This window comes from Actinomadura violacea, assembly GCF_017573465.1.
GTDB lineage: Bacteria > Actinomycetota > Actinomycetes > Streptosporangiales > Streptosporangiaceae > Spirillospora > Spirillospora violacea.
In genome coordinates, this window is record NZ_JAGEPF010000012.1 from 222797 (window position 1) to 280175 (window position 57379).

General features: G+C 73.7%; 48 protein-coding genes (2 of these 48 cut by a window edge). 26 read left to right on the forward strand and 22 right to left on the reverse strand.

Translation table 11 applies throughout. The annotated features are described in order from the left end of the window. Positions 1–267, reverse strand: the 5' portion of a protein-coding gene (locus J4709_RS20755; RefSeq protein ID WP_208243202.1) for a MerR family transcriptional regulator. Its footprint begins 87 nt before the window's first position; only the first 267 of its 354 coding nucleotides appear in the window; it begins with the start codon at positions 265–267; its stop codon lies beyond the left edge, outside the window. Positions 268–352: 85 nt separating this feature from the next. On the opposite strand from J4709_RS20755, the gene J4709_RS20760 reads away from it, so the two are divergent. From J4709_RS20760 to J4709_RS20770, 3 genes are all read left to right on the forward strand, one after another. Next, entirely contained in the window at positions 353–1150 is a 798-nt protein-coding gene (locus J4709_RS20760) for an aminotransferase class IV family protein (protein ID WP_208243205.1), read from the forward strand. Between the two features lie 104 nt (positions 1151–1254). After that, complete coding sequence (locus tag J4709_RS20765) at positions 1255–1800, forward strand: TIGR03086 family metal-binding protein (RefSeq protein WP_208243207.1); 546 nt, start codon at positions 1255–1257, stop codon at positions 1798–1800. Between the two features lie 48 nt (positions 1801–1848). Beyond that, positions 1849–2244 (forward strand): DUF3224 domain-containing protein, encoded by a 396-nt coding sequence (locus tag J4709_RS20770; protein ID WP_208243209.1) that lies wholly within the window; start codon positions 1849–1851, stop codon positions 2242–2244. Positions 2245–2275: 31 nt separating this feature from the next. Here J4709_RS20770 and J4709_RS20775 read toward each other — a convergent pair whose 3' ends face one another. From J4709_RS20775 to J4709_RS20805, 7 genes are all read right to left on the reverse strand, one after another. After that, positions 2276–3052 carry an SDR family NAD(P)-dependent oxidoreductase gene (locus J4709_RS20775; protein WP_208243212.1) on the reverse strand — a complete coding sequence of 259 codons (777 nt, stop codon included), beginning with the start codon at positions 3050–3052 and terminating at the stop codon, positions 2276–2278. Between the two features lie 60 nt (positions 3053–3112). After that, positions 3113–4387 carry a sigma-70 family RNA polymerase sigma factor gene (locus J4709_RS20780; protein ID WP_208243213.1) on the reverse strand — a complete coding sequence of 425 codons (1275 nt, stop codon included), beginning with the start codon at positions 4385–4387 and terminating at the stop codon, positions 3113–3115. Positions 4388–4420: 33 nt separating this feature from the next. Continuing rightward, a complete protein-coding gene (locus J4709_RS20785; RefSeq protein ID WP_208243215.1) occupies positions 4421–5635 on the reverse strand; it encodes a PP2C family protein-serine/threonine phosphatase in 1215 nt (404 codons plus the stop codon). A gap of 50 nt (positions 5636–5685) precedes the next feature. After that, positions 5686–6792 (reverse strand): acetate/propionate family kinase, encoded by a 1107-nt coding sequence (locus tag J4709_RS20790; RefSeq protein WP_208243217.1) that lies wholly within the window; start codon positions 6790–6792, stop codon positions 5686–5688. Positions 6793–6819: 27 nt separating this feature from the next. Beyond that, positions 6820–9192: a phosphoketolase family protein gene (locus J4709_RS20795; RefSeq protein ID WP_208243219.1), complete on the reverse strand. Its 2373-nt coding sequence runs from the start codon at positions 9190–9192 to the stop codon at positions 6820–6822. A gap of 95 nt (positions 9193–9287) precedes the next feature. After that, complete coding sequence (locus tag J4709_RS20800; RefSeq protein ID WP_307801394.1) at positions 9288–10814, reverse strand: gamma-glutamyltransferase; 1527 nt, start codon at positions 10812–10814, stop codon at positions 9288–9290. Positions 10815–11097: 283 nt separating this feature from the next. Beyond that, positions 11098–12162: a LacI family DNA-binding transcriptional regulator gene (locus J4709_RS20805; RefSeq protein ID WP_208243221.1), complete on the reverse strand. Its 1065-nt coding sequence runs from the start codon at positions 12160–12162 to the stop codon at positions 11098–11100. Positions 12163–12248: 86 nt separating this feature from the next. Here J4709_RS20805 and J4709_RS20810 point away from each other — a divergent pair, with 86 nt between their 5' ends. Further along, entirely contained in the window at positions 12249–13526 is a 1278-nt protein-coding gene (locus tag J4709_RS20810; RefSeq protein ID WP_208243224.1) for an amidase, read from the forward strand. Continuing rightward, positions 13523–14527, forward strand: coding sequence for an alpha/beta fold hydrolase (locus J4709_RS20815; protein WP_208243226.1), 1005 nt, complete (start codon positions 13523–13525; stop codon positions 14525–14527). The genes J4709_RS20810 and J4709_RS20815 overlap by 4 nt, the downstream gene beginning before the upstream one ends. 52 nt (positions 14528–14579) lie before the next feature. Here J4709_RS20815 and J4709_RS20820 read toward each other — a convergent pair whose 3' ends face one another. Both J4709_RS20820 and J4709_RS20825 read right to left on the reverse strand, forming a co-directional pair. Beyond that, positions 14580–16121 (reverse strand): toprim domain-containing protein, encoded by a 1542-nt coding sequence (locus J4709_RS20820; protein ID WP_208243227.1) that lies wholly within the window; start codon positions 16119–16121, stop codon positions 14580–14582. Between the two features lie 92 nt (positions 16122–16213). Further along, positions 16214–18925, reverse strand: coding sequence for an AAA family ATPase (locus J4709_RS20825; protein ID WP_208243230.1), 2712 nt, complete (start codon positions 18923–18925; stop codon positions 16214–16216). Positions 18926–19103: 178 nt separating this feature from the next. Between J4709_RS20825 and J4709_RS20830 the strand changes: the two genes are divergently transcribed. Beyond that, entirely contained in the window at positions 19104–19634 is a 531-nt protein-coding gene (locus J4709_RS20830; RefSeq protein WP_208243232.1) for a hypothetical protein, read from the forward strand. A gap of 25 nt (positions 19635–19659) precedes the next feature. Here J4709_RS20830 and J4709_RS20835 read toward each other — a convergent pair whose 3' ends face one another. Both J4709_RS20835 and J4709_RS20840 read right to left on the reverse strand, forming a co-directional pair. After that, positions 19660–20568 carry a serine hydrolase gene (locus J4709_RS20835; protein ID WP_208243234.1) on the reverse strand — a complete coding sequence of 303 codons (909 nt, stop codon included), beginning with the start codon at positions 20566–20568 and terminating at the stop codon, positions 19660–19662. After that, positions 20565–21527 (reverse strand): LysR family transcriptional regulator, encoded by a 963-nt coding sequence (locus J4709_RS20840; RefSeq protein ID WP_208243236.1) that lies wholly within the window; start codon positions 21525–21527, stop codon positions 20565–20567. The genes J4709_RS20835 and J4709_RS20840 overlap by 4 nt, the downstream gene beginning before the upstream one ends. Before the next feature lie 108 nt (positions 21528–21635). On the opposite strand from J4709_RS20840, the gene J4709_RS20845 reads away from it, so the two are divergent. Continuing rightward, positions 21636–23285: a penicillin-binding transpeptidase domain-containing protein gene (locus J4709_RS20845; RefSeq protein WP_208243238.1), complete on the forward strand. Its 1650-nt coding sequence runs from the start codon at positions 21636–21638 to the stop codon at positions 23283–23285. 73 nt (positions 23286–23358) lie between these two features. Here J4709_RS20845 and bla read toward each other — a convergent pair whose 3' ends face one another. The 3 genes from bla to J4709_RS20860 form a co-directional block, all read right to left on the reverse strand. Beyond that, positions 23359–24330, reverse strand: coding sequence for a class A beta-lactamase (gene bla / locus J4709_RS20850; RefSeq protein ID WP_208243240.1), 972 nt, complete (start codon positions 24328–24330; stop codon positions 23359–23361). A 106-nt stretch (positions 24331–24436) separates the two neighbouring features. Next, a complete protein-coding gene (locus J4709_RS20855; protein WP_208243242.1) occupies positions 24437–25468 on the reverse strand; it encodes a magnesium transporter CorA family protein in 1032 nt (343 codons plus the stop codon). A gap of 60 nt (positions 25469–25528) precedes the next feature. Continuing rightward, a complete protein-coding gene (locus J4709_RS20860; protein ID WP_208243245.1) occupies positions 25529–26533 on the reverse strand; it encodes a LacI family DNA-binding transcriptional regulator in 1005 nt (334 codons plus the stop codon). Between the two features lie 114 nt (positions 26534–26647). On the opposite strand from J4709_RS20860, the gene J4709_RS20865 reads away from it, so the two are divergent. Then, a complete protein-coding gene (locus tag J4709_RS20865; protein WP_208243247.1) occupies positions 26648–27850 on the forward strand; it encodes an MFS transporter in 1203 nt (400 codons plus the stop codon). Between the two features lie 22 nt (positions 27851–27872). Here J4709_RS20865 and J4709_RS20870 read toward each other — a convergent pair whose 3' ends face one another. Continuing rightward, the gene (locus J4709_RS20870) at positions 27873–29618 is read right to left on the reverse strand and encodes a dolichyl-phosphate-mannose--protein mannosyltransferase (RefSeq protein WP_208243255.1); all 1746 of its coding nucleotides are present in this window, start codon (positions 29616–29618) and stop codon (positions 27873–27875) included. Positions 29619–29727: 109 nt separating this feature from the next. On the opposite strand from J4709_RS20870, the gene rsmI reads away from it, so the two are divergent. Continuing rightward, positions 29728–30567: a 16S rRNA (cytidine(1402)-2'-O)-methyltransferase gene (gene rsmI, locus J4709_RS20875; protein WP_208243257.1), complete on the forward strand. Its 840-nt coding sequence runs from the start codon at positions 29728–29730 to the stop codon at positions 30565–30567. Positions 30568–30756: 189 nt separating this feature from the next. After that, entirely contained in the window at positions 30757–31056 is a 300-nt protein-coding gene (locus J4709_RS20880) for a hypothetical protein (RefSeq protein WP_208243259.1), read from the forward strand. 35 nt (positions 31057–31091) lie between these two features. Here J4709_RS20880 and J4709_RS20885 read toward each other — a convergent pair whose 3' ends face one another. Then, the gene (locus J4709_RS20885) at positions 31092–32918 is read right to left on the reverse strand and encodes a glycosyltransferase family protein (protein ID WP_307801396.1); all 1827 of its coding nucleotides are present in this window, start codon (positions 32916–32918) and stop codon (positions 31092–31094) included. Positions 32919–33228: 310 nt separating this feature from the next. Here J4709_RS20885 and J4709_RS20890 point away from each other — a divergent pair, with 310 nt between their 5' ends. Together J4709_RS20890 and J4709_RS20895 are read left to right on the forward strand one after the other, a co-directional pair. Next, positions 33229–34542 (forward strand): glycosyltransferase family 2 protein, encoded by a 1314-nt coding sequence (locus J4709_RS20890; protein ID WP_307801398.1) that lies wholly within the window; start codon positions 33229–33231, stop codon positions 34540–34542. A gap of 176 nt (positions 34543–34718) precedes the next feature. Continuing rightward, entirely contained in the window at positions 34719–36521 is a 1803-nt protein-coding gene (locus tag J4709_RS20895; protein ID WP_208243261.1) for a hypothetical protein, read from the forward strand. A gap of 18 nt (positions 36522–36539) precedes the next feature. Here J4709_RS20895 and J4709_RS20900 read toward each other — a convergent pair whose 3' ends face one another. Further along, a complete protein-coding gene (locus tag J4709_RS20900) occupies positions 36540–38165 on the reverse strand; it encodes an ArnT family glycosyltransferase (RefSeq protein ID WP_208243262.1) in 1626 nt (541 codons plus the stop codon). 194 nt (positions 38166–38359) lie between these two features. Between J4709_RS20900 and metG the strand changes: the two genes are divergently transcribed. The 11 genes from metG (at position 38360) to J4709_RS20955 (ending at position 50730) form a co-directional block, all read left to right on the forward strand. After that, on the forward strand, positions 38360–40162 hold the full coding sequence (gene metG / locus J4709_RS20905) for a methionine--tRNA ligase (protein WP_208243263.1): 1803 nt from the start codon (positions 38360–38362) through the stop codon (positions 40160–40162). Then, positions 40159–40989, forward strand: coding sequence for a TatD family hydrolase (locus J4709_RS20910; protein WP_208243264.1), 831 nt, complete (start codon positions 40159–40161; stop codon positions 40987–40989). The genes metG and J4709_RS20910 overlap by 4 nt, the downstream gene beginning before the upstream one ends. A gap of 54 nt (positions 40990–41043) precedes the next feature. Continuing rightward, on the forward strand, positions 41044–42717 hold the full coding sequence (locus J4709_RS20915) for an FAD-binding dehydrogenase (protein WP_208243265.1): 1674 nt from the start codon (positions 41044–41046) through the stop codon (positions 42715–42717). 503 nt (positions 42718–43220) lie between these two features. Next, positions 43221–44015: a resuscitation-promoting factor gene (locus tag J4709_RS20920; RefSeq protein ID WP_208243266.1), complete on the forward strand. Its 795-nt coding sequence runs from the start codon at positions 43221–43223 to the stop codon at positions 44013–44015. 18 nt (positions 44016–44033) lie between these two features. Further along, positions 44034–45065, forward strand: coding sequence for a 16S rRNA (adenine(1518)-N(6)/adenine(1519)-N(6))-dimethyltransferase RsmA (gene rsmA, locus J4709_RS20925; protein ID WP_208243267.1), 1032 nt, complete (start codon positions 44034–44036; stop codon positions 45063–45065). 22 nt (positions 45066–45087) lie between these two features. Next, positions 45088–46299, forward strand: a complete 1212-nt coding sequence (locus J4709_RS20930) for a glycoside hydrolase family 26 protein (RefSeq protein WP_232383788.1) — start codon at positions 45088–45090, stop codon at positions 46297–46299. A 30-nt stretch (positions 46300–46329) separates the two neighbouring features. Continuing rightward, a complete protein-coding gene (locus tag J4709_RS20935) occupies positions 46330–47250 on the forward strand; it encodes a 4-(cytidine 5'-diphospho)-2-C-methyl-D-erythritol kinase (RefSeq protein WP_208243370.1) in 921 nt (306 codons plus the stop codon). A gap of 95 nt (positions 47251–47345) precedes the next feature. Then, complete coding sequence (locus J4709_RS20940) at positions 47346–47489, forward strand: hypothetical protein (protein WP_208243268.1); 144 nt, start codon at positions 47346–47348, stop codon at positions 47487–47489. A gap of 66 nt (positions 47490–47555) precedes the next feature. Beyond that, on the forward strand, positions 47556–47768 hold the full coding sequence (locus J4709_RS20945; protein ID WP_208243270.1) for a hypothetical protein: 213 nt from the start codon (positions 47556–47558) through the stop codon (positions 47766–47768). Between the two features lie 42 nt (positions 47769–47810). Then, the gene (locus tag J4709_RS20950; RefSeq protein WP_208243272.1) at positions 47811–49580 is read left to right on the forward strand and encodes an ABC-F family ATP-binding cassette domain-containing protein; all 1770 of its coding nucleotides are present in this window, start codon (positions 47811–47813) and stop codon (positions 49578–49580) included. 40 nt (positions 49581–49620) lie between these two features. Further along, positions 49621–50730 (forward strand): amidase, encoded by a 1110-nt coding sequence (locus J4709_RS20955; RefSeq protein ID WP_208243274.1) that lies wholly within the window; start codon positions 49621–49623, stop codon positions 50728–50730. A gap of 16 nt (positions 50731–50746) precedes the next feature. On the opposite strand, the gene J4709_RS20960 is transcribed toward J4709_RS20955, so the two are convergent. Genes J4709_RS20960 through J4709_RS20970 form a run of 3 tightly spaced genes read right to left on the reverse strand, consistent with a single transcriptional unit; the run spans position 50747 to position 52627 of the window. Beyond that, on the reverse strand, positions 50747–51235 hold the full coding sequence (locus tag J4709_RS20960) for a MarR family winged helix-turn-helix transcriptional regulator (protein WP_208243276.1): 489 nt from the start codon (positions 51233–51235) through the stop codon (positions 50747–50749). Between the two features lie 49 nt (positions 51236–51284). Further along, on the reverse strand, positions 51285–51683 hold the full coding sequence (locus tag J4709_RS20965; RefSeq protein WP_208243278.1) for a nuclear transport factor 2 family protein: 399 nt from the start codon (positions 51681–51683) through the stop codon (positions 51285–51287). Positions 51684–51706: 23 nt separating this feature from the next. Next, complete coding sequence (locus J4709_RS20970) at positions 51707–52627, reverse strand: zinc-binding dehydrogenase (RefSeq protein WP_208243280.1); 921 nt, start codon at positions 52625–52627, stop codon at positions 51707–51709. A gap of 201 nt (positions 52628–52828) precedes the next feature. Here J4709_RS20970 and J4709_RS20975 point away from each other — a divergent pair, with 201 nt between their 5' ends. From J4709_RS20975 to J4709_RS20985, 3 genes are read left to right on the forward strand one after another with little or no spacing between them, the layout of a single operon-like run. Continuing rightward, entirely contained in the window at positions 52829–55012 is a 2184-nt protein-coding gene (locus J4709_RS20975) for an MMPL family transporter (protein WP_208243282.1), read from the forward strand. 5 nt (positions 55013–55017) lie between these two features. Then, positions 55018–56205: a sensor histidine kinase gene (locus tag J4709_RS20980; RefSeq protein WP_208243285.1), complete on the forward strand. Its 1188-nt coding sequence runs from the start codon at positions 55018–55020 to the stop codon at positions 56203–56205. 13 nt (positions 56206–56218) lie between these two features. Continuing rightward, positions 56219–56854 (forward strand): response regulator, encoded by a 636-nt coding sequence (locus J4709_RS20985; RefSeq protein WP_208243287.1) that lies wholly within the window; start codon positions 56219–56221, stop codon positions 56852–56854. Here the strand turns inward: J4709_RS20985 and J4709_RS20990 are convergent. Continuing rightward, positions 56844–57379: the 3' portion of a Maf family protein gene (locus tag J4709_RS20990; RefSeq protein WP_208243289.1), read on the reverse strand. 61 nt of this gene lie beyond the right edge of the window; only the last 536 of its 597 coding nucleotides appear in the window; its start codon lies beyond the right edge, outside the window; its stop codon occupies positions 56844–56846. The genes J4709_RS20985 and J4709_RS20990 overlap by 11 nt on opposite strands.

Sequence of the window (57379 nt, forward strand, 5' to 3'; positions counted from 1 at the left end):
CTCCCGGTCCAGGATGTCGCGGATGCCGGAGCACCAGTCGAACTCCGGCCCGTCGTCCTTGGTGCAGGGGAGCACCTGCCGGATCACCTCGGTGGACAGCCCCGCCTCCAGCAGGACGCGGATCTTGCGCACGGTGACCACGGAGCCGTCGCCGTACCGCCGGTAGCCGTTCGGGTCGCGCCCGGCGGCGAGCAGGCCCTGCTCCTCGTAGTAGCGCAGCAGCCGCGTGCTGACCCCCGTCCGCCGGGACAACTCCCCGATCAGCATGTCACCGTCCCAGCTTGACGTTCGCACCGGTGTGAAGGCTTAACGTCGTCGCGCGAACGATCATTCCGGACCGCTGGAGGCACCGATGACCACACTCGTCCACCGCAACGGGCGCGCGGCGACCACCGGGGACCTGGCGCCGCTCGCCTTCGCCGGCTACGCCCACTTCACCGCCATGCAGGTGCGCGGAGGCCGGATCCGGGGCCTCGACCTGCACCTGGACCGGTTGCGGTTCGCGTCGGAGGAGCTGTTCGGCCGGGCGCTGCCCGACGACCGGGTGCGGTCCTTCCTGCGGACGGCCCTGGACGCGAGCGCCGCGGACGTCTCGCTGACGGCCACCCTGTACGCGGCGCCGGGCGAGTTCGCCGCGGGCGAGGCCGCGGAGCCCGACGTGCTGGTCCGCACCGGGCCGCCCGCGTCCGGCCCGGCGGGGCCGCTGGCCCTGACCACGGTCGAGTACGAACGCGTGCTGCCCGCCGTGAAGCACGTCGGCGAGGTCGCCAAGACCTACTTCATGCGGCGGGCCGTCCAGGACGGGTTCGACGACGCCGCGTTCGTCGACCGCCGCGGCCGGTTCAGCGAGGCCACGATCTGGAACCTGGCCTTCTGGGACGGCGACGCCGTCGTGTGGCCCGACGCGCCGATGCTCGTCGGGACGACGATGGGCATCGTCCGCCGGCAACTGGACCGCCTCGGCGTCCCCCAGCGCGTCCAGGAGGTGACGCCCGCCGACGTGCCCGCGCTGGCCGGCGCCGTGGTCATGAACTCGTGGACGCCGGGCGTCGCCGTCCACCGGATCGGCCCGGCTCCCGTCCCCGAGGCGCCACGCTTCCTGGAACTGCTCCACCGGGCGTACGAAGCCGAACCCCTCACCGAGCCCTAACGCGCCGCAGCGGGCACGGTGGTGCCCGACGAATTTCGCTCCCTCGGCCGGTCTTTAGTACCAGGGTCGCGTTCGCGGCCGAGAACCGTACACCGAGGAGACCGATGATCGACCTGACCCCGGCCTGCGACCGGATGGCCGACGTGCTCGCCGGCGTCGCCGACGACCAGCTCGCGGACGGCACGCCCTGCACGGAGTACACCGTCCGCGACCTCATCGCCCACATCGACGAGGTGTCGCGCGGCTTCGCCGCCCTCGCCCGCGGGCAGCAGGCGCCCGCCGCCCCGGACGACGCGGGCTTCGACGGCGACGGGCGCGAACGCGTCGCCGAGCACGTCCGGGCGCTCGGTGAAGCCTGGACCGACCCGGCGGCCTGGGAGGGGACCGCGGAGACGGGCGGCCTGGAGCTGCCCGGCGAGCGGTGGGGCAAGATCGCGTTCACCGAGATCGTGGTGCACGGCTGGGACCTCGCCAGAGCGACCGGCAGGCCCTTCGACCTGCCGGACGAGACGCTCCGCGCCTGCCTCGACCACGTGGCCGAGTTCGTCCCGAAGGCCCCGCTCCCGAACCTCTGGGCGCCCGCGGTCGCCGTCCCCGACGACGCCCCGCTGCTGGACCGGATCGTCGGCATCACCGGCCGCACCCCGTAGGGGCCCGCCTGAGGGAGCCGCCCGGAAGACGGGCTAGTCTGCGGCACCATGACCGACCAGCAAGAACAGCACACCGTCGAAGCCGAGTTCGAGATCACCGACTTCGACGAGAACGTGTACGACGAGCCGTCCGACGGGCCCAAGATGACCCGGGTCACGATCCGCAAGCGGTACCAGGGCGTGATCGACGGGACGGGCGTCGCGGAGGTGCTGACCGCCCAGGGAGGCGCCGGCGGCGGCTACGTGGCGTCCGAGCGGATCGAGGGCACGATCGACGGGCGGCAGGGCACGTTCGTCATCCAGCATTTCGGGCTCGCCGACGGGGACGAGCAGAGCAGTGACGGCCGCATCGTGCCCGGCTCCGGAACCGGTGGCCTGGCCGGCATCTCCGGCCAGGCCATGGAACGCCGCTTCCAGGTCCTCACCCTCACCTACACCCTGTGAGACACCGCCCCTAGCCGCTGTGCGGGGGCGGTCAGTCGGTGAAGATGCCGCCGGTGGCGTTGACGAAGGTGCCGGTGATGGCGGCGGCGCCGTCGGAGGCGAGGAACGCGGCGGTGTCGGCGACCTGCGCGAGGGTGGGGGAGCGGCGCAGCAGGCGCATCTCGTCCAGGCGGGTCAGGAGGGCCTGGAAGGCGGCGTCGTCCATGGCCGGGCCGAACTGGGAGAGCTTCTCCGGGGAGAGGGTCTCGGGGAGGCCCGCCGTCCAGATGCCGACGACGCGGACGCCGGCGGGGCCGCACTCCTGCGCGAGGTTGCGGACGAGGGTGTCGAGCGCGGCGTCCGCCGGGCCGGTGCCGCCCATCATCGGGCTGCCCTTCGCGGAGCCGCTGTTCAGGGTGAGGACGACGCCGGAGCCTCGCTCGGACATGTGCCGGGCGGCGGTCCGGGCGGTGATGAAGTTCGCGGTGATCCCGGTCGTGATCGGGCGGACGAAGTCGTCCACGGGCATCTGCGTGAGCGGCATGCCCTGCACGTCGCCGCGGGTGACGAGGTTGAAGGAGACGTCGATGCCGCCGGCGTCGGCGACGCGCCGGGCGTGCTCCTCGACGGCCTTCTCGTCCAGCGCGTCGAGGACGGCGACCTCGGCGCGGCCGCCGGCGGACGCGATGTCGGCGGCGACGGCGTCGAGGGGCTCGCGGGTCCGGCCGGCGAGGAAGACGGTGGCGCCCAGGCGGGCGAAGGTCTTCGCGACGGTGCCGCCGATCGAGCCGCCGGCGCCGTAGATGATCGCGTTCTTGTCCTGGAGCATGGCCGTGGTCCGTTCTCGCGTTGTTGTGTGACGCCTATGGAGACGCAGCGGGCCGGAGAACTAATCGGTCAGCGTCAGCGGCAGCCCGAAGGCGGGGAACAGGTGCGGCTCGAACGAGGTGATCTCCGCGATCAGGCCGTCCTCGATCCGCAGGACGTCCAGGACCTGCGCCCGGTAGACGCGGGTGCCGGGCCGCTGCACGTAGCCGCCGAGGGCGAGCCGCCCGTTGGCGCGGGTCGGCAGGTGCCGCCATCGGCCGATGTACGCGGGTGAGGACGGGTCGAACGTCTGGGAGAGCATGCCGATGATCGCGTCGCGCCCGCCGAACCAGAGCGGGTTCGGCGGCATGGTGATGCGGACGTCCGCGCGCAGCATGGCGGTCATCGCGGCCATGTCGCCGTCGATCGCGGCCCGCGCGTAGCGGCCGGCGAGGTCGCGTTCGGCTTCGGACGGGTCGGTGCCGCGCGCCCATTCGTCACGCCGTTCCGGGAGACGATCCCGCAGGGCGGGCCGGGCCCGTTGCAGGGCGCTGGTCACCGAGGCCACGGTCAGGCCGAGGGCCTCGGCGGTGTCGGCGGCGGGCCAGCCCAGCACGTCCCGCATGATCAGGACGGCGCGCTGCCTCGGCGGCAGGTGCTGGACGGCGGCGAGGAAGACCAGCTCCAGCGTCTCCGCCGTCTCCGCCACCGCCTCGGGGTCGTCCGGGAACGGCTGCAGCCAGGGCAGGAACGGCGGCGCGGTCACGCCGTCGGAGGGCGGGACGGGCGACGGGGCGTACCGCTGCGGGCGGCGCTCGTTGCGGCGCAGGAAGTCCAGGCACGCGTTCGTGGCGATCGTGTAGAGCCAGGTGCGCAGGCTGGAGCGCCCTTCGAAACCGTCGCGGTTCCGCCACGCCTTGAGCAGGGTCTCCTGGACGAGGTCCTCGGAGTCGTCGTAGGAGCCGACCATCCGGTAGCAGTGGACCTGCAGTTCGCGCCGGTGCGGTTCGACGAGCCCGGCGAAGTCGATCTCCTGGAGCGGATCCGTCTCGGGTGGATTCGTCACGGGCTCCGGCGTGACGGATTGCGCCGCGACGCGCGCGATGCGGCGCAGCCGCCCGACCGACGACGACAGTTCCCGCACGTCGGCGTAGAACGGCTCGGGACGGCCCGGCTCCAGGCCCTTCACGCGCCGTTCGATGTCGGTGATCAGGTCGTGGACGGCGCCGCCGCCGGCCTGCCGCGTCCGGTACGCCTTCTGCCGGCACGCCGCCGAGCAGTACACCGACGCCCGGCCCGGGCGTCCGTCCGGGCGCGGCAGCGCCTTCCCGCACACCCGGCACGCGCTGTCCGCCATGCGACGAGAGCCTAGGCCACGTCGCCCGGGCGGTCAGGGCGTGCGGCGCAGGAGGAGGAGCGCGACGTCGTCCAACGCCGGCCGGCGGCCGATGAGCGCCGCCATCACCGCGGCGGCGACCTGCTCGGGCGGGCCCGCGTGGACGGCGCCGCACAGCCGCGCGATGCCGTTGTCGACGGTGTCGTCCCGCCGCTCGACCAGCCCGTCGGTGTAGAAGCCCAGCAGTGCGCCGGGCGGCAGGTCCAGCGAGGTGGTGGTGCGGGGCGCGGTTCCGTCCAGGCCGATCAGGAGGTCGTGCTTCATGTCGACGGGCTCCGCCGCGCGTCCCGGCAGGGCGATGACCGGCGGCAGGTGGCCCGCCGAGGACATCCGGACCCGGGCCAGGCCGGGCTCGCACACCGCGTACAGCACGGTGGCCGTGGCGTCGGGCTCGAAGTGCAGCATCTTCCGGTCGAGCTTGCCGAGCACCTCGCCCGGGTCGGTGGTCTCCAGCGCGTAGGAGCGCAGCGCGCTGCGCATCCGGCCCATCACGACGGCCGCGGCCAGCCCGTGCCCGGCCACGTCCCCCATGACGATGCCGATCTCGCCCGCGGGCAGGACGAAGACGTCGTACCAGTCGCCGCCGACGATCTCCGTGCCGGGACGGTAGCGGGCGGCCGTCTCGATGCCGGGGATCTCCGGGGGCCCGGACGGGATCAGGCTGCGTTGCAGCTCCAGGGCGCCGGCGCGGTCGGACCGGCTGATCAGCGACTGCACCGTGAGCGCGATGCGCGCGGCCGCGAGCCGCAGGAACTCGGTCTCCTCCGCGGTGAACCGGCGGGGCGCCAGCGTGCCGACGTGCATGACCCCGACCAGCCGTCCGCCGCCGAGGAGCGGGACGCCGAGCAGGGAGCGCAGCCCCCGCTGGACCAGCAGGGGGTTGAAGACGTTCGCGTGCGGGACGTCCGGGATGTAGACGGTCCGCCGTTCGGCGGCGACGCGCCCGGCGAACCCCTGGCCGACGGGGACGTGCACCCCCTGGATGACCTCTTCCTCGATGCCCTGGGCCACCGTGGCCTCCAGGAACCGCCCCTGGCGGTCCAGCAGCAGCACCACGGCGGTGTCCACGGCCAGGATCTCGCGGACGCGGCCGAGCAGGGCGTCCAGGTGCTCCTCGACGCCCAGGCCGGCGAACGCGTCGTCGGTGATCGCCTGGATGTTCTCGAGCCTGCGGGTGAGGCTCTCCAGGTCGTCCGCGGGTCTCTCCACCTCGGTCATTTTATGTGCGATATGTGGCTCCTTATCGCAATTGTCGCAGGCTAGGGGAGGTCATTGCCCTCTGATGGACCGGCGGTTGCGGTGGCGCCGCCGAGGCACTCGCGGACGCATTCGGCGATCTCCAGGTCCTCGCGGGCCGTGACCACCAGGACGCGGACGGCGGAACCGGGGGCGGTGACGTCGGCGTCGCCGTGGGCGTCCTCGTTGCGGCCGGGGTCGATGGAGACGCCGAGGAAGGCGAGATCCTCGGCGAGGCGGTGCCGGACGAACGGGTCGTGCTCGCCGACGCCGCCGGTGAACACGAGCGCGTCGAGGCCGCCGAGCGTGGCGGCCATCGCGGCGGCGCAGGCGCGCAGCCGGTGGTGGTAGACGTCGAGGGCGGCGAGCGCGACGGCGTCGCGGGCCTCGGCGAGTTCGCGGATCTCCCGCATGTCGCCCGTCCCGGTGAGCCCGCGCAGCCCGGACCGGTTCTCCAGCGCCTCGTTGACCTCGGACGCCTCGATGCCGTGCTTGATCAGCCACAGCGGGATGCCGGGGTCGACGCTGCCCGCGCGCGACGCCATCACGAGCCCTTCGAGGGGCGTGAAGCCCATCGTCGTGTCGACGGAGCGGCCGTCGGCGACGGCGGCGAGCGACGCGCCCGACCCGAGGTGGCAGATCACCGTCCGCGACGGCAGCGCGCCGAGGAGCTCGCGCGTCCGCCGGACGGCGTAGGAGTACGACAGGCCGTGGAAGCCGTAGCGACGCAGGCCGAACCGCTCGCGCCACTCGGCGGGCAGCGCGTAGGTCGCGGCGGCGTCCGGCAGGGTCGCGTGGAAGGCGGTGTCGAAGCACGCCACGGCCGGGACGCCCGGCAGCGCGCCGGTGACCTCCGACAGCGCGTGCAGCGACGCGGGCTGGTGCAGCGGCGCGAGGTCGGCGAGCGCCTCCAGGCGTTCGGTGACCTTCGCGTCGACGGCGACGGGCTCGGTGAAGTCCGTGCCGCCGTGCACGAACCGGACGCCGACCGCGTCCGGTTCCGGCATGTCCGCGACCATCGGCGCGACCTCGTGGCGGGCGCCGGCGTTCTCGGTGACGACGGTGCCGTCCGGGTCGACCATGCTCAGCTTGAGGCTGCTCGACCCCGGGTTCACGGTGAGGATGCGCATCGCGGGCCTTCCTGGTAGGGGTCTGCTTCAGTAAGGCCAGGTCCAGTCGCGGACCTCGGGCGCGTCCTCGCCGTGCTCGCGCGTGTGAGCGCGCAGGGCGAGGCGCTGGTCGGCCATGCGCTGGCGGATGTGGGCGACGCGGCCGCCGAGGGACGGGACGCGGTCGATGACGTCCATGACGAGGTGGAAGCGGTCCAGGTCGTTCAGCATCACCATGTCGAACGGCGTGGTCGTCGTGCCCTCCTCCTTGTAGCCGCGGACGTGCAGGTGGTCGTGGCCGTGGCGGCGGTAGGCGAGCCGGTGGATCAGGTACGGGTAGCCGTGGAACGCGAAGATGACCGGTCTGTCGGTGGTGAAGAGCGCGTCGTACTCCCGGTCGGGCAGCCCGTGCGGATGCTCGGTGTCGGGCTCCATCCGCATCAGGTCCACCACGTTCACCACCCGGACGCGCAGGTCGGGGAAGAGCTGGCGGAGGATGTCGACGGCCGCGAGCGTCTCCAGCGTCGGGATGTCGCCCGCGCACGCCATCACGACGTCGGGATCGGCGCCGCCGTCGGTGGAAGCCCACTCCCAGATGCCGATGCCGCGCGTGCAGTGCGCGACCGCCTGGTCCATCGGCAGCCAGTTCAGCGCCGGCTGCTTGCCCGCGACGATGACGTTGACGTAGTCGCGCGACCGCAGACAATGGTCGCCGACCGACAGCAGCGTGTTCGCGTCCGGCGGCAGGTACACCCGGACGATCTCCGGCTTCTTGTTCATGACCACGTCGAGGAAGCCCGGATCCTGGTGGGTGAAGCCGTTGTGATCCTGCCGCCACACATGCGACGACAGCAGGTAGTTCAGCGACGCGATCGGTCGCCGCCACGGGAGCCGCCGCGTCACCTTGAGCCACTTCGCGTGCTGGTTGAACATCGAGTCGACGATGTGGACGAACGCCTCGTAGCTGTTGAACAGGCCGTGCCGCCCGGTCAGCAGGTAGCCCTCCAGCCAGCCCTGGCACAGGTGCTCGCTGAGCACCTCCATGACCTGCCCGTGCGGCGACTGGTGCTCGTCGGTCGGCAGCCGCTCGCCCTCGAAGACCCGGTCGGTCGCCTCGAACACCTCGCCGAGCCGGTTGGACGCGGTCTCGTCCGCCCCCATGATCCGGAAGTTGGCGGGGTTGCCCTTCACCACGTCCCGCAGGAACGTGCCGAACACGCGAGTGGCCTCGGACGTCGTCGTCCCCGGCTTGCCGACCGGGACGGCGTAGTCGCGGAAGTCGGGCAGCTTCAGCGGGCGCAGCAGCAGCCCGCCGTTGGCGTGCGGGTTCGCGCTCATCCTGCGGTCGCCCACGGGCGCCTGGTCCGTGAGCGCGGGGAACGGGCGTCCCTCCTCGTCGAACAGCTCGTCCGGACGGTAGGAGCGCAGCCACTCTTCGAGCAGCGCGAGATGCTCGGGATCGTCGCGGACGCCGGTGAGCGGCACCTGGTGCGCGCGCCACGTGTTCTCGACCGGCAGCCCGTCGACCACCTTCGGCCCCGTCCAGCCCTTCGGCGACCGCAGGATGATCATCGGCCAGCGGTGCCGCTCGGTGTCTCCGCCGTCGCGGGCGGCCCGCTGGATGCCGCTGATCTCATCCAGCGCCCGCTCCAGCGCGACGGCCATCTTCCGGTGCATCGACTCGGGCTCGTCCCCGCTGACGATGATCGGCTGGTACCCGTAGCCGTCCATCAGCTGGACGAGCTCCTCCTCGGAGATTCGCGCCGGCACCGACGGGTTCGCGATCTTGTAGCCGTTGAGGTGCAGGATCGGCAGGACCGCCCCGTCGCGCACCGGGTCCAGGAACTTGTTCGAGTGCCACGACGCCGCGAGGGGCCCGGTCTCCGCCTCGCCGTCGCCGACGATGCACGCCACGACCAGGTCCGGGTTGTCGAACGCCGCACCGTACGCGTGCGCGAGCGAGTAGCCCAGCTCGCCGCCCTCATGGATCGACCCGGGCGTCTCCGGCGCGACGTGGCTCGGGATGCCGCCGGGGAACGAGAACTGCCGGAACAGCCGCTCCATGCCAGGCCCGTCCCGCGACACGTCCGGGTACACCTCGCTGTAGGTGCCCTCCAGCCACGCGTTCGCGACCGCCGCCGGCCCGCCGTGCCCCGGCCCCATGATGTAGATCATGTCGAGGTCGCGCGCCCTGATGACCCGGTTCAGATGCGCATAACAGAAGTTCAGGCCGGGCGAGGTGCCCCAGTGGCCGAGCAGCCGCGGCTTGATGTCGCGCCGCCGCAGCGGCTCCCGCAACAGGGGGTTGCTCAAGAGATAGATCTGCCCGACCGAAAGGTAATTCGCGGCTCTCCAGTACGCGTCGATCCGCCGGACCTCGTCGTCGGGCAGGGGGGTGGACGCGGTGACGGCCTCGGTCATGGCGCGGTCCCTTCATGGATCGGCATACGCCCGGAAAGGACCACGTCCCCTCGATGGGCCCCCTCAACCCCGCGCGCCGCACGGCGGCGGGGCCTTCAGCGGACGCGGGGGAGGGTGAAGGGGCAGGGGCCGTCGCCGCGCAGGCCGCCGCCCGGGCCGGCCTCGATGAGCTGCGCCTCGCCGAAGTCCTCGTCCTCCGCCGCCGCCCGGACGACGTGCCCGTAGCCGGGCAGGCGGCGCCCCCACGCGGCCGGGGCGCCGGCCTGCAGGTCGAGCCGGATCGGGGTGTCGCCCTGCGGCGCCTCGAACGGCCCGAGCCCCCCGGCGAGCCGCCAGCGGGGCGCGGCGAGCGCGTCGCGCGGCGGCGCGCCGCGCAGCAGCCGGACAAGGATCTGCAGCGCGACCTGCGGCTGGATCCCGCCGCCCGGGCAGCCGAGCACCGCGCGGAACGTGCCATCGGGACGCGTCGCGAGCACCGGGATGAGCGTGTGCGGCGGGCGGCGCCCTGGCCCGTACTCGGCGGGCGAACCGGGCGCCAGCGTGAACCCGGCGCCGCGGTTGTGGAGGTTGATCCCGGTTCCGGGTTCGACGAGGAGGGAGCCGAGACCGGTGCCGTTCGACTGCTGCAGCGCGATCGCCATGCCCCGGTCGTCCACGACGCAGACGCAGGCGGCGTCGCCGGGCGGGACCGTGGCGCGCCGCCGCCGGTGCCGGGCCGGGTCGATCGCGGCGCGCAGCGCGGCGAGGCGGTCCGGGCGCAGCGGCGCGGCGTCCGCGGCGTCCGCGGCCTCGCCCGAGGCGGCCAGCACCGACTCGGCGAGCAGGTGCGGCCAGCCGGGGTCGGCGGGGTCCGGCAGGTCGAACCCGGCGGCGAGCGCGAGGGCGGCGAGCAGCACGTGGCCCGGCGACGTCGGCGGGGCCGTCCACACGTCGTGCCCGAACGCGCGGACGCCGAGCGGCCGCACCCACGCGGCGCAGGGCTCGGCGAGGTCGGACGGCGCGAACAGGCCGCGTCCGAGGCGGAGCAGCCCGTCGCCGAATTCGCCCTGGTAGAACCCGTCGCGGCCGGCCGCGACGACGGCCCGCAGCGCGCGGGCGATGCCCGGCCGCTTCACCTGCTCGCCGGGACGGACCGGCCACGCGAGCCCGTCCCCGGCCGGGGCGTCCCGGCAGGCCGCGACGAGTCCCGGCGAGGCGGTGAAGCCCCGCTCGGCGTGCAGCACCGCCGACCTCAGCACCTCCGCGAGCGGCGTCCGGCCGTGCCGGGCGTGCAGCGCGAGCCAGCCGTCCACGCAGCCGGGGACGGTCACCGACCGGACGTCGTGCCGGACCGGCATCCGCCGGCGGCCCTCCGCGCGGAGCGCTCCCGCGTCGGCGCCCGACCCGGCGCGTCCGGCGGCGTCCAGCGCGGCGGGCGGGCCCGGGCCGTCCTGGACCAGCGCGAACAGGTCGCCGCCCAGGCCGCAGCGGTGCGGTGCGACCACCGCCAGCACCGCGTTCGCCGCCACCGCCGCGTCGGCCGCGGACCCGCCGGCCCGCAGGATCGCCAGGCCCGCCGAGGACGCTCTGTGGTCGGCCGTGCAGATCATCGCCCGGTCGGCCGTACCGGTGATCTGCTCCACGCTCTTGACGGTAGTTGCCGGAGCGGCGGGCCGAAAGGCCCAGATGGCGGGCGTTGTCAGCGGACCTGACCGGCCGCCCGGGGCGCAGTGAGGGCCGGGGAGGCCACGGCGGCGGGTGCGCGCCTACAGACCGCGCCGCCGTGGCCCCGTCCCCCCACCCGGCTGTGGCAGGCACCGGTTACAGGGGCGGCGGCCGTCGCGGCCGCCGCCCCGCCCCCCAGCGAACCGGCTGGGAACGCCTCCACAAGGTGCGATGAAGCCTGCCGCGTACCGGCGCGTAGGTTCACGCGTCCGGCGGACGCGTCGCCGAACGGTCGGTCTCCTGCGACGAGCGGCCGTCGTGGCCGCTCCCAGGCCCCGCGGACGAGGCCCGGACGGCCAGCGACGGGGCGAGCCGCACGGATTCGGCGGGCTCGCCGCCGAGCAGCCGCAGCAGCAGCCCGACCGCCCGGCGGCCCATCTCGGCCATCGGGGACCGGACGCTGGTCAGCGGCACCGGCAGCTCGGCGGCGAGCGGGGTGTCGTTGAACCCGGCGACGGCGATGTCGGCGCCGAGCCGCAGCCCGGCGTCGCGGGCGGCGCCGGCCGCGCCGATGGCGGCGAAGTCGTTCACCGCGAAGATCGCGGTGGGCCGGTGCGGCAGCAGCGCGGTCGCGGCGGCGCGGCCCCCGGCGGTGTCGAACCCCGAGTGCTCGACGAGCGGCTCGGGCGCGCCCGCGTCCCGGTAGGCGGCGAGGAACCCGGCGGTCCGGTCGGCGCCGGTGCTGGCGTGCGGGGGGCCGGCGACCACCGCGGCGCGCTCGTGGCCGAGGGCGAGGAAGTGCTCGGCGACCAGCCGGCCGCCGAGGACGTCGTCGCAGGTCGCCGACGGGAACCCGGGCGCGCGCCGGTTGACCAGCACGAACGGGGTGCCCCTGGCGGCGGTCTCGGTGAGCAGCCGGCCGTCCAGGTGCGCGTCGCCGAAGATCATCCCGTCGACCCGGCGGGCGAGCACCATCTCGGTGCGGGCGCGCTGCGTCGCGGGGTCGTCGCGGGTGTTGGTGACGAACGCCGACAGCCCGTGCCCGGCGGCCTCGTCCTCGATGCCCTCGTAGATCGTGGCGAGCACGAGGTCCGACAGCCGCGGCACGAGCACGCCGATCAGGTTGCTGCGGCTGGTGCGCAGGCTGGTCGCGTGCGGGTTCGGCCGGTAGCCGAGTTCGGCGGCGAGGCGCCGGATGCGCTCGGCGGTCTCGCCGGACGCGGCGCGCGCGCCGTCCTCGGCCCGCGCGTTCAGGACCCGGGACACGGTCGAGACGTGCACGCCGAGCCGGTCGGCGATCGCGCGGAGCGTCACGGGCCTGTCCATCGGGGGAGATCATCCTCCGGCTTGACGGCGGAACACAACGCGGGCCATGCTACCCAAACGTTTGGGCAACGGTTTCGGGAGGCGCGATGACCGGATACTTCGCCGGGCGGACGCTCGGCGGCCTGGCCCGCGACCTGCGGTCGGGCGCCGCGACGGCCGCCGGGCTGCTCGACCGCGCGCTGGGGTCGGTGGACCCGTCCCTCAACGCCTTCGCCACCGTGGACGCCGCGGGCGCGGCCGCCGCCGCCCGCACCGCCGACGAGGAGCTCGCCGCCGGCCGCGACCGCGGCCCGCTGCACGGCGTCCCGGTCGGGATCAAGGACATCGTCGACGTCGCCGGCCTGCCCACCGGGATGGGGTCCGCGCACTTCGCCGGGTACGTCGCCGGCACCGACGCGGCCTGCGTCGCCCGCCTCCGCGAGGCCGGCGCGGTGATCGTCGGCAAGACCACCACGCACGAGTTCGCCTACGGCGCGAGCGGCGACACCGCCGTGAACGGCCCGTCCCGCAACCCCCGCGACCCGTCCCGGATCTCCGGCGGGTCCAGCGGCGGCAGCGCGGTGGCGGTCGCCGCGGGCATGGTTCCGCTCGCGATCGGCACCGACACCGGCGGGTCCGTCCGGATCCCGGCCGCGCTCTGCGGCGTCGCCGGCTTCAAGCCCGCCTACGGCGCCGTCCCCACCGGCGGCGTCTTCCCGCTGTCGGTGTCGTTCGACCACGTCGGCGTGCTCGCCGCGACCGCCGCCGACTGCCGGACCGCCTACCGGGTCCTGACACGGCGGCCCTCCCATGCTCTGGCCGCGCGGGACGGCCTTCGCGTGGCCTGGGTCGGGGGCGGCGTGCCGGTCGCCGAGGAGGTGGCGGACGCCGTCCGGCGGCTCGTCCCGGACGCGCCCGCCGAACGCGTCGACCTGCGGGCGCTGCGCCGCGTCTTCGCCGCGATCCAGGACAGCGAGGCCTACGACGTGCACGCCGAACGCGTCGCGGTCTCCCCGGAGCTGTACCAGCGGGTCACGCTCGACCGGCTGCGCCACGCGGAGCGGGTGCCCGGCTGGCGGTACGTCCGCGCGTCCCGCGAACGGGCGCGGTTCGTGGAGGAGGCCGTGGCGCTGCTGCGCCGGTACGACGTGCTCGCGCTCCCGACCGTCCCGATCACCGCTCCGGAGATCGGGACGCGGGAGTGCGAGCTGGGCCCGGTGCAACCGGCGCTGCTCAGCATGACCTGCCCCTGGAACGTCCTCGGCCTGCCCGCGCTCAGCGTCCCCGCCGGAACCGTCCGCGGCCTGCCGGTGGGCCTGCAACTGATCGCCCTCGCGGGCGACGAGGACCTGCTATTCCAGCTGGCCGAAAGGACAACGCCTTGACCGACCACGAGATCTTCGAGATCGACAATTTCGTCCTGGACGGGGGCGCGACGCTGCGTCCGGCGCGGCTGGCGTACGCGACGTACGGCACGCTGAATGTGGAACGATCCAACGCGATTCTGTACCCCACCGCGTTCGCCAGCCGGCATACCGACAACGAATGGCTGATCGGCCCCGGCCGCGCCCTCGATCCCGAGCGGTACTTCATCATCGTGCCCGACATGTTCGGCAACGGGCTGTCGTCGTCGCCGTCCAACACCCCGCCGCCCTACCATCGCGCCCGCTTCCCGCACGTCACCATCCGCGACAACGTCCGCGCCCAGCACCGCCTGGTCACCGAGCGGTTCGGCATCCGGCGGCTGCGGCTCGTCCTCGGCTGGTCGATGGCCGGGGTCCAGACCTACCAGTGGGCCGTCTCCCATCCGGACATGGTCGAGGCCGCGATCCCGTTCAACGCCGCGGCCGGCGCCTCCCCGCACCTGCGGCTGTGGATCGGCGGCCTGCGCGCCGCCCTCACCGCCGACCCCGCGTTCGCGCAGGGCTGGTACGACACGCCGCCCGACCCCTGGCTCCGGACCTTCGGCCGCGTCTTCGCGCCCTGGGGCTTCTCCCAGCAGTGGCACCGCGAGGAGCGCTACCGCGACCTCGGCTTCGCGTCGCTGGACGACTTCGTCGCCGGGCTCTGGGAGACCAACTTCCTCGACTACGACCCCAACGACCTGCTCGCCCAGCTCTGGTCCGGCGAGCACGCCGACATCGGCGCGGGCCTGCCCGGCGGCGCCGCGGAGGCGCTCGCGTCGATCAAGGCCCGGCTCGTCTCGCTGCCCGGCGAGAAGGACCTGTACTTCCCGCCCGAGGACGAGCAGGAGGCCGTCCGGCACGTCCCGGACGGCGAGGTCCGCGTCATCCCCGGGCTCTGGGGCCACCAGGCCGGACGCGGCGTCAACCCCGCCGACACCGCCTTCATCGAGACCGCGATCCGCGACGTCCTGACCCGTTGACTTGCGGCGTGTCGGCCTTAAAGGACCCTTCTTAAGGCCGACACGCCGCAAGTCAACGACGGGGCGGCGCGATGTGGTCGGTGACGGTCTCGGTGACCAGGGACGCGGGGAGGGCGGTGCGGGCCGCCAGGCGGACGACCTGCCGCGCCGCCCCGGACGGCCGCGCCGCGAGCGGGCCGCAGGCGGCGCGGAGCGCGGCGAGCCGCTGCTCGGGCGTGGTGAGCGGGCCGCCCGCGCGGGCCGCCGCCGCGTCCACGACCGCGTCCATCAGCGGGACGGCAGCGCGCAGCGCGCTGAGCAGGGCGTCGCGGCCGTGTGCGGCCAGCACGCCCGCGGGGTCCTCACCGCCCGGCAGGTGCGCCAGATCGAGCGGGCCGGTCACCCGGTTCAGGACGTCCCACGCGCGGACGGCCGCCGAACGGCCCGCCGGGTCGTCGTCCAACGCGGTCAGAACGCCCGCGGCGGCGAGGTCGGCGGCGGCCGCGAGCGCGGCCAGATGGGCGGCGGTGAGCGACAGTCCGCAGGTCGCGACGGCCGCGAACTCGGACGGGCCCGCCACCTCGACGGCGATCGCGTCCAGCGGGCCCTCCACCAGGACGGGGCGCGCCCCGGCCGCCAGCCGGTCCCGGACCTCGTGCAGGCCGTAGAGCAGCTCGCCCTTGTGGAAGAACTCCGTGTCCGGGCCGTTGAGGTACTTCGGACCCTCGCCGCCGTCGCGGCGGCGGCCGATGAACCCGGCGATCACCCCGTCCGGCCTGCGGATCGGGAACATCGCGCGGTCGCGGAACATCACGTGCGGCCGTCCCGACGCCCCGTGCCGCGCCAGTCCCGCCGCGACGATCGCCTCGTCGGGGTGGCCGAGGGAGCGCAGGTGGTCGATGAGCGCGTGCGGGGAGTCCGGTGCGCAGCCGATCTGGCGGCGCCGCTGCACGGCGGCCGGGAAACCGCGCCCGTCCAGGTAGGCGGGCACCCAGCTTGCCTTCAGGCGGGCGCGGAAGAACCGGTGCGCGTCCGGCAGGACCCCGCCGGACGGGTCGCGCACCCGGTCGTGGACGCGGCGCGCCGTCCGCAGGATCCGGTCGCCCGCGTCGGCGCCCGCCCAGAACGCGTTCACGGGGAAGACCGGCGGCTCCGGCTCCAGGCCGAGCCACGCCTGCACGAGGTACGCGACGGAATCGGCCTCGACCGGCGCGAGGCCCTGCTCGTCCACGAGCCGCCGGACGACCCCGTCGGGCGGCGCGGGCGGCCCGGCGGGGACGGGAGGCGGCGGCAGGCCCGCCGTCTGCGCGATGTCGAACACGGCGTACGGCCGGCCCGTCCGCGACAGCACGCGGATGCCCGTCTCGCCCCGCCTGACCTGGCGTCCGGCCGCCCGCCAGTCCTCGTACGAGCGGACGTCCGCCGCCGCGCGCCACTGGGCGCCGATCAGCAGCGTGTTGATGTAGCCGTGGCGGCGCCCGTGCAGGACGGCCCGGTCGAGCCACCACGTCCACGGACGCGTCCCGTCGCGCAGCAGCGACGTCTCATGGGCGGCCATGTCGCGCAGCAGCGCGGCCAGGCGGCGCCGATCGTCCTCCCGGGGGGTGGCGGTCACGGGTCCCTCGCCTTCGGTGGTACGACACAGGCGGGGAAGCCGCCTGAGTCATACCCGCAATGCCCCGCGTACAGGCGTCCCGCGTACAGGCGTCACAGGTACAGGCCGAAGAACTCCTCCGGGTGGTCCAGCAGCGGCGGCAGGTCCTCGGCGGTGAGGGTGAGCAGCTCCTTCTTCGCCGGCGGCTTCGGCGGCGCGGCGCCCGGTGCGGCCCCGGCGCCGATCGCGGCGGACGCGATCCGGTCGGCCTGGTTGGCGACGGCGACGTCCAGCAGGTTGCGCATCAGCCGGCCGTTGCCGAACGACGGGCCGCGCGGCGCGGTCCGCAGCATCGAGCGCAGCGTCTCCTCGGTGCCCGCCGCGAGCCGGAACCCGTCGGCCTCCGCGAGCTGCCCGAACACCGTGATCAGCTCGTCGTCGCTGTAGTCGGGGAAGTGGATCTGCTTGGGGAAGCGCGAGTCCAGGCCGGGGTTGGCGGCCAGGAACTCGGCCATCTCCTGCTGGTAGCCGGCGACGATCACCACGAGGTCGTCGCGGTGGTCCTCCATCAGCTTGACCAGCTCGGCGATGGCCTCGTGCCCGTAGTCGCCCTTCAGCGGCGACTGGGTGAGCGTGTACGCCTCGTCGATGAACAGCACGCCGCCGATCGCGCGCTCGACGAGCCGCCGGGTGCGCGGCGCGGTCTGCCCGATGTACTCGCCGACCAGGTGCGCGCGGGACGCCTCGACCAGGTGCCCGGACGACAGCACGCCGAGCTTCTTGTAGATCCGGCCGAGCAGCCGCGCCACCATCGTCTTGCCGGTGCCGGGGTTGCCGGTGAACACCATGTGCCGCGTCGGCGGGGTGATCCGCAGGCCCGACTCGCTGCGCAGCCGCGCCGCGTGCGTGCCCGCGACCAGCAGCGCGATCTCGTGCTTGACGGTGTCGAGGCCGGTGAGGTCGCGCAGCTCGTGCAGCGGGTTCCCGGCGGACTGCGCGGTGTCGAGCGCGGCCGGGACGTCGCCCTTGCGCACGACGATCTCCGCCCCGCCCTCCGTGCGCTCCCGGACCGCCGCGACGACCTGGTCGGCGAGGTAGGGCGCCAGCCGCGCGTTGCGCAGCGACTGCATCGGCGGCGTCGCGGCCAGCAGCACGCCCGCCGCCTCGACGGCCTGCCGGGTGGCGCGCGCGCCGAGCCGCTCCAGCGCCCGGCGGAACAGCTCGGCGTGGCTCTGCGCGTCGAACGGCCTGGTCCGCGCGATGCGGAACCGTCCGGGCAGGACCGGGTTGACGTCGCGGATCCGCTCGTCGCCGCCCGCGTCGCACAGCACGACGAGGTTCAGTTCGGGGTGGATCGCCAGCAGCCGGTGCAGCTCGTCGGCGATGGCCTCGCCGTTGCCGGGGTCGGCGACGATGCCGTCCAGCCCGTCGATGATCAGCAGCCGGTCGCCGGCGCAGTCGCGGGTGTCGGCGTGCAGCTTGGCGACCGCGTCCGACAGCCGCTGCCCGGCGTACAGGTTGTCGGTGACCCACAGCGGGTCGCGGCCGAGCGCGAGCGCCTTGCCGAGCTCCTGCGCCGCGTCCCGCTTGCCGGTGCCGTCCGGGCCCGCGATCAGCAGCCGGACGGGCTCCTTGCCGCGCGACAGGTCCTCCAGCGCGGCGGTCAGCTCGGGCTGCCCGATCAGCGCGGTGGCGAGCTCGGCGCGCTTGGCGGCGGCCGTCGCGGCGGTCCCGCCGTCCTCGGTCCCGGCGGCCTCGGGCGCCTTGAGGGACTCGGTGAGCGGGTTGACGACGCGGCGGCGCGGCGCGTACAGCCGGCGCAGGTCGGTCTGGAACTGGCCGACCGGGATCCACTCGGCCTTGGGGAACCACGGGTCGCCGGGCAGGCCCTGCACGATCGCGACGAACCGCATCGCCATGTCGAGCCAGGCGCGGCACGCGTCGGCGGCGCCCGCGACCAGCGCCTTGACGAGCCAGGCGCGGGTGCGCTGCTGCCAGGCGTCGGCCTTGAAGCCGCGGCGCTCGGCGGGGAAGCGCTGCTGCAGGTCGTGGTAGCGGTCCTCGCCGAGGGCGGCGGCCAGCTCCGCCGGGATGTGCTCCATGCTGCCCTGCAGGAGCAGCTGGATCAGGTGCGACTCGACGGACTCGTCGCGCGGCGCGGCCTCCGCGAGGATCGCGTGGGCGGCGAGCAGCCCCTCGCACACCCAGTCGAGGTAGCCGACGGGGCCGAGCAGCTCGGGGACGGCGGCGACGATGTCGTCGGCGGCGTGCGCGTGCCAGTGCTCGCGCAGCTCCATCTTGGGCAGGTTCATGTCGCACTCGGGCGGGTCGGAGTAGAGCCGCAGCAGCGCCTTGCGGCGCCCCTCCAGCGGCTCGATGCCCTCCAGCACGCCGAGGCACTCGCGGGCCAGCTCGATCGCGAGCTCCCGGTCGGGCGCCTCGATCAGCCAGTCGACCGGGGGGCGCCACCGGCCGCCCGGCGCGTCCCAGCGGGTCATCCGGGTGCTCAGCGTGCCGGGGTTGGCCAGGTGCCGGTGCAGCAGCCGCTCGGGCAGCTGCGACCACGACCCCGCCTTGATCGCGCCGCCGCCGGGCAGGAACGCCAGGATGCCGAAGATCTCCGCGGTGACCAGCGAGGCGGGCAGCGTCAGCAGCTTGTGCTCGTCGGTGGTGAGGTCGGCGGCGCGGGGGTCGTTCGCGAGCGCGTCGATGCGCGCGGAGACCTCCTCGAACAGCCCGTCGGGGACGCGCCAGGGGCCGTGCGCGTAGACGTCGAGCACCGGCTCGTCGGTGAGCAGTAGCTCCAGATGCTCCGGCAGCCGCAACGCGTTCCTCCAAGAGAGATCAAAGCAGGGGTACAGCCTACGTTTACGGAAGGGGTGCTGGATTAGCGGTCGGCCGGATCACCCGTATCGGGTCGGCCACGTTCGGTCACCGGCCGGACGCGGTGCGGCGCCACCCCGCCGGGCTTGCGAGGATTGCCGGAGATGAGGGGGTGGGAGCGTGCCGGAACGCGTCGCGGAACTCGCCGCGCGGCTGCTCGCGATCGACTGGACGTACGAGGGTGACGAGCTTCACAGCCGCTCCCGCATCGCCCTCATGCGCGAGCACCTGCACCGCGGCGAACGCTGGGCGCGGCACCTGGGAGTCCGGGGCTCCGGGCCGTTCCTGACGCTGCCGGACCTGATCGACCCGGACGTCCGCGCGGACCCGGACGTCGTCCGCCGCGTCCTCGACGCGGTTCCGCACATCGTCATGGCGCCGACGTCCCGGGCCTGCGCCGCCGCCCTGCACTTCGCCGCCCTCCAGGACGCGGGCGTGCCGCTGCCCGCACTGCCCGGCCCGTACGAGCCGCTGGTGCTGCTGTTCGAGCGCGGCGGCGGGTTCGGGATCGACTGCTCCGGCGTGTTCATCGAGCTCGGGGCCGCCGCGATCCCGCGCCGCCGCCCCGAAGGCAAGATCAGGAACGCCTCCCTCGCGCCGATGGACCACGCCGCGCTCGACGACCTCGACATGCGGGACGACCCCCGCTGATCCGGCCCGCCCGCGAGCCCGCGGGTCAGCGGCGGCGCAGCGACTCCACGGCCAGCCGCGCCGCCGTGCCGATCACCGCGTCCGCCTGCGGCAGCACCGCGATCGGCAGCAGCGACCGGGTGAACACCGCGACCGCGTACCGGCCGCCGTCCGGGTACTCCACGACGCCCACCTCGTTGCGGACCGTCAGCAGCGTCCCCGTCTTCCCGCTGACCAGCACGTCGTCGTAGGGGAAGCCGGACGACAACCGGTGCGGCCACACCTGCAGCCCGAACAGCCGGCGCATCGCCGCGCACCCGTCCGCCGGCGCCGCCTCGTCCCGCCAGATCGCGGCGAGCAGCCGGGTCATGTCGCGGGGCGTGCTGCGGCTCGTCCGGGCCGGGTCCAGGGCGCGCAGCCGGGCCGCCATGCCGGGCTCGTCGAGCCGCGCCCACACCTCCGGGAACCCGGACGCGCCCGCGTCGGCGAGCAGGTCGTCGAACAGCTGCCGGCCGCCGCCCGTCACCACGGTGTCGCGCAGCCCGAGCCGCGCGGCGGCGTCGTTGACCGCCGCCAGCCCGACCCGGTCCAGCAGGACGTCCGCCGCCGCGTTGTCGCTCACCGTGATCATCAGGCAGGCGAGGTCGCGCAGCGACATCCGCACGTCGTCCAGCAGCGCCGACACCCCGGTCGGCCCGGACGTGCGGTTCCCGGCGAGCAGCGTGACCTGCTCGGCCGGGTCGAGCAGCCCCGCGGCGGCGCGGCGGTGGAACGCGACCAGCAGCGGCACCTTGAACACCGACGCCAGCACCACCGGCTCGGCGGCGCGGACCGCGACCTCCCGTCCGGTGTCGATGTCGGCCGCGTGCAGGAACCCGGTGACGCCCGCGCCCCGGAACGCCGCCTCGATCCGCACCGCCGTGTCCCCGGCCACCGTGTCCCGTGCGCCGGTCATGCCAGGAACCCCGAGGACGGGCGGGCCACGACGCGGCGCGGCGGCGCGGCGTCCACCGGCGCCATCCCCGCCTCGCGGCGCAGCACCGCCGCCGCGACCGCGGTGAAGTCGGCGATGGCGCGCTCGTGCTCGGGGTCGCGGGTGCGCCGCCACGCGCACGACGTCCGCCACACCAGCGGCCCGCCGACCAGCGGCCGCCACGTCACCCCGGCCGAGTCGTCGGTGCGCGGGACGAGCGCCACCGCCGTCCCGGCGAGGACGAGCCCGAGCGCGAACTGCGGATGCCGCGCCTCGTGCACGGCGGGCGGCGCGTACCCGTGCCGGCGGCACGCGGCCAGCGTCTCGTCGTAGGCGCCCGGCGCCTCCTCGCGCGGGAAGACGACCAGGTCGCGGCCGGTCAGGTCGGCGAGGTGCACCTCCGGGGACGCGGCGAGCCCGGCGCCCTCGGGCAGCAGCACCCCGACCGGCTGCCCGAGCATCGGGCCGAGCCCGAGGCCGCGCGAGTCGCACGGGTGCCGGACGATCCCGGCGTCCAGCGCGCCCTCGGCGAGCGCGCGGACCTGCTCGGCGGTCCCCGTCTCGCGCAGGTCGAGCCGCAGGTCGGGGCGGCGGTCCCGGAACGCGGCGATCAGCGCGGCGACGATCGGGCCGCCGAGGTCGCTCGGCAGGCCGGCCCGCACGGTGCCGACCTCGCCGAGCCGGGCCCGTTCGGCGACGGAGTACACGCGGTCCACGCGGGCGAGGATGTCACGGGCCTCGTCCAGCAGCAGCCGCCCGGGCGCGGTCAGCTCCACCTTCCGGCTGGACCGGTCGAACAGCCGCACCCCGAGCTCGCGCTCCAGCCGCTGGATCCGCTGGCTGAGCGGCGGCTGGGCCATGCCGAGCCGCTCCGCCGCCCGCCCGAAGTGCAGTTCCTCGGCCACCGCGACGAAGCAGCCGAGATGACCGACTATGTTCACGACCAGGGACCATATCAAAATCCCTATCGCTGTCCCCCTGATATCAATCTTGGACATCCGGGCTCCGGCCTGGTGTTCTTGGGCGTCCAACGACCGAAAGGACATGACATGCGCCGATCCCGTGTGGCCGTCGTCGCCGCCGTGGCGGCCGTGGCCGTGCTCGTGGGGGCGGGGGCGGTGTGGTTCCTGCGGGACGGGGACGGACCCGAGGACACCGCGAAGCGCTACCTGGCGGCGTGGAGCCGCGGCGACACCGCCGCGATGCGCGCCCTGACCGCCGATCCGCCCGCCGACTTCACCGCCCGGTTCACCGCCATGCACGACGGCCTCGGCGTCACCGCCCAGCGCTACACCGTCGCCTCCGTCGGCGACCCGAAGGGCGACACCGCCGGCGGCTCCTACAACGCCGCGCTGACCCTCGCCGGCGACCGCGCCTTCGGGTACACGGGCGCGCTCCCGCTCACCAAGCGCGACGGGAAGTGGCTGGTCTCCTGGTCGCCCGAGCTCATGTACCCGGGGCTGAAGGAGGGCCAGCGGCTGAGCGCGGCGCGCGCCTGGCCCGCCCGCGCCGACATCACGGCCGCGGACGGCGGCAGCCTCGCCGGGTCGCCGTCCGGGTCCGTCCAGCAGCTCACCGGGCCGGTCGGACCCGCGTCCGCCGAGGCCGCCGGCAAGCTCGGCGCCCCGTACCGCAAGGGCGACCCCGTCGGCGCCGACGGCCTGCAGAAGCAGTACGAGAAGCGGCTCGCGGGCACGCCCGCCCTCGCCGTCCAGATCACGGACGCGAAGGGCAGGCCGGTGAAGACCGTGAAGCGGTTCGGCGGCGCGGACGGCAAGCCGCTGCGGACCACCATCGACACGAAGGTGCAGGCCGCGGCGGGCAAGGCGCTCGGCTCGGCGGCCAAGCCCGCGTCGCTGGTCGCGCTCCGCCCGTCCACCGGCGAGATCCTGGCCGTCGCGAACAAGCCCGGCGGCTACAACCGGGCGCTGATGGGCCGCTACCCGCCCGGCTCCACCTTCAAGGTCGTCACCGCCGCGGCGCTCGTCGCGGGCGGGATGTCGCCGTCCACCAAGGTGCCGTGCCCGGCCACCACGACGGTCGGCGGCCGCTCGTTCCACAACTACCAGCACGAGGACTTCGGGACGGTCGCGCTCCGCGAGGCGTTCGCGCACTCCTGCAACACGACGTTCGCGAAGCTCGCCGTGGACAAGCTGGGGGAGAAGCGGCTCGCCCAGGTCGCCTCGCAGTTCGGGTTCAACGCGCCGGTCGTCGCGGGGCTGCCCGCCGTCCGCGCCTCGTTCCCGGACAACAAGGACGACACCGCGTTCGCGGCGGCCTCGTTCGGGCAGGGCGAGGTGCTGACCAGCCCGCTGAACATGGCCGCGGTCGCCGGCGCGGCGGCGGACGGCGTGTGGCGCTCGCCGCGCCTGGTCGACGCGTCGCTGGTCTCGCAGGCCGTGGACGCGGGCGGCCGCAAGGCCGAGCCGCCGCACAAGCTGGAGCCGGCGGTGAAGTCGGCGCTGCACTCGCTGATGCCGGCGGTCGTGAGCGAGGGCACCGCGTCCGGGGTGAACTTCCCGTCCGGCACGGCCGGCAAGACCGGGACGGCCGAGTTCGGGTCGGGCGACAATCCGCCGACCCACGCCTGGTTCATCGGCTACCGCGGTGACCTGTCCTTCGCGGTGATCGTCGAAGGCGGCGGCACCGGCGCCGAGGCCGCCGCCCCGATCGCCGCCCACTTCCTCAACTCCCTCTGACCGAACCCCGTTCACTTGCGGCGTGTCGTCCTTAAAAGCGCTCGCTTAAGGCCGACACGCCGCAACTCAACGGTCAGCGGACGGCGCCTGCGAGGATGCCGGCGGTCTCGGCGATGGCCGGTTCGTCGGTTCCGGCGTCGGCGGCGGGGCGGTTCGTGGTGATCACGATGATCACCGGCGCGCCGGACGGGGGCCAGGCGATCGCGATGTCGTTGGCGGTGCCGTAGGTGCCGCCGGTGCCGGTCTTGTCGCCGACCTTCCAGTTCTTCGGCAGGCCCGCGCGGATGCGGTGGTCGCCGGTGATCGTCTGCTTCATCCAGCCGGTCAGGCGGTTCCCGTCCTGGCGGGTGAGCGTGCCGCCGACGGTGAGGGAGCGCAGATCGCCGGCCCAGGCGCGCGGCGTGGTGGTGTCACGCTCCTCGCCCGGCTTCCACAGGTTGAGGTCGGTCTCCCAGCGGTCGTGGCGGGTGACGCGATCGCCGAGGGAGCGCAGGAACGCGGTGTGCCCGGCCGGGCCGCCGATCTGCCTGAGCACCAGGTTGCCGGCCGTGTTGTCGCTTCGCGTTATGGCCGCCTTGCACAGGGCGGAAACGGTCATCCCGCGCTTCACGTTCTTTTCGGTGACCGGCGAGTTGTCCACCAGGTCGTCCTTCGTATAATGGATGACCCGGTTCATCAGGCCCGGGTCCGAACGGCGCGCCTTCTGCAGGACCGCGCCGCACGCCATCGCCTTGAAAGTGGACAGGAACGGGAACCGCTCGTCCGCCCGGTAGGCGACGAAACGTCCGGTCCCGGTGTTCAGTGCATAGGCGCCGATACGGTCGTCGTGGGTCTTTTCAAGCTTCTTCAGGCGTTCGGTGACGGACGCCTGGGAGTCGGCGGGACGGAGGGCCGGGGACGCGCCGAGCGGCGCGGAGGCGCTCCGCGGAGCGGCCTGCCTGCTGGGAGTCTCGCTGGATCCGCATGCCGTGAGGCCGGCGAGGGCGGTCGCGGCGGTGACCGTGACCGCGGTGGCCGTGCGGAAGCGTCGTCGGTATTCGCGCATGAGGAGAGAAGACCAGAGCCGGAACGGGCGTGTCCAATACTGATATCTGTGGCGAGACGATATCAATTCACATATTCATGCTGGTCGTCCCGGTGAATGCCGGAGTTCAGAGCCAGTCGCGGAATTTGAAGACGGCATAGAGCGCGACGCTGCACACCACGATGATCACCGAGCTGACGATGAACCCGGCATGCGAGGAGAACCCCGGATACGGCACGTTCTGCCCGTAGAAGCCGGTCACCGCCGTCGGCACCGCGATGATCGCCGCCCAGCTGGTGACCTTCTTCATCACCTCGTTCATCCGGTTGCCCTGCAGCGCGATCCGGGTGTCGAGCAGGTTCGCGACGAGGTCGCGCAGCCCGTCGGTCCACTCGCCGACGCGCAGCGTGTGGTCGTAGACGTCCTGCAGGTACGGCGCGAGCGCCGGGGCGACCAGCCGCAGGTCGCGGCGGAGCAGCGTGTTCACCACCTCGCGCATCGGCAGCGCGACCCGGCGCAGCGCCACCAGGTTCTTGCGCAGCCGGAAGCTGCGCCGCTGGATCTCGCGCACCGGGAACGCCTCGTCGAAGATCATCGACTCGACGTCGTCGGCCTCGTCGTCCAGCGCCTGCACCGCGTCGAGCTGCAGGTCGACGACCAGGTCGAGCAGCCCGTACAGCAGGTAGCCGGCGCCGGTCTCGCCGAGGTCGACGCCCGGGCTCTCGTCCCAGCGCCGGACGAGCGCGTCGATGTCGAAGCCGGGGCCCTGCCGCACCGTGACCAGCGCCCGCTCGGCGAGGAACGCCGACACCTCGTGCAGCTCCAGGTCCCCGTCCCGGATCCGCGGCACGTAGACGTTCAGGAACGCGTAGCCCTCATAGCGGTCGATCTTGGCGCGCTCGTGCCGGGACACCGCGTCCTCGACCGCGACCGGGTCCAGGCCCAGCTCGTCGCTGATCACCCGCAGGTCGGCGCGCTGCGGCGCGCACAGGTCGACCCAGACGACCGTGTCCTTCTGCTCGAGGTAGTCGCTGACCTCGGCGACGGGGAAGTCGTGCGCCTCGAGCCTCCCGGCGCGCCAGACGCGCGTGCGGGGCGGGGGGACCACGGCCTCGTCGGGCGGGAACGGCTCGGCACCGGCTTCGGAGGGATGCGCCATGCGCCCCCTTATACCCGAGTCGCCGGAAGATCACGGAGTGCGCGCGGGATCACAGCACCATCAGAGCACAGGCGCGCGCGGCGGGGCGGACGAGCCGCGCACCACCAGCCGGCCGGGCAGCACCCGGGGCGCCGGGCGGCCGCCGTCCAGCAGCTCCAGCAGCGCGGTCATGCCCTGCGCGCCCATCTCCTCGGCGGGCAGCCGGACCGTCGTCAGCTCCGGTTCCAGCGCGGTCGCCAGCAGCACGTCGTCGAACCCGGTGACCGACACCTCGCCCGGCACGTCCAGCCCCAGCGCGCGCGCCGCCTTGTAGGCGCCCGCCGCGATCAGGTCGTCGTCGCAGACCAGCGCGGTCGGCGGGTCGGGGCGGGCGAGCAGCCGCTGCGCCGCGTCCCGGGCCGAGGCGACGTCGATCGCGCACGCCGACCGCTCCAGCGTGCCGCCCCGCGCCGCGACCTCGGCGGCGAGCGCCTCCGCGCGGGCATGGAACGTCCACTGGTCGACGCCCGCCGCGACATGGCCGAAGCGGCGGTGCCCGAGCCCGGCCAGGTGCGCGGCGATCGCGCGCATCCCGGCGGCCACCCCGAAGTCGACGGTGGGGACGTCGCTGTCCGGGCCGCTGTCGAGCAGCACGGCGGGCGTCCCGTGGAAACGGTCCAGCGCCACCGCCGGCATCGACGACGCCAGCACCCCGTCGATCGCCTCGTGCGGCGCGGGGAACGGGCTCTCGGCCGGGCCGTCCGCGCCGTCCGGCCAGGTGGACACCACGACGCCGAACCCGTGCCGCGCCGCGACCCGCGCGGCGCCGGTGTAGACGGGCCCGAAGAACGGCGCGGTGAGGGTCGGCACCATCAGCAGGACGGTCCGGGTGGTGCCGAGCCGCAGGTTCCGCGCGGCCTGGTTCGGCCGGTAGCCGAGCCGCTCGGCGGCGGTCCGCACGCTGCGCGCGGTGGCGGGGGAGACGCGGCCGCTCCACTTCCCGCCCAGCACCAGCGAGACCGTGGACTGCGAGACACCGGCCTCCTGGGCGACGTCCTTACTGGTGGGACGGCCGGCCACCGGCACGTGGGCCTCCCTCGGAGACGTCGGTCACGGAAAACAGACTAGAGCCGGACGCCCGGGAAGTGGTACGTATGACCGACGGGGTAATACGTATGACTAGCGCGACGGGGGCACGGAATGCGGGGCTATGTCGTCTTCCTGAAGCGGCCGCACGCGGCACGGCTGCTCGGCGGGACGCTGTTCGGCCGGCTGCCCAACGGCATGGGCGCGCTCGCCGTCGTGCTGCACGTGCGCGCCGACGGCGGCGGCTACCCGCTCGCCGGCACCCTCGCCGCCGTCCTCGGCCTCGCGATGGCCGCCGGGCAGCCCGTCCTCGGCCGCGCCATGGACCGCTACGGCCAGCCGCGCGTCCTGGTGCCCGCCGCCTGCCTCTCCGCCGCCGGGTTCACGCTGCTCGCGGTGGTCGGTGCGAGCCCGCTGCCCGTCGCGGTCGCCGCCGTCGTCCTCGCCGGGTTCGCCACACCGCCGCTGGAGGCCGGGCTCCGGGCCCTGTGGCCCGCCGTCCTGGACGGCCCCGAGCAGGTCGACGCCGCCTACGCCCTCGACGCCGCCGCCCAGGAGATCCTCTTCTCCGTCGGGCCGCTGCTCGTCGTCGCCGCGGCCGCGATCAGCACCGAGACCGCGCTCGTCCTCACCGGCCTCGTCGGCATCGCCGGGACCCTCGTCGTCGCGCTGTCCGGGCCGTCGCGCCGCTGGACCGGCGAGCCCCGCGCCGCCGACTGGGCCGGGCCGCTCCGCTCGCCCGGCCTGCGCGTCCTGCTGATCTCCCTCGCCTGCGCCGGCATCGCCCTCGGCGTCTACGCCGTCGCCGTCGTCGCCTACGCCGAACGCCTCCACAGCGGCATCGCGTCCGGGCTGCTCCTCGCCTGCATGGCCGCAGGCGCCCTCGCCGGCGGCCTCGCCTACGGCGCCCGGCCCTGGACGGGCGAGGCGCACCGGCGGCTGCCGTGGCTGCTCGCCGCGCTCGCCGCCGGGTACGTCCCGCTCGTCCTCGCGCCCGGCCTGGCCGCGATGTCGGTGCTCGCGTTCGTCAGCGGTGTGTTCCTCGCACCCGTGCTGGCCTGCAGCTTCACCCTCGTCGACCGGCTCGCGCCGAGCGGCACCGTCACCGAGGCGTTCGCGTGGGTCGTCGCGGCGATCGGCGCGGGCGGCGCGCTCGGCTCCGCCGTAGCCGGGTTCGGCGAGAAGCTCGCCGGGGTGCCGGGCGCGTTCGCGGGCGCCGGCATCGGCGGCGTCCTCGCCCTCGCCCTGTGCCTGCTCGGCGGCCGGACGCTCCGCCCCGCACCCGTCCGCCCCGTCCCCGCCGAAGTCCTCTCCTGACGGGGCGCGCTCCTGACGGGCGTCAGATCCAGGACTTGAACCAGATCCGGGCGTGCCAGGCGTCGTAGGTCAGCGTCTGCGCCGCCAGGATCGGATAGAAGTACGCGAAGTTCGCCAGTACCACCAGCACGAACGCGCCCGCCGCGGCCGCGCCGACGAGCCGCCGCACCCCCGGCGGCACCGGAGACGGCACCGACGCCGGAACGGCCGCGACCCGCGCGCCGCTCGGCCCGTGCATCTCGTCCTGGAACGCCTCGTCCTGGAACGCCTTGTCCTGGAACGCCTTGTCCGGGAAGGTCTCGTCGTGCCCGTAGGCCGGGACCTCCTCCTCGGGCCGTCCGGACGCCGCCGCATGCGCGCCCACCAGCCCCGACGCCGGTCCTATCAGGTAGCCGAGCACCAGCACGACCGCCAGCACCATGAACGGGATCAGCGGCGTCGCGTAGAACAGGAACATCGTCCGGTCGCGGAACGCCGACGGGAACCAGGTCAGCCAGCCCGCCAGGAACCCCAGCACGATCGCCCCGGCCCGCCAGTCGCGCAGCAGCAGCCAGATGAACAGCACCACGATCAGCGCCGCGAGCGCCCCCCACCACAGCGAGGGCGTCCCGATCCCGAGGATCTCCCGCGAGCACCGCGACGCCCCGCACGACTTCGGCTCGGTGTAGAAGAACGCCACCGGACGGCGCAGGATCGGCCAGTCCCACGGCCACGACTGGTACGGGTGCTTGGCGTCCAGGTTGTTGTGGAAGTCCAGCATCTGCCGGTGGTAGTCCAGCAGGTGCGGCATCGCCTCGAACGGCCGCCACCACCAGTGACTCGAGGCGTGGCCGCGCCCCCACCCGCCCGGCTTGAAGATCCAGCCCGACCAGGTCGCCAGGTAGCTGACCAGCGCCACCACCACGAGCTGGACGAACGCGGGCCCCGCCTCCAGCAGCAGCGTCCCCGCCATCGGCTCCCGGACCCCGGCCGCGCGCCGCGCCCCGTAGTCCCAGCACACCACCATCAGGCCGAACGCGGCGACGTAGAACACGCCCGTCCACTTGGTCGCGCACGCCAGGCCGAGGCAGATCCCCGCCCCCCAGCGCCATCCGTGCGCCAGGAACGGCCCGTACACCGACGTCGCGCCCGCCTCGATCCGGTCGGCGAGGACGCGCCGGGAACGGTCCCGGTCGTTCACCAGGCACGCGAACCCGGCCAGGATCCAGAACATCACGAAGATGTCGAGGAGCGCGGCCCGGCTCGTCACGAACTCCAGCCCGTCCAGCGCCAGCAGCAGCCCCGCCGCGCAGCCGAGCAGCGTCGACCCGGTCATCTTGCGGGCGACCCGGCACAGGATCAGCACCGACAGGGTGCCGACGAGCGCGGGCACGAACCGCCACCCGAACGGCGTCGCGCCGAACGCCCACTCGCCCATCGCGATCATCCACTTGCCGAACGGCGGGTGGGCGACGAACGAGGGCCCCTGCCCCCAGATGTTCGCGTGCGGGTCGGCGATCAGCAGCTTGTCGGCGTTGTCGACGGTGTTGTGCTCCCAGCCGAACTTCAGCAGGGCCAGCGCGTCCTTGGCGTAGTAGGTCTCGTCGAAGACCACGGCCTTCGGCTGTCCGAGCCGGTAGAAGCGCAGGAAGCCCGCGAACAGCGTCACCAGCAGGGGGCCGAGCCAGCCCGCCAGGACACCGCCCGGGACCGCGGGGGCGAGCCACTCGCGGGGGGAGGGCGGCCGCCACCGGGACGCGTTCGCCGGAGCCAGATCCGTCGTCGCCATCTGGCAATCGTAGAGCCGACTCCCGGCCGCCCGGCCCGGTGGCGGCCCGGCCCCGGCGCCGCCCCGGCGCGGCCCCGGCGCGCGGCGCCCCTGGGAGGATGGGACCGTGATGGGGACTTTGCTGCTGGCCGCGGCCCCGATCGGGCGGCCCGAGGACGCGTCGGTTCGGCTGCGCGACGCGCTGGCGGACGCGCCGGTGATCGCGGCCGAGGACACCCGGCGGCTGCGCCGGCTGGCCGCCGACCTCGGCGTGGAGCTCGCCGCGCGCGTCGTGTCGTACTACGACCAGAACGAGAAGGCGCGCGCCGCCGAGCTGCTGGAGGAGCTGCTCGCCGGGCGGGACGTGCTGGTGATCACCGACGCGGGGATGCCGGGCGTGTCCGATCCCGGATACCGCCTCGTGCGGGCGGCGGTGGAGCGGGACGTGCCGGTGACGGTGCTGCCCGGGCCGTCCGCCGTCACGACCGCGCTGGTCGTGTCGGGCCTGCCGACGGACCGGTTCTGCTTCGAGGGGTTCCCGCCGCGCAAGAAGGGCGAGCAGGCGCGGCGGCTGGAGGCCCTCGCCGCCGAGCCCCGCACGATGGTGTTCTTCGAGTCGCCGCGCCGGCTGGCCGCCACCCTCGTGACGATGGCGGAGGCGTTCGGCGCGGACCGCCCGGCCGCCGTGTGCCGGGAGCTGACCAAGACCTATGAGGAGGTCCGCCGGGGCGGCCTCGCCGAGCTGGCCGGGTGGGCGGCCGAGCGGGAGGTCCGCGGCGAGATCACGCTGGTCGTCGGCGGCGCGCCGAAGCCTGCGGGGCTGACCGAGCCGGCCGACCTGGTCGCCGCCGTCGCCGCCCGGGAGGCGGCCGGAACCCCGCGCAACCAGGCGATCCGGGAGGTCGCCAAGGAGAACGGCCTACCACGCGGGAGCGTCTACAACGCTGTCGTCGCGGCCAGAAAAGAGTGACCCCCTCCCGAGCGGTCCAACGGGTGATTTCGGGGGAATAGAGCCTTCGGTGGCCCGCGCTGGACCACTTAGGGGACCTGCGGAGCCGCCATGAAGTGGGGACACCGCGGCTCAAAGCCCGGCGCGAGCCGAAGACGGCACGAGATGCCGCCGGTAGCGCGAGATGGCGTCACCGAGGGGGTGAGGGCCATGCAGGACGCATGGTCGAGCCGTGAGGCATGGGTCTACGAATGCCTGTGCTGCGAGACGACCTGGGACGAGGTGCTCGAGGTCCGTCATTTCGGCGATGGGCATGGCAACGAGGCGGTCATCTACGAGCGGGACGGCCAGCCGTGCACGACACCGTGGACGGACTGCCTGTGCCCCAAGTGCCAGAGCCGGAACGTCAAGGCGTGGGCCGCGGCGCGCAAGGCCGGGGAGCTTCCCCCGGTGCGCAGCGGGAGCGACGTGGCGATGGTGTTCCACCTGCGCCGCATCCACGCCTGGTGAGGGCGCGGCGGTAGCGGACGGGCCGGAGGCCGCCGTCAGCCGGCGGTGACCTCCGGGACCTTCCGCCCCACGGGCTCGGACGGGACCTCCAGCGACCCGCCCGGGCCCGGACGCCCGCGCAGCCGCCGCCACCAGCCGTCCAGCCGGTGCCGGACCTCCGGCGTGAACGCCATCCCGGCGGCGAGCGCCGCCAGCGGGACGGCCGGCAGCACGTACCGGTAGTCGAACTCCGCGGTCGCGGCGGGCGCGAGCAGCAGCCCGGTCGCCAGCGTCCACGGCAGCAGCGCCTCGCCGCCGAACCGCCGCCACAGCGCCACCATGCCGCCGAGGCCGAGCAGCAGCACGCCGCCGAGCATCGTCCCGCGCAGGTAGAACACGTCCTGGTAGCCGCGCATGACCCCGCCGAACGGCTCGATCACGCGGGTCCGGGCGTCGCCGTGCTCGTACGCCCTGGCCTCGCCGGACGCGGTCGAGTCGGCGTCCATCCGCCAGTCGGGCAGCGCGTTGCTCTTCTTGCCGAACTCGTACTGTGAGTAGGTCGCCTTGTCCGGGAAGACCGTCCGGTCCCAGCGGAAGACGCGGAAGAAGTCGTGCGCGACGACCTTCAGATAGGGGCCGGGCTGCCCCACGATGGCGCGCTTGGCGAAGTCGTTGCCGAGCTTGTTGTTCTCGGGGCTGAACCGCGTCCCGGGGAACCGGTTGAACGGCGAGGCCGCGTTCCAGATGCCGTCCTGGGAGTTCGGCAGCCGGTTCACCGGCTCGGTGCACAGCGGGTACTCGCTGACCGGCAGCCCGTGCATCTTGTGGCAGTCGGCGAACTTGTAGACCCGGGCGTACAGGAAGATCCCGTTGCTCTCGGTGATCGCGAACTTGCCGCTGTCCACCTTGTACCAGGTCATGTACGACAGCACCGGCAGCGCGCAGGCCGCCGCGGTGATCACCATCGTCCGCCAGCCCATGCGCCGGATCAGCATGAACACCAGCACGCCGAGCAGCACCGGCGCGCCGACCGACCGGGTCAGCCAGGAGAACCCGATGATCAGCCCGACCGCCAGCGCGATCTTCCAGGACGGCCGGTCGTGCCAGAGCAGCAGCGTCACCGCGCACATCACCAGGAAGGTGAACGTGGTGTCGGACAGGACGAGGTGCTCGAGCTGGATCTGGTAGGCGTCGAACAGCACCGGCACGGTGGCGAGCGCCGCGCCCCAGCCGGGCAGCCCGAACTTGCGGCGCAGCAGCGCGTAGATCATCACGCCCATGGACAGGCCCATGAGGTGCTGGACGGCCGCGACCAGCGCGAAGCTGTGGAACGGCTTCAGCGACCACAGCAGGAACGAGTAGCCGTCGGGGCGCAGCGGGTGCGGGTACAGCCCCATCGCGACGTGCAGGTAGTCGAAGCTGTCGTTGAAGAACATCGCCGGCTGGTAGCCGACCATCGCGACCACCCGCAGCAGCGCCGCTGTGGCAATGATCACAGTGAAGATCGGGTGGCGCCGGATCCGCGCCCACGTCCCATTGGCGCGCGCGCCGATCCAGAACGCGATCCGGCGGCCCAGCGGGCCTTGAGCGGCCGCATCGGGAGCGGCGGCGGTCGCCCCGCCGCCCTTCTCGCCGGATGTGCCGCCCTCTTGCGTCCCGTCGTCCGCGGTCTCCGCCGCGCCGCCGTTCCCGGCGGTTCCGGAGAGCGTCTCCGGGGAGTCCGCGGAACCCGTCTCGGGTTCGCGTCCGCCGGGCGTGTCGCGGGCCTCCCCGATGCCCGCCGCGGTGGCCCCCGCCGCCGCCGTGACCTCGGTGGTCTCCGCCGTGTCCGCGTCCGCCGCGGCCCCCCTCAGCTCGGCACCGCGCGGCGATTCGACAGCCACCTCGGCACCTCCCCTCCGCCGCTCTGAACTCGGACCCGTGGCACTGCGTCCTCCGCCGCGTGTCACAGTCGACCCACCCTTTCCGGGCCGCCATACCCGTATGCTTGACGTCCTAGCCTGCCGCCCGGTTCGCGGCGGAGAGGGTTTTTCGGTTGCAAGTAGGCAACACGATACGGGTGCTCTTATGGAGAGCGGCCACCATTACCCGTCCACGGCAGGCATCATGAACGACTACGGGCCGCCCGGCGAATACATATGAGATCAGTCAGCAGCAGCGCCGACGGTCACCAGGGGTAACGAAGGAGATCGCGTGGAACTCTCCGTAGTGATGCCATGCCTGAACGAGGCCGAGACGGTCGAGACCTGCGTCCGCAAGACGATCGGCTTCTTCAAGGACAGCGGTATCGACGGCGAGGTCGTCATCGCCGACAACGGCAGCACCGACGGCAGCCAGCAGCTCGCCCGCGACGCCGGGGCGCGCGTCGTCCCGGTGATCGACAAGGGCTACGGCAACGCCCTGATGGGCGGGATCCGCGCCGCGCGGGGCCGGTACGTCGCGATGGGCGACGCCGACGACTCCTACGACTTCACCACCCTCGGGCCGTTCCTGGACGAGCTGCGCGACGGCGCCGACCTCGTCATGGGCAACCGGTTCAAGGGCGGCATCGCGGCCGGCGCCATGCCGCCGCTGCACCGCTACCTCGGCAACCCGGTGCTCAGCTTCGTCGGCCGGCTGTTCTTCGGCAGCAAGATCGGCGACTTCCACTGCGGGCTGCGCGCCTTCGACCGCGACGCGATCCTGCGGCTCGGCCTGCAGACCGGCGGCATGGAGTTCGCCAGCGAGATGGTCGTCAAGGCGACCCTGCAGAAGTACGACATCCGCGAGGTCCCGACCACGCTGTCGCCCGACGGCCGGACCCGCGCCCCGCACCTGAACACCTGGCGGGACGGCTGGCGCCACCTGCGGTTCCTGATGTTGTACAGCCCGCGCTGGCTGTTCCTCATTCCCGGCCTGGTCTTCATGACCCTCGGCCTGCTCGCCGGCGTCGCGATCTCCGCGGGGCCGGTGCGGATCGGCGCGATCGCCTTCGACGTCGACACCCTCGTCGGCGCGTCCGCCGCGCTGGTGATCGGCTTCCAGGCGGTGCTGTTCGCACTGCTCACCAAGGTGTACGCGATGCAGGAGGGATTCCTGCCGCACGACCGCAGGGTGCAGCGGCTCATCGACTGGTGGAGCCTGGAACGCGGCCTGCTGACCGGCGGGCTGCTGGCGATCGCGGGCCTCGCCGGCCTGGTCGCCTCGCTGCTGCACTGGCGGGGGCACAGCTTCGGCGAGCTGGACCCGCGCGACTCGCTGCGCATCGTCGTGCCGGCCGCGACCGCGCTCGTGATGAGCTTCCAGGTGATCTTCGCCTCGCTGTTCGTCAGCATCCTCGGCATCCGCCGCCGCCAGCACCCGCCGCTCACCGACCCGGCCGAGGAGGCCGCCGGTGTGGTGGACGCCGCCGCGCACAAGGTCGCGGGCGAGCGGCAGGCCGTGCCCGCCGCCGCCGAGGCCGCCCCCGCCGCGGACGCCAAGGACGAGGCCGCCGAGGACGCCGCCGGGTCCGGCGACGAGCACTGACCGCCCCTCCCGAGCGCCGCGCCCCCCGTCGCGGGTCCATGACGGAGCGTGCCCGAAGCCGAGAAGTTGCTGAGGGTTTCCCGCTCCGGGAGATCGGCCCGTCCGGCGCTGTGACAGGCTGAGACGACCATGGATCTGCGTTCCCTGACCGCGTGCGGCCGGCCGACCGGGCGGCCGTGAGCACCGGAGCTCCGCCGCCGGTGCTGTCCCGTCCGCGTGCCTCGGTGCACGCGGGGCGGGGCGTTCCGCCGTCGGTGCGGCGCCGCCGCTGGGTGCTGCTGTTCGTGCTCGGCTGGGCGGTGCAGGTCGCGGTCCGGCTGTGGCTGGCGTCCGGGCAGACGATGCCCGTCGCGACGCCGGACGAGTCGGGGTACCTGTTCGCCGCGCGGGTCCTGACCGGCGGCCCTGACGCCGACATGTCCTACGGGACTGTGTACCGCGGCGGCTATCCGCTGCTGCTGGCGCCGGTGCTGTGGGTGGCGCACGACCCGGTGAGCGTCTACCGGGGCGCGCTGGTCGTCAACGCCCTGATCAGCGCGCTGATGATGCCGCTCGGCTACCTGCTGCTGCGGGCGCTGAACGTGCGCAGGCGCTGGTCGTACCTGTTCGCGCACGTCACGGCGCTGCTGCCGGGCGTGCTGTTCTTCTCCGAGTTCGTCCTGACGGACGCGGTCCTGCCGGTGGTCGTGGTGGGCTGGCTGCTGCTCCTGCACGCGTGGCTGCACGCCGGCCGTTCGCATGCGGGGAAAGCGCCCGGGGAGAAGACGTCGCGTGTCGCGCTCTACGGGGCGGGCTCGTCCCTGCTGGTGGCGTTCGCCTACACCTCGCACACGCGCGGGACGATCCTCCTAGGCGTTCACGCTGTGCTCCTGGTGGCCGCACTGGTGTTCCGGTGGCGGCCATGGCGGAGCGTGGCGTTGTCGACATTCGTGCTCGCCGCCGCTGTCGGCGCCGGGACGCTGCTGAACCACTCTCTGCTGCCGTCCATGTACCCGTCCGGCGACAACGACCTGAGCGGGAACCTCGTCCGCCGCGTCACCACGCAGGACGGCTGGGGCTGGATGCTCTCGCTCGGCACCGGCCAGATCTGGTACCAGGCCGTCGCGACCGGCGGGATCGCGGCGATCGGCCTGATCACGGTCGCGTTCATCGCCGTCCGGCGCGGCACGCCGCTGCGGCGGCGCGCGCTGGCGCTCGGCGTGCTGGCGATCGTGGCGGGCATCGCGTTCGCGACGTCCGCGGCGCTCCCCGACGAGTACCGCATCGGCAACTACGTCTACGGCCGCTACCTGGCGTGCATCACCCCCGTCCTGTTCATGGTCGGGGTCGCGGTGCTGCTGCGGGCGCCGTGGCGGGCGCTGGCGGCCGCGGCGGGCTCGGCCGCCGTCCTGACCGTCCTGGCGGCGTGCGTGGTCCAGTGGTACGCGGGCGTCCGGCTGGCCCGGTACACCTTCACCCCGTACGACTTCCCGGAGACCTCCTTCCTGACCTGGGACTGGAAGTCGTTCGAGCTGTGGCACGCCACCGCCGCCGGGATCGGCATGCTCGCCCTCGCGGTCGCGGCGGTGCTGCTGCGCCGCCACGGCCCGGCGCTGCTCGCCGGGTTCCTCGCCGTGGTGACGCTGGCGATGTCGGTCACCGCGACGGACCGGATCGCCCATCCGCTGGTCAAGGCGGAGATCGCGCACACCGACCTGCGGGGCATCCCGGGCCTGCGCGGCACCGGTTCGCTCGCCATCGACTGGAACGTCCCATGGACGATCCGCCTGTCGCAGTACTACTGGGCCTGGTGGAGCGACGGCGGCGTCTTCAACGCCCAGACGACCCCGGTGCCGCGGGACGCGGACATGGTCATCATGCTGTGGCCGAAGAACGTCCCGGCGGAGAAGTCGTGGCCGCACGGCGCGCCCGCGGGGTGGAAGGTCGTCGAGAGCCGCCGCACCGTCGAGGGCGACTGGGTCGCCTGGACCCGCTCCTAGCGGGCCCCTACCGGACGGCTAGAAGGGGACCTTGCCGGTCGCGGCGCCGGGCGGCGGGGTCCACAGCTGCAGGACGCCGTCCGACGAGCGCCACATCAGCCGCCATCCCTTCGCGGTGGACGGTTGCCAGCCCCCGGCTATCTGCGACTCCTGACCGCGCCAGTGGGTGTACAGCATCGGCCCTTCGAGGGCGTCCCGGGGCAGTTGCGGCACGTAGTGCGGGAAGTCGCGGACCTCGCCGTGCCAGATCGGCTTGCCCCACATGTCCCGCGTGTAGAACGTGAGGGTCTGCGCGAGGCGCCGGTCGGCGACGATCATCCGCAGGTCCTGGTGCCGGCCGAGGTAGCCGCGCAGCTGGTTCCACGCCTTGTCGCGCGGCAGCTCCGGGACGGCCGTCACGGCGGCGTACACGTACGCGCCGCCCAGCAGCACCACCACGACCGGGACGGCGAGGGTCCGCAGCCGCAGCCGCGCGACCAGGCCGTCCGGGATCATCCTGAACATCAGGATCAGCGATCCGAACCCGCCCGCGAGCAGCGCGGGCAGCACCCCGAACCAGTACCGCTGCAGCCAGGCCCGCAGCGAGATGCTGTGCGGGTCGAGCACCCCGGAGAAGATCGTCAGCGGGACGGCGAGGGTCAGGAACCACACCAGCACCAGCGCGAGCCGCCGGTCCCGGGTGACCGCGAACCCGACGACCGTCAGCGCCAGCGCCGCGATGAAGATCACCCCGAGCGGGTTCCAGTCGTGCATGGCGCGCAGGAACGAGCGGGCCGCGAGGCCGCGCGTCACGTAGTCGCGGGACTCGCCGCCGTGCTCGGCCGCCGAGATCAGCCCGGCCAGCGGGTTCCCCCACACGATCTGGTTGTGCACGAAGTTGAACCCCAGCACGACCGCCATCGGGATCCCGACGGTGACGTTGCGCCGCCACGGGATCCGCAGCAGCGCCAGATACGCCGGGATCGCCAGGAACAGGAACGCCAGGAACTCCCGGACGAGGAACGAGCAGCCGAGCAGGAACCCCGCCGCCAGCAGGAACCTCGTCTGGACCCGCCCCGTCCGCCGGCCCGCCACGACCAGCGCCGCCATCCCCAGCGCGAACAGCCCGGCGCCCGGCATGTCCGGCAGCATCACCCCGGTCGACCAGGTGATCTCGTGGCCGTACGGGTTCGTCATCGTGAAGAACGGGTGGACCAGCAGGACCCCCGCCGACAGCAGGCCCGCGACGTCGCCGAACAGCGACCGCACCACCAGGTACGTGCCGACGAAGAACGCGATCCCGCCGAGCGCGGCGATCACGAAGTAGGCGGCCTGGCCGGGGCCGAGGACGTCCTGCACGAGCCGCGCGGGCAGCACCAGCCCGATCCGCGTCACCTGGTGCGGGACCTCGTCGAACGGGAAGACGCCGAGCGGGATGTCGGGCCAGTCGCGGGCCGCGAGCCACACGTAGTACGGGTCGAAGTACAGCGGCGGCGTCATCAGCACCCACTGCGCGGCCACCGCGCAGGCCCCGACGAGCAGCGCCAGCCACCACACCCGGCGGGTGCGGCGGATCCTCGCGAGCAGCCGGCGGTGCGCCCCGTCCGCCCGTCCGGTGATCGTTCCCTGCGTGACGGCCGGCTGGTCGGCCGTGGTCTGCGGCATGGCTGGCTTCTGCCCCTGGATGGACTACAGGCTGGACTGCGCTGGGCGCCGGACCAGGCTACTCGCGTGCCGGACCCGCCGTAGTCGGGCGTGCCGGATCTGCAGCAACCTTCCAGCCGGCCCTGGTCCGGGAGTTATCCACAGGTGCCGATATTCGTGCGGTCCAGGGGAGCGGCGCGACTACCCTTGATTTCATGTCCTCGTCAAGCCGACACATCCTGACCGCGCCCGCCTGGCCGTACGCCAACGGGCCCCGTCACATCGGGCACGTCTCCGGTTTCGCGCTGCCCGCCGACATGTTCAGCCGCTACCAGCGGATGGCGGGCAACAAGGTCCTGATGGTCAGCGGCACCGACGAGCACGGCACGCCGATCCAGGTGCAGGCCGACAAGGAGGGCGTCACCGCCCGCGAGCTGGCCGACCGGTACAACAACGTCATCGCCGAGGACCTGCACGGCCTCGGCATGACCTACGACCTGTTCACCCGGACGACCACGCTGAACCACTACGCGATCGTCCAGGAGGTCTTCAAGGGCCTCTACGACAACGGCTACATCTTCCCGACCAGGACGATGGGCGCGATCTCGCCGTCCACCGGGCGGACGCTGCCGGACCGCTACATCGAGGGCACCTGCCCGATCTGCGGGTACGACGGCGCGCGCGGCGACCAGTGCGACAACTGCGGCAACCAGCTCGACCCGATCGACCTGATCAACCCGGTGTCGCGGATCAACGGCGAGAAGCCGAAGTTCGTGGAGACCGAGCACTTCATGCTCGACCTGCCCGCCTTCACCGAGGTGCTCGGCCGGTACCTGCGCGGCAAGCAGAACGGCGCGCTGGCGTGGCGGCCGAACGTGCTGAAGTTCGCGCTCAACCTGCTGGACGACATCCAGCCGCGGGCGATCAGCCGCGACCTCGACTGGGGCGTGCCGATCCCGCTGGACGGCTGGCGCGACAACCCGGCGAAGAAGCTCTACGTGTGGTTCGACGCGGTCGTCGGGTACTTCTCGGCGTCGGTGGAGTGGGCGCGGCGGTCGGGCGACCCGGAGGCGTGGCGCGCCTGGTGGCAGGACCCGGACGCCCTGTCGTACTACTTCATGGGCAAGGACAACATCGTCTTCCACGCCGAGATCTGGCCGGCGATGCTGCTCGGCTACGGCGGCCAGGGCGACAAGGGCGGCAAGCCCGGCTCGATGGGCGCGCTGAACACCCCGACCGAGGTCGTGTCGTCGGAGTTCCTGACGATGGAGGGCAAGAAGTTCTCCTCGTCCCGCAACGTCGTCATCTACGTGAAGGACTTCCTGGAGCGCTACGACGTCGACGCGCTGCGCTACTACGTCGCCGTCGCCGGCCCCGAGAACAACGACACCGACTTCACCTGGTCGGAGTTCGTCCGCCGCAACAACGACGAGCTGGTCGCCGCGTGGGGCAACCTCGTCAACCGCTCGGTGAACCTGGCCGCGAAGAACTTCGGCGCGATCCCCGAGCCCGGCGACCTCGACGACGCCGACCGCGCCCTGATGGAGCGCAGCCGGAACGGGTTCGCCGCCGTCGGCGCCGAGCTCGAGCGGTCGCGCTTCAAGAACGCGATCACCGAGGCGCTCGACGTCGTCCGGGACGCCAACCGGTACCTGTCCGACCAGGCGCCCTGGAAGCTGAAGGACGACCCGGCCCGCGTCCAGTCGATCCTGCACACCGCGCTGCAGGTCGTCGACGACGCCAAGACGCTGCTGACCCCGTTCCTGCCGAACTCCTCGCAGAAGGTGTACGAGCTGCTCGGCGGCGAGGGCGTGTGGAGCGGCATGCCGCGGCTGGAGACGGTCTCGGAGGAGGGCGGGCCCGACTATCGCGTCCTCACCGGCGACTACGACACCGCGGCGCGCTGGGAGTCCACGCCGATCAAGCCCGGCGTCCCGCTCGCCAAGCCGACCCCGCTGTTCAAGAAGCTCGACACGTCCGTGGTGGACGAGGAGCTCGCCCGGCTGGAGGCCGAGTGAGCCCGGCGGACGACCGGGGCGGCGAGGCCGCCCGGTCGTTCCCGCCGCTGCCCGAGCGCCTCCCGGTCGACGTGTTCGACAGCCACTGCCATCTCGACATCGTCGAGACGCCGGTCAGCGAGCAGCTGCACTCGGCCAGGGCCGCCGGCATCACCCGCATCGTCACGATCGGCTGCGACCTGCCGTCCTCCCGCTTCGCCGTCGACGCCGCCGCGGAGTTCGACGACGTCTACGCGGGCGTCGCGATCCACCCGAACGAGACCACGGGCATCAACGACGACGTCCTGCACGACATCGAGGCGATGGCCGCGCACCCGAAGGTCCGGGCGATCGGCGAGACGGGCCTGGACTACTACCGCGACTGGGCGCCCAAGGCCGACCAGCACACCGCGTTCCGCGGCCACATCGCGATAGCCAAGCGCACCGGCAAGGCCCTCGTGATCCACGACCGGGAGGCCCACGACGACGTCCTGGCCATCCTCCGCGAGGAGGGCGCGCCCGAGAAGGTGGTGTTCCACTGCTTCTCCGGCGACGCCGCCATGGCGAAGGTCTGCGCCGACCGCGGCTACGTGATGAGCTTCGCCGGCAACGTCACCTTCAAGAACGCCGAGTCGCTGCGCGAGGCGCTCCGCGTCGCACCCCTCGACCTGATCCTCGTCGAGACCGACGCGCCGTTCCTCACCCCGGTCCCGAACCGCGGCAAGCCGAACGCCTCGTACCTGATCCCGCACACCGTCCGCGCGATGGCCGAGATCAAGAACGTCGACCTCGCCGAACTCTGCACCGCGATCGCCGCCAACGGCGAACGCATCTTCGGCGGCTGGTAGCGGGGTGCGTGCTCCCTTCTCCCGGGCATAGGGCCAGGGGAGAAGGGAGCCGGTATGGACGCGGACGTCATCGTCGTCGGCGCGGGCCTGGCCGGGCTGGTCGCCGCGCACGAGCTGACCGCGCGCGGGCGCCGCGTGGCGCTGGTCGAGCAGGAGAACGCCGCGAACCTCGGCGGGCAGGCGTTCTGGTCGCTCGGCGGGCTGTTCCTGGTGGACAGCCCGGAGCAGCGCCGGCTCCGCGTCCGGGACTCCTTCGACCTGGCCTGGAACGACTGGCAGGGCAGCGCCGCCTTCGACCGGCTGGACGACGAGGACGCCTGGGCGGCGCGGTGGGCCCGCGCCTACGTCGAGTTCGCCGCCGGGGAGAAGCGGTCGTGGCTGGCGTCCCACGGCGTCACGTTCACCCCGGTGGTCGGCTGGGCGGAGCGCGGCGACCTGCGCGCCGGCGGCCACGGCAACTCGGTACCGCGCTTCCACATCGCCTGGGGGACGGGCACCGGCGTCGTCGCGCCGTTCGTCCGCAGCGCCCGCCGCGCCGCCGACGAGGGCCTGCTGACCTTCCACCACCGCCACCGTGTGGACGGCCTGACCCTGACCAACGGCGCCGTGACCGGCGTGAGCGGCACGATCCTGGCCGACGACGACGCACCCCGCGGCGTGGCGTCCAACCGCGAGGAGACCGGGGCGTTCGAGCTGTCGGCGCAGGCGGTGATCGTCACCAGCGGAGGGATCGGCGGGAACCACGAGATGGTCCGCCGCTACTGGCCCGAACGCCTCGGCACCGCTCCCACGAACATGATCACGGGCGTCCCCGCCTATGTGGACGGCCGGATGCTCGACATCAGCGCCGACGCCGGGGTCCGCCTCGTCAACCGCGACCGGATGTGGCACTACACCGAGGGTGTCCGCAACTGGGACCCGGTCTGGCCCGGCCACGCCATCCGGATCCTGCCGGGCCCGTCGCCGATGTGGTTCGACGCCCTGGGCCGGCGGCTCCCCGCCCCCTGCCTCCCCGGCTACGACACCCTCTCGACCCTCGAATACCTGCGCACCACCCCCGACATCGCCGCCTACGACCACTCCTGGTTCGTCCTCACCCAGAAGATCATCGAGAAGGAGTTCGCGCTGTCGGGGTCGGAGCAGAACCCCGACATCACCAGCGGCGACCGCAAGGCGGTGCTGCGCGAGCGCGTCCTGTCCAAGGGCGCACTCGCCCCGGTCGAGGCGTTCAAACGCCATGGCGCCGACTTCGTCGTCGCCCGAACCCTGGACGAGCTCGTCGCCAAGATGAACGCCCTCACCGACGAGCCCCTCTTGGACGCGCACTTCCTACGCGCCCAGATCGAAGCCCGCGACCTTCAACTCGCCAATCCGTTCAGCAAGGACGCTCAGGTCCAGGGCATCCGCAACGCCCGCCGCTACCTGGGTGACCGCCTCAGCCGCACCGCCACCCCGCACCGCATCCTGGACCCGTCCGCCGGCCCGCTCATAGGCGTGAAGCTGCACGTCCTCACCCGCAAGACCCTGGGCGGGATCCAGACCGACCTGGACTCCCGCGCCCTGGGCCTGGACGGCCGCCCCATAGACGGCCTGTACGCGGCCGGAGAGGTCGCGGGCTTCGGCGGCGGAGGCGTCCACGGCTACAACGCCCTGGAGGGCACGTTCCTAGGCGGCTGCCTCTTCTCAGCCCGAGCCGCCGGCCAAGCCGCCGCACAAACAACCGCCTGAGCCGGGACGGACGGAAGGGAGATCGTCCGTAAGCTGAGCAAGCAGCGACCCGAGCGTTGCGATCGCGTGCGAAGCCAAGTTCGAGCCTGCGAGAACTTGATCGCGCAGCGAGCCCCTGGGCGAGCCGGAGCGATGCAGCGATCGCCGCTTTGTTCGCCGAAGGGAGGCCCCCCGGGGCCGACCGCCAAGAACAAAGCAATAGGAACGGTGCGGACGGCCGGGCTCTGGCCGTCCGCACCGGCCCCCTGGCCTCTTCACGGGCTTCCGCGCCCTGGACACCCGCGTTCGGCGTGGGCTCCCTTCTCTTCGAGGTGGACTCTCGATTACTGACTGTAGTCAGATGATGACTCTGTAAATATGGCCGTTCGGGTTCGCTTCCCCTTACCCGAGGGGGCCGGGTGGCGGGTGTGGGCGTTGAGGTGGCGGGGGAAGGGCGTTGCGCTCTAGGGTCTGGCGGTTGAGCGGGTGATCCCCCCGAGCCCGCTCGGCCCCCTGGAGGAACGGTGCGTCGAGCCCCTGCGACTTCTGCTGTCCTGATCGCGTCGGTCCTGCTGGCGTCGGCGTGCGGAGGCGGCGGGTCGCCGAAGCCGCCTTCGACGGTGCGGGCGGCGGACGCGCCGAAGGTGTCGGCTCCGGCGCCGCGCAAGGTCGTCATCGTCGTGGACAAGAAGAAGACGACGACGATGACGACCGGGACGACCGTCCAGCAGGTGCTGGACCAGGCCGGGGTGAAGCTCGGCCGCTACGACCTGGTGAAGCCCGCGCGGGAGCAGCCGGCGGGGGACGCGATCAAGGTGCTGCGGCTGCTGTCGAAGCCGGTCACGAAGACGGTGCGGGTGTCGGCGCCGACGATCGAGAAGAAGAGCTCGTCGGTGCCGCCGTGGTCGCAGAAGGAGCTGCGCAAGGGCCGCTCCGGCATCAAGATCGTGCAGATGGCGTATGTCCGCCGCAAGGGCAAGAAGGTCAAGGCGGTCATCGCGCAGAAGGTGAAGCGCAAGCCGGTGGCGCGGATCGTGGCGGTCGGGCCGAAGTCGGCGGGCACGGGGTCGGCGGCGAAGCTGGACTGGGCGGGGCTGGCGAACTGCGAGTCGCACGGGAACCCGAAGGCGGTGAACCCGTCCGGTTACTACGGCCTGTACCAGTTCTCGATGTCGTCGTGGGCGTCGGTCGGCGGGTCGGGCAAGCCGTCGGACGCGAGCGCGGGGGAGCAGACGTACCGGGCGCAGCTGCTCTACAACCGGGTGAACGGGCGTTGGCAGGGGCAGTGGCCGGTATGCGGGAAGTTCCTGTTCTCCTGACCTGCCACACTTGTTCTCGTGGGGGAGAGACAGGGGCTGCTCGGGCCGGCGGACGTGCGGGAGCTGGCGGCGCGGCTGGGCATCAGGCCGACCAAGACGCTCGGGCAGAACTTCGTCATCGACGCCAACACCGTCCGGCGGATCGTGCGGGCCGCGGATCTGGGGCCGGACGAGGTGGTCATCGAGGTCGGGCCGGGGCTGGGGTCGCTGACGCTGGCGCTGCTGCCGCAGGCGCGGCGGGTGGTCGCGGTGGAGATCGATCCGGCGCTGGCGGCGGAGCTGCCCGCGACGGCGGCCGCGCGGGAGCCGGAGCTGGCGGGCCGGCTGGAGGTCGTCCGCGCCGACGCGATGAAGATCACATCGGTGCCGGGGCCGGCACCGACGGCGCTGGTGGCGAACCTGCCGTACAACGTCGCCGTGCCGGTCGTCCTGCATCTGCTGGACGTGCTGCCGTCGCTGCGGTCGGCGCTGGTCATGGTGCAGGCGGAGGTCGCCGACCGGATGACGGCCGGGCCGGGGAGCAAGGTCTACGGGGTGCCGTCGGTGAAGCTCGCCTGGTACGGGGAGGCGCGGCGCGCGGGCCCGGTGGGGCGCGCGGTGTTCTGGCCGGTGCCGAACGTCGATTCCGGGCTGGTCGCGTTCACGCGGGGCGACCCGCCGGCGACCGCCGCGTCCCGCGCGCAGGTGTTCGCCGTGGTCGACGCGGCGTTCGCGCAGCGCCGCAAGACGCTGCGGGCGGCGCTCGCGGGCTGGGCGGGGTCGGCGGCGGACGCGGAGCGGGCGCTGCGCGCGGCGGACGTGGATCCGCGGGCGCGGGGCGAAGCTCTGGACGTGGCCGCCTTCGCCCGGATTGCCGAGTATGGTCCTTCCATCGTGGGGGACGGCGTTCCCGGCGCCCCGGCGGCCGCTGACGGCCGCGCGGCGGCCCCCGGCGCCCCGGACGCGGGCGGCACGGAGTCGGGCGGCCGGGGTTCGGGCGGCACGGCTTCGGACGGCAGGGGTTCGGGCGGCACGGGCCGGCGCGGCGGGCGCCGGAGCGCGGGACAGTGAAGCACTGAAGAGTCGGAGGGCGATGGTGAAGGCGCGTTCGCGGACGGCGCGGGCGGGGGCCGGGCGGGCCCGGACGGCGCGCGCCAGGCGCCCCGGCGGGACGGCGCGGACGGCGCGGACGGCGCGGTTGCCGCTCGCGGCGACGGCGCTGGTGGCGGCGGGCGGGCTGGTCGCGTCGGCGGCGGCCGGCTGCAGCGACGGCGCGGGCGCGGCGCCGAAGATCACGACGACGGCGCGGGCGGGCATCGCCCCGACCCCGCCCGCGAAGGGCGCCTACTTCGGCGCGTGGGTGCCGCCGGAGGTGCGCGGGGCGGCGACCAAGACGCCGTCGTCGGGCAGCGCGTCGGGCAGCGCCTCGGGGAGCGCGTCGGGCACGCCGTCCGGCACCGCGACGGGCACCTCGCCGGGGAAGGACGCCGACAAGCCGGGCATGGCGCCCGTCGCCGCGTTCGAGCGGGACATGGGGCGCCAGCTCGACATCGTGCAGAGCTACCGGGGCTGGAAGTCCGACTTCCCGTCCGGGCTGGACACCTCCGTCCTCGACAGCAACCGCTACCTGCTGCTGACGTGGGCGGGCGCCGACACCAAGGAGATCGTCGAGGGCAAGTACGACGCGCTGATCCGCGCCCGTGCCAAGGCGATCAAGGCGACCGGCAAGCCGGTGTTCCTGCGCTGGTCCCGCGACATGGACCGGTCGTCGGTGAAGGACCGGGTGCACTCGCCCGCCGACTTCATCGCCGCGTGGAAGCGGCTGCGGCAGATCTTCACCGCGGAGAAGGTCGACAACGTCGCCTGGGTGTGGTGCCCGACCGCGCGCGGGTTCGGCGCGTCCAACGCGGGCGCCTTCTACCCCGGCGACGACCAGGTCGACTGGATCTGCGCGGACGCGCCGCCCGGCGCCGACTACGAGTACCGGGACATGTCGGAGAGCCTGAAGCTGTTCATGCAGTGGGCCCGGGGCCGGCACAAGCCCATCATGATCGCCGAGTTCGGGGTGCCGAAGTCCTACGGGCAGCGGCGCGCCGAGTGGCTGCGGGCCGCCACCAAGACGCTGGAGGACCCGCAGGTCAAGGCCGTCGTCTACTTCGACTCCGACGAGCAGGCCGAGGACGCCAGGGACAAGCGGCGGGCCTACTCGGTGACGGGCGACACGCACGCGGTCTCGGCGCTGCGGGAGCTGGCGACGACGCCCTACTTCAATCCCCGCAACCTCCCCGTGACGAGCGGGGGCTGATCTCTCCCGTAAGGTTCTGGAGTGAGCGCAGTGAGGGTACGCGTCCCCGCAAAGGTGAACCTCCAGCTCGGCGTCGGGCCGATCCGGGAGGACGGCTACCACGACCTCGTGAACGTGTTCCACGCCGTGTCGCTGTTCGACGAGCTGACCGCGGAGCCCGCCGACGGCCTGGAGCTGGCCGTCGAGGCGGCGCCGTACTCGCGGGTGGCGATCGGCCGGGTCCCGACCGACGCCCGCAACCTCGCGGCGCGGGCCGCGGTGATGGTCGCGTCGCGGCTCGGCGTGGAGCCCCGGGTGCGGCTGCGGATCCGCAAGGCGATCCCGGTCGCGGGCGGCATGGCGGGCGGCAGCGCCGACGCGGCCGCCGCGCTGGTGGCGTGCGCGCGGCTGTGGGACGACCGGGAGCGGCCGGTGCTGGCCCGCGACGACCTGATGGAGATGGGCGCCGAGCTCGGCAGCGATGTGCCGTTCTCGCTGCTCGGCGGCACCGCGATCGGCGTGGGGCGGGGCGAGCGGCTCACCCCGGCGCTGACCCGCGGGACGTTCCACTGGGTGTTCGCGACCGCGGACGGCGGCCTGTCCACGCCCGCCGTCTACGCCGAGTGCGACCGGCTGCGGGAGGCCGCGGGGGAGAGCGCGCCCCGGCCGTCCGTCGCGGAGGACCTGATGACGGCGCTCGCGACCGGGGACGCCAAGGCGCTCGGGACCGCGCTCGCCAACGACCTGCAGCCCGCCGCGCTGGAGCTGCGGCCGTCGCTGGCCCGCACCCTGAACGCGGGCCGCGACCTCGGCGCGATCGGCGCGCTGGTGTCGGGGTCCGGTCCGACCTGCGCGTTCCTCGCCGAGACCGACGAGGACGCCGCCGATCTCGCGGCGGCGCTGGACGGCGCGGGGGTGGCCGAGCAGATCGTCCGGGCGCAGGGCCCGGTGCCCGGTGCCACTGTGCTCTGAACCGATCACGGTGTGTGCTCTGCGCACACAAGCGAACTCCGCGCGCGCCGCGGGCGTCCTGATCAATGACGCCGATTCCGCGACGAGGTGGAGCGATGACGTACCTGACGGGGCTGCTGGGGCTGGCGGCCGTCGTGATGATGGCGACGCTCGCCGTCCTGGCCGTGCGCCGCGACCGCGCGATCCGCCGCGACGCCCCCGATGCGGTGATCTCTCCCCGCCGTCCGCCGCTACGCTGACGCCAGGCGGGCGCCGCGGCGCGCCGCACGTGCCCGCGCCGCGTTCCCCCGAGCTCAGGAACCCTCATGGTCGCCCTCTCGATGCTGGTCCTCCTGGCCCTCCTGCTGGTCGGCGGGGTGGTCCTGGTGGTGGTCGTCGTGGTCGCCGTCGTGAACTCGGGCAAGCGCTCGAATTCGACGGCGTACCGGCCGCCCGGCACGGAGTATCCGCCGCAGGCCCCGTACCCGCCGTACGGTCCGCCGGGTCCGTCGGGCCCTCCCGGCCCGCCCCGGGGCTGACCGCACGGGCAGGGCGCGCGGGGCAATAGGCTGGACGGCGTCGTGAATCTGATCAACGTAGAGAACGTCGGCAAGGCGTACGGGCCGAAGCCGCTGCTGGACGCGGTGTCCCTCGGGCTGGACGAAGGGGACCGGGTCGGGGTCGTCGGCCGCAACGGCGGCGGCAAGAGCACGCTGGTGCAGGTCCTGGCGCGCGAGGTGGAACCGGACGCGGGCCGCGTCACGCACGCGCGGGGCCTGCGCCTGGGGTACCTGACGCAGCGGGACGTGTTCCCGGAGGGCGCGACGGTCCGCTCGGTGGTCCTCGGGGACCGCGCCGAGCACGAGTGGGCGGGCGACACCCGGGCCCGCGACGTCCTCGCCGGGCTGCTCGCCGACGTCGACCTGGACGCGCCGCTGGCCGGGATGTCCGGCGGGGAGCGGCGCCGGATCGCGCTGGCGCGGCTGCTGGTCCCCGAGTCGGACCTGCTGATGCTGGACGAGCCGACCAACCACCTGGACATCGAGGCGATCGCGTGGCTGGCCCGGCACCTGAAGGGCCGCCGGGTCGCGCTGCTGATCGTCACGCACGACCGCTGGTTCCTCGACGAGGTGACCGACCGGACGTGGGAGGTCGTCGACGGGTCCGTCGAGCGCTACGAGGGCGGCTACTCCGCGTACGTGCTGGCGAAGGCGGAGCGGTCGCGGATCGCGGCGGCGACGGAGGCCAAGCGGCAGAACCTCCTGCGCAAGGAGCTGGCGTGGCTGCGACGCGGCCCGCAGGCCCGCACGTCCAAGCCGAAGTTCCGGGTGGACGCGGCGCAGGCGCTGATCGCCGACGAGCCGCCGCTGCGCGACTCGGTGGAGCTGACGAAGTTCGCGACGGCGCGGCTCGGCAAGACCGTGTACGACATCGAGGACGCCACCGTCGAGGTGGGCGGGCGCGACATCTTCGAGCGGATGACGTGGCGGCTCGGTCCCGGTGACCGGGTCGGGCTCGTCGGCGTCAACGGCAGCGGGAAGAGCACGCTGCTGCGGCTGCTGGACGGCTCGGTGGAGCAGGTGTCCGGGAAGGTCGTGCGGGGCAAGACCGTCCAGCTGGCGCACCTGTCGCAGAACCTGGAGGAGCTGGACCCGGAGCGGCGGGTGCTGGAGTCGGTGGAGGAGATCCGCCGCCGCATCACGGTCGGGAAGCGGGACTGGACGGCGAGCCAGCTGCTGGAGCGGCTCGGGTTCGCGGGCGACCGGCAGTGGACGCCGGTCGGCGACCTGTCGGGCGGGGAGCGGCGCCGGCTGCAGGTGCTGCGGCTGCTGATGGGCGAGCCGAACGTGCTGCTGCTGGACGAGCCGACGAACGACCTCGACATCGAGACGCTCACCGAGCTGGAGGACCTGCTCGACGGCTGGCCCGGCACCCTCGTCGTCGTCAGCCACGACCGGTACTTCCTGGAGCGCATCACCGACCATGTGGTGGCGCTGCTCGGCGACGGGCGGGTGTCGATGCTGCCGGGCGGCGTCGACGAGTACCTGGAGCGCCGCGCCGCGGGCACGGCCCGGACGCGGACGGCGCAGGCGCGCGCGCAGGAGGCGCCGGCCGCCGCGCCGCCGAAGCCGAAGAGCGGGCAGGACTGGAAGGCCCGCAAGGAGCTGGACCGGCTCGAACGCCGCCTGGAGAAGCTGGCCGGGCAGGAGGCGGAGCTGCACGAGAGGCTCGCCGCGCACGCCACCGACTTCGTCAAGCTCCAGGAGCTGGACGGGAAGCTGAAGGAGATCCAGGCGGAGGCGGCCCGGGTCGAGGAGGAGTGGCTGATGCTCGCCGAGGACATCGACTAGGGCCCTGGCGCCCGGCGGCCGGAATCGCCATGATCCGACAATGACGACTTGGATCGTGAAGTCCGACGAGGCGCCGGGGGACGGGCCGCGCCTCGCCGTGAAGGACGCCATCGACGTGGCGGGGCTGCCCACCACGGCGGGCAGCCGGGCTGTGGCCGACCGTGCGAAACCGGCGGCGGCCGACGCGCCCGTTGTCGCGTCGGCGCGCGCGCAGGGCGCCCGTATCGTCGGCAAGGCCAACCTGACCGAGTTCTGTCTCGGCGCCGACGGCCTCAACCCGTGGTCGGGCACGCCGGTGAACCCGCTGGACCCGTCACGGGTGCCGGGCGGCTCGTCCAGCGGGTCGGCGGTGGCGGTCGCCACCGGGGAGGCCGACGTCGCGTACGGCACCGACACCGCCGGGTCCGTCCGGATCCCGGCGGCGTGCTGCGGGATCGCGGCGCTGAAGACGACGCACGGGCGGGTGCCGCTCGACGGGGTGTATCCGCTGTCGCCGACGCTGGACACGGTCGGGCCGATGGGCCGCGACGTCGCCGCCGTCGTCACCGGGATGCGGCTGATCGAGCCGGGCTTCGCCCCGGACGCCTACGACGCGAACCTGACGGTCGGGCGGCTGCGCGTCCCGAACGTGGACCCCGCGATCGACGCGGCCGTGGACGACGCGCTCCGCCGCCTCGGCCCGATCACCGACGAGAAGTGCGAGCACTTCCAGGACGCGGCGCTCGCCGGCGGCGTGTTCATCGCCGAGGAGGCGTACGCGCAGAACGGGCACCTGCTCGACGACCCGTCGAAGATCAGCGAGCGGATGTACCGGCGGCTGAACGTGCTGAAGGAGGCCGCCGCGGGCCGGCGCCCGTGGGCGGAGCGGCTCCGCGAGACGCTCCGGGCGGAGTTCGACGCGCTGCTGGAGCGGCACGGCGTGCTCGCGCTGCCGGTCCTCGCCGGGGTCGCGCCGGAGCCGCTGGGCGGCGACGGCGACCTGCCGCTGACGATGCTCACCGGCCCGGTGAACGTGGCGGGGCTGCCGGCGTTCGCGCTGCCCGTCCCGCTGCCGGGCTCGCACCTGCCCGCGTCCGTGCAGCTCATCGGCCCGGCGGGCGGCGAGGAGCGGCTCTGCGCGGTCGCCGCCGCGCTGGAGGCGAACCTCTAGTCAGGTAGCTGCGCGGTCAGGCATCGAAGGGGATCAGCAGGGTGCGCAGCAGCACGGCGAGCGTCTCGCGCTGCTCGGGGCTGAGCCCCTCGAGGATGGCCTGCTCGCGGGCCAGCAGGTCGGCGAACGCGGCGTCCACGCGCGTCAGGCCCGCCTCGGTGAGGCGGACCTGGACGCCGCGCTTGTCCTGCGGGTCGGGATGCCGCTCGACCAGGCCCGCGGCGGCGAGCCGGTCGATGCGGTTGGTCATGGTGCCGGAGGTCACCAGCGTCGCGCGCAGCAGCTGGCCCGGGCTCAGCTGGTAGGGGGCGCCGGCGCGGCGCAGCGCGGTGAGGACGTCGAACTCCCACGACTCGACCTCGTGGGCGGCGAACACGGCGCGGCGGGCGCGGTCGAGGTGCCGGGCCAGCCGGGACACCCGGCTGAGGACCTGCAGCGGCCGCACGTCCAGGTCCGGGCGCTCGGCCTGCCACGCCTCGACCAGCCGGTCGACCTCGTCCTCCATGCCGCAAGCCTACCTGTCTTGATATCGAGGGACCTGCGGCCGGCCGGGGCTAACCGAACAGGGTTCGCTCGACGTGCCGGGTGTCGGCGTACTCCGTCACCGACGCGATCCTCCCGTCCCGGACGGTGTAGACCCCCGCGCACCGGTTGTCGTAGATCTTGCCCGACTTCGTGATCCCCTTCGCCGTCCACTCGGCGAGCACCTGGTCGCCCTCGGCGATCACGTTGACGAGCGCGACCTCCGGCGCCGTGCCCGGCTTGAACAGCCCGCCGGTCGCGGCCCCGAGGAAGTCGTCGACGATCGCGTCCCGGCCCTTCCAGGTGCCCGACAGCGGCAGATCGCCCGGGTAGGTCCAGGTCGCGTCCTCGGCGAAGCTGTCCCTGATCGTCTCCAGGTCCCCGTCGGCGACGGCCTGGACATAGCGGACGACGACGTCCTTGGCGTTCATGTCGATCTTCTCCTTCTGCTCGTTCAGCGGTCGATGGTGAGCACGGCGTTGCCGCGCACGCGGCGTTCGCGCAGGTCGGTGAGGACGGCGGCGGTCTGCGCCCAGCCGGCGGCCCGGCCGATCTCCGGGTGCAGCCGCCCCTCCGCGACGAGCCGGACCAGCACGGCCAGGTCCTCGGCGTTCGCGGTGTCGGAGTCCTCGTAGTGGAAGTGCCGGATGGTGGCCGATTCCGGCCCGTCGAAGAACCGGAAGAAGTCCAGCGTCACGGGCTCGCGGGACGCCTGCCCGAACCAGATCAGCGTGCCGCGCCGCCGCAGCCGCTCCAGCGCGGCCGCGAACCGCTCGCCGCCGGTCGACTCCAGCACCAGGTCGAACGGGCCGTCCGCGGACGCGGCGTCCGGCACCACCGCGGCACCGAACTCCGCCAGCCGCCGGCCCCGCTCCGGCGTCGCCGACACCGCGGTGACCTCCGCGCCGGACGCGGCGGCCAGTTCGGTGACGTAGTGCCCGACACCGCCCGACGCCCCCGTGATCAGGATCCGCCGCCCGGCGAGCGGCCCGGCTGAGCGCAGCAGCCGCAGCGCGGTGAGGCCCGCCAGCGGCAGCGCCGCCGCCGTCTCCACCGGCACCGGACCGGGCAGCTCCGCCAGCGACGCCGTCGGCACCGCGACGTACTCGGCCCAGCCCGCCGCCGGCGGATGGCCCACGACCCGCGTCCCGCAGGCGGGGCCCGTCCCGTCCGCCGCCGCCTGCACGACCAGGCCCGCGACGTCCTTGCCGGGCCGCCAGCCGGGCCGGTCGCCCTCCAGCTGGAACGTCTCGCCGCGGTTCACCGAGAACGCCGCCACCTTCACCAGCGCCTCGCCGGCGCGCGGCTCCGGCTCGTCGACGTCGGCGAACGCGACGCTCGCGGCGGCGCCGCCGGTCGGCACGAGTGCCTTCACGATCCCTCCCGGACCCCTGCCCGGCGCCCTTCGCGCCGGTGCGGTGGACCCAGTCGACCGCGCCCCGGACACCCCCGTCCAACAGCCATTGAGCAGCACTGACAACCGTCGGTTGTCACCCCACGTCCACCGGTCGGTGGACGGAAGGTTCAGCCGGTAGAGGCTCATGCGGGAAGGGCCCGCGACGCGAGCATTTCGGGCATGAGAGATCTTCCTGTGCGCATGGCCCGGTGGAGTGCCGGGCATCCCTGGCGGGCGATCGCCGGCTGGTTCCTGTTCGTCGTGGTGTGCCTCGGCGTCGGGATCGGAGTGGGCGGCCGCCCGGCGACGACCGAGGACTACCGGATCGGCGAGGCCGGCCGCGCCGAGGCGATGGCCGCCGACGGCGGGCTGCAGCAGCGGCCGGTCGAGCAGGTGCTGATCACCGCGAAGCCCGGCGCGGACCGCCTCGACACGGTGCAGGCGGCCGCCGCCGCGCGCGACGTCGCGGCCCGGATGGCGCGGCTGCCGGAGGTGGAGAAGGCGTCCGCGCCGATCCGTGCCGCGAACGGGACCGCGATCCGCGTCGAGGTCACCATGCGCGGCCCCGAACTGGAGGGGGAGAAGCACCTCGCGCCGGTGCTCGAACAGACCGCCCAGGTGCAGGCCGCGCACCCCGGAGTGCGGGTCGAGGAGACCGGCAGCCCGTCCATCGGCAAGGGCGTCGACCACCTGCGCAACCAGGACCTGTCGCGGACCGAGATGATCGCGCTGCCCGTCACGCTCATCACGCTGCTGCTGGTGTTCGGCTCGATGGCGCTGGCCGTCGTGCCGGTGCTGCTCGCGCTGTCGTCGATCTTCGCGGCGATCGGGCTGTCGATGCTCGCCTCGCACGTCTTCCCGGACGCGGGCGTCGGCACCAACGTGATCATGCTGATCGGCATGGCCGTCGGCGTCGACTACACGCTCTTCTACCTCAAGCGCGAGCGCGAGGAGCGCGCCCGGTCGGGAGGCCGGCTGTCCCCCGCCGCCGTCGTGGAACTGGCCGCCGCGACGTCCGGACGGGCCGTGGTCGTGTCCGGCATCGCCGTCGCCGTGTCCAGCGCCACCCTGTACCTCGCCGACGACGTGATCTTCTCCTCGATCGCGACCGGCGCGATCGTCGTCACGATCGTCGCCGTCCTCAGCTCCCTCACCGTCCTGCCCGCGCTGCTCGCCAAGCTCGGCCAGTGGTCGGAGAACCGCAGGGAGCGCCGGATCCGCCGCGGCCGGCGGGTGCGCGGGGCGCGCACCGAGAGCGGCGGGCGGATCACCCGGGCCATGCTGCGGCCGACCGGCAGGCACCCCGCCGCCACGCTCGCCGTCGGCATGCTGGTGATGCTCGCGCTCGCCGCGCCGGTCCTCGGCATGAAGCTCACCGACATGGGCCGCGAGACCCACCCCCGCTCCATCCCGGCGATGCAGGCCTACGACCGGCTGAACGCCGCGTTCCCCGACCTCAAGGCGATGAACCAGGTCGTCGTGCAGGCCGACCCGTCCCGCCGGGCCGAAGTGGCGGGCGCGCTCGGCGACCTCGCCCGCCGCGCGGAGCACGACCCGCGGATGTCCGGCACGGCCGAGCTGCGCACCTCGCAGGACGGCCGGACCAGCCTGCTGGAACTGCCCGTCCCGCACTACGTCAGCGACCCCGCGGCGATCGCGTCGCTGAAGGCCGTCCGCCACGACTACGTGCCCGCGACGGTCGGAAAGCTGCCCGGCGTCAAGGTCGCCGTCACCGGCGACGTCGCCCGCTACGCCGACTACCCCGAGCACCAGAAGCAGAAGCTGCCGCTGATCATCGCGTCGCTGCTGCTCGTCACGTTCGCGATGACGGTGTGGGCGTTCCGGTCGGTCGTCCTCGGCCTGGTCGGCGTGCTGCTGAACCTGCTGTCGGCGGGCGCCGCGCTCGGCCTGCTCGTCCTGGTGTTCCAGGGCACGTGGGCGCAGGGCCTGCTCGGCTTCACCTCCACCGGCACGATCGGGTCCCGCGTCCCGCTGTTCCTGTTCGTGATCCTGTTCGGCCTGTCGATGGACTACCAGGTCTTCGTGATCAGCCGGATCCGGGAGGCCCGGCTCGCCGGCGCCACCACCCGCACCGCCGTCCTGGACGGCATCGGGCGCTCCGCCGGCGTCGTCACCAGCGCCGCGTTCGTCATGGTGACCGTCTTCGCCAGCTTCATCCCGCTGCACATCATCGAGATGAAGCAGATGGGGTTCGCGCTGGCCGCGGCGGTGCTGCTGGACGCGTTCGTCATCCGCGTCGTGGTGCTGCCCGCGCTGATGCTGCTGCTCGGCGAGCGCAGCTGGTGGCCGTCGCGGCCCGCGTCCGCCGCCGTCGCGCCGCCCGTCCCCGCGAAAGTAGGCTGACCGGCATGGAGCAGCGGCGGCAGCATGAGGACCGGCTCCAGGCACGGGCGGTGCGCCGCTGGTACACCGTCCTGTGGATCCTCTTCGGGCTCGTCCCGCCCGGCATCGCCGTGGTGGACCGCAGCGAGGGGTACCGGTCCGCGATCCTCGCGCTGCTGACCCTCCTCGCGGTCTGCCACCCGATCACCGGGACGTTCCCCGGGAACCCCGCCGCCCGCCGGCATGCGTTCCTGGGCGTGCTGACCGCCGGCATCGGCGCGGTGTCGTACCTCATGGACGGCGCCGCGTCGCTGCTGATCGTCTCCCTGCCGCACTTCTGGATCCAGGGCGGCGGCCCGCGGCGCGCGATCGCCCTCAGCGGCGTCGCCACCGCGGGCGTCGTCGTGGGCATCGCCGTCCAGCCCGAACCCGACGGGGCGCTCGCCAACGGCAACTCCGTGGCCGCCGTCACCGGCTACGCGGCGAGCGTCCTGGTCGGGCTGTGGATGACCCGGGTGCTCGAACGGCACGACGAGCGCACCCGCGTCCTGTCCGCCGACCTGGAGGACGCGCAGCGGCGCCTGGAGGAGGCGCAGCGCCGGCAGGGCGCCGCCGACGAGCGCGAACGGCTCGCCCGCGAGATCCACGACACCCTCGCCCAAGGGCTTGCGTCGATCGTCGTGCTCGCCGAAGCGGCCCGCGAGGGCATCGGCGCCGACCCCGAGCAGAGCGCCCGGCGGCTGGTGTCGATCGAGCGGACCGCCCGCGAGAACCTCGCCGAGGCCCGCGTCCTGGTCGGCGCCGCCCCGCGCGACGGCGTCGCGTCGGGCTCCATCGCCGACACCCTGCGCCGCACCCTCGACCGGTTCGCCGAGGACACCGGCCTCGCCGTCGACGCCGAGCTGCCCGACGTCCGCTGCGACCAGCCGACCCGCGTCGCGCTGCTGCGCTGCACGCAGGAGTCCCTCGCCAACGTCCGCAAGCACGCCGCCGCCTCCACCGTCGGCGTCGTCCTCGCCGCGCACCCGCACGGCGTCGAACTGGAGATCACCGACGACGGCCGCGGGTTCGCGCCGGGCACCGCGTCCGGCGGGTACGGGCTGGACGGGATGCGCCGCCGGCTCGCCGAGCTCGGCGGCCGGCTCACCGTCACCAGCGCCCCCGGCGAGGGCACCCGCGTCCTCGCGCTGCTGCCCCTCGAGAGCACGACATGAACGGCGGCACCCGATGAACGACCGCACGGTCCGCGTGATCCTCGTGGACGACCACACCGTGATGCGCGCCGGCGTCGCCGCGCTGCTGGCCGGCGAGCCCGGCATCGAGATCGCCGGCGAGGCGGGCGACGGCCGCGCGGCGGTCGCGCTCGCCGAGCGGCTGCGCCCCGACGTCGCGCTCGTCGACCTGCGGATGCCCGTGCTGGACGGGGTGGCGGCCACCGCCGAGATCCTCGCCCGCTGCCCCGGCACCCGCGTGCTGATCCTCACCACCTACGACACCGACGAGGAGATCGAGCGGGCCGTGGAGGCCGGCGCGATCGGCTACCTGCTGAAGGACGCCACCCGCGAGCAGCTCGCCGACGCGGTGCACGCCGCGGCGCGCGGCGAGACCGTCCTCGCCCCGCGCGTCGCGCAGCGGCTCGTCGCGCGGATGCGCCAGCCCGCGCCCGTCGCCCTCACGGCGCGGGAGGTGGAGGTGCTGAACGCGGTCGCCGACGGGCTGTCCAACGCCGACATCGGGCGGCGGCTGGTCATCGCCGAGGCCACGGTGAAGACGCACCTGCTCCGCGTGTTCGCCAAGCTCGACGTCAGCGACCGCACCCGCGCGGTCGTCGTCGCGCTGGAGCGCGGCCTGATCAAGCGGTGACGGGCCACACCGCGGTCAGCGGCACGCCGATACCGGTCAGCATCCGGCGCAGCAGCGGCAGCGACAGGCCCATCACCGTGCCGGGGTCGCCGTCGATCCCGTCGACGAACCAGGCGCCGAGCCCCTCCAGCGTGAACGCGCCCGCGACGTGGAGCGGCTCGCCCGTCGCGACGTACGCGGCGATCTCCTCCTCGGACGGGTCGCCGAACCGGATCCGGGTGCTCGCCACCTCCAGCGCGTCCCGTCCCGACGCCGTGTCGACCACGCAGTGCCCGGTGTGCAGCGTGCCCGCCGCGCCGCGCCGCTCCGCCCACCACGCGGCGGCCTGCGCCGCCGACTCCGGCTTGCCGAGGGCCCGCCCGTCCAGTTCCAGCAGGGAGTCGCAGCCGATCACCAGCGGGCCGGACAGGCCGGCCGCGACCGCGCCCGCCTTCGCCCGGGCCAGCTCGGCGACCAGCTCCGCGACCGTGTCCGCGCTGATCAGCGACTCGTCCACGCCGCTGACCGAGACCTCCGGGTCGACGC

Excerpts from the sequence above, each read along its gene's own strand:
- J4709_RS20760 (WP_208243205.1), top strand. The coding sequence starts at position 353 with ATGACCACACTCGTCCACCGCAACGGGCGCGCGGCGACCACCGGGGAC.
- J4709_RS20765 (WP_208243207.1), top strand. The coding sequence starts at position 1,255 with ATGATCGACCTGACCCCGGCCTGCGACCGGATGGCCGACGTGCTCGCC.
- J4709_RS20770 (WP_208243209.1), top strand. The coding sequence starts at position 1,849 with ATGACCGACCAGCAAGAACAGCACACCGTCGAAGCCGAGTTCGAGATC.
- J4709_RS20775 (WP_208243212.1), bottom strand. The coding sequence starts at position 3,052 with ATGCTCCAGGACAAGAACGCGATCATCTACGGCGCCGGCGGCTCGATC.
- J4709_RS20780 (WP_208243213.1), bottom strand. The coding sequence starts at position 4,387 with ATGGCGGACAGCGCGTGCCGGGTGTGCGGGAAGGCGCTGCCGCGCCCG.
- J4709_RS20790 (WP_208243217.1), bottom strand. The coding sequence starts at position 6,792 with ATGCGCATCCTCACCGTGAACCCGGGGTCGAGCAGCCTCAAGCTGAGC.
- J4709_RS20795 (WP_208243219.1), bottom strand. The coding sequence starts at position 9,192 with ATGACCGAGGCCGTCACCGCGTCCACCCCCCTGCCCGACGACGAGGTC.
- J4709_RS20805 (WP_208243221.1), bottom strand. The coding sequence starts at position 12,162 with ATGGACAGGCCCGTGACGCTCCGCGCGATCGCCGACCGGCTCGGCGTG.
- J4709_RS20810 (WP_208243224.1), top strand. The coding sequence starts at position 12,249 with ATGACCGGATACTTCGCCGGGCGGACGCTCGGCGGCCTGGCCCGCGAC.
- J4709_RS20835 (WP_208243234.1), bottom strand. The coding sequence starts at position 20,568 with ATGACCGGCGCACGGGACACGGTGGCCGGGGACACGGCGGTGCGGATC.
- J4709_RS20845 (WP_208243238.1), top strand. The coding sequence starts at position 21,636 with ATGCGCCGATCCCGTGTGGCCGTCGTCGCCGCCGTGGCGGCCGTGGCC.
- bla (WP_208243240.1), bottom strand. The coding sequence starts at position 24,330 with ATGCGCGAATACCGACGACGCTTCCGCACGGCCACCGCGGTCACGGTC.
- J4709_RS20855 (WP_208243242.1), bottom strand. The coding sequence starts at position 25,468 with ATGGCGCATCCCTCCGAAGCCGGTGCCGAGCCGTTCCCGCCCGACGAG.
- J4709_RS20865 (WP_208243247.1), top strand. The coding sequence starts at position 26,648 with ATGCGGGGCTATGTCGTCTTCCTGAAGCGGCCGCACGCGGCACGGCTG.
- J4709_RS20870 (WP_208243255.1), bottom strand. The coding sequence starts at position 29,618 with ATGGCGACGACGGATCTGGCTCCGGCGAACGCGTCCCGGTGGCGGCCG.
- rsmI (WP_208243257.1), top strand. The coding sequence starts at position 29,728 with ATGGGGACTTTGCTGCTGGCCGCGGCCCCGATCGGGCGGCCCGAGGAC.
- J4709_RS20880 (WP_208243259.1), top strand. The coding sequence starts at position 30,757 with ATGCAGGACGCATGGTCGAGCCGTGAGGCATGGGTCTACGAATGCCTG.
- J4709_RS20900 (WP_208243262.1), bottom strand. The coding sequence starts at position 38,165 with ATGCCGCAGACCACGGCCGACCAGCCGGCCGTCACGCAGGGAACGATC.
- metG (WP_208243263.1), top strand. The coding sequence starts at position 38,360 with ATGTCCTCGTCAAGCCGACACATCCTGACCGCGCCCGCCTGGCCGTAC.
- J4709_RS20915 (WP_208243265.1), top strand. The coding sequence starts at position 41,044 with ATGGACGCGGACGTCATCGTCGTCGGCGCGGGCCTGGCCGGGCTGGTC.
- J4709_RS20930 (WP_232383788.1), top strand. The coding sequence starts at position 45,088 with ATGGTGAAGGCGCGTTCGCGGACGGCGCGGGCGGGGGCCGGGCGGGCC.
- J4709_RS20940 (WP_208243268.1), top strand. The coding sequence starts at position 47,346 with ATGACGTACCTGACGGGGCTGCTGGGGCTGGCGGCCGTCGTGATGATG.
- J4709_RS20945 (WP_208243270.1), top strand. The coding sequence starts at position 47,556 with ATGGTCGCCCTCTCGATGCTGGTCCTCCTGGCCCTCCTGCTGGTCGGC.
- J4709_RS20955 (WP_208243274.1), top strand. The coding sequence starts at position 49,621 with ATGACGACTTGGATCGTGAAGTCCGACGAGGCGCCGGGGGACGGGCCG.
- J4709_RS20960 (WP_208243276.1), bottom strand. The coding sequence starts at position 51,235 with ATGGAGGACGAGGTCGACCGGCTGGTCGAGGCGTGGCAGGCCGAGCGC.
- J4709_RS20965 (WP_208243278.1), bottom strand. The coding sequence starts at position 51,683 with ATGAACGCCAAGGACGTCGTCGTCCGCTATGTCCAGGCCGTCGCCGAC.
- J4709_RS20975 (WP_208243282.1), top strand. The coding sequence starts at position 52,829 with ATGAGAGATCTTCCTGTGCGCATGGCCCGGTGGAGTGCCGGGCATCCC.
- J4709_RS20980 (WP_208243285.1), top strand. The coding sequence starts at position 55,018 with ATGGAGCAGCGGCGGCAGCATGAGGACCGGCTCCAGGCACGGGCGGTG.
- J4709_RS20985 (WP_208243287.1), top strand. The coding sequence starts at position 56,219 with ATGAACGACCGCACGGTCCGCGTGATCCTCGTGGACGACCACACCGTG.